Annotated in this window: 62 protein-coding genes and 2 pseudogenes (1 of these 64 only partly in view); 24 read left to right on the top strand and 40 right to left on the bottom strand. The window is 62.1% G+C overall.

Annotation, left to right across the window (positions count from 1 at the left end):
• Positions 1–429 carry the 5' portion of an HdeD family acid-resistance protein gene (locus ACWNC0_RS05285; RefSeq protein ID WP_449470101.1) on the bottom strand. 213 nt of this gene lie to the left of the window's left edge, so the window shows 429 of its 642 coding nt (coding positions 1–429); its start codon is at positions 427–429; its stop codon lies off the left edge, out of view.
• A gap of 54 nt (positions 430–483) precedes the next feature.
• Positions 484–1,881: an FAD-containing oxidoreductase gene (locus tag ACWNC0_RS05280; RefSeq protein WP_449470099.1), complete on the bottom strand. Its 1,398-nt coding sequence runs from the start codon at positions 1,879–1,881 to the stop codon at positions 484–486.
• A gap of 204 nt (positions 1,882–2,085) precedes the next feature.
• On the opposite strand from ACWNC0_RS05280, the gene trxC reads away from it, so the two are divergent.
• The 4 genes from trxC (at position 2,086) to ACWNC0_RS05260 (ending at position 4,523) form a co-directional block, all read left to right on the top strand.
• Entirely contained in the window at positions 2,086–2,574 is a 489-nt protein-coding gene (trxC, locus tag ACWNC0_RS05275) for a thioredoxin TrxC (protein WP_449470097.1), read from the top strand.
• Between the two features lie 5 nt (positions 2,575–2,579).
• A complete protein-coding gene (locus ACWNC0_RS05270) occupies positions 2,580–3,218 on the top strand; it encodes a DUF1223 domain-containing protein (RefSeq protein ID WP_449470095.1) in 639 nt (212 codons plus the stop codon).
• A 164-nt stretch (positions 3,219–3,382) separates the two neighbouring features.
• Complete coding sequence (locus tag ACWNC0_RS05265; protein WP_449470094.1) at positions 3,383–3,886, top strand: sigma-70 family RNA polymerase sigma factor; 504 nt, start codon at positions 3,383–3,385, stop codon at positions 3,884–3,886.
• Positions 3,876–4,523: an NrsF family protein gene (locus ACWNC0_RS05260; RefSeq protein WP_449470093.1), complete on the top strand. Its 648-nt coding sequence runs from the start codon at positions 3,876–3,878 to the stop codon at positions 4,521–4,523. Before ACWNC0_RS05265 ends, ACWNC0_RS05260 begins: the two co-directional genes overlap by 11 nt.
• Before the next feature lie 214 nt (positions 4,524–4,737).
• Here the strand turns inward: ACWNC0_RS05260 and msrB are convergent, their stop codons facing one another.
• Positions 4,738–5,247, bottom strand: coding sequence for a peptide-methionine (R)-S-oxide reductase MsrB (gene msrB, locus ACWNC0_RS05255; RefSeq protein ID WP_449470281.1), 510 nt, complete (start codon positions 5,245–5,247; stop codon positions 4,738–4,740).
• Between the two features lie 115 nt (positions 5,248–5,362).
• On the opposite strand from msrB, the gene msrA reads away from it, so the two are divergent.
• Entirely contained in the window at positions 5,363–6,028 is a 666-nt protein-coding gene (msrA, locus tag ACWNC0_RS05250) for a peptide-methionine (S)-S-oxide reductase MsrA (protein ID WP_449470091.1), read from the top strand.
• Between the two features lie 262 nt (positions 6,029–6,290).
• On the opposite strand, the gene ACWNC0_RS05245 is transcribed toward msrA, so the two are convergent.
• The 5 genes from ACWNC0_RS05245 to ACWNC0_RS05225 form a co-directional block, all read right to left on the bottom strand.
• Positions 6,291–6,422 carry a hypothetical protein gene (locus tag ACWNC0_RS05245; RefSeq protein ID WP_449470280.1) on the bottom strand — a complete coding sequence of 44 codons (132 nt, stop codon included), beginning with the start codon at positions 6,420–6,422 and terminating at the stop codon, positions 6,291–6,293.
• Positions 6,364–6,765 carry a ferritin-like domain-containing protein gene (locus ACWNC0_RS05240; RefSeq protein ID WP_449470090.1) on the bottom strand — a complete coding sequence of 134 codons (402 nt, stop codon included), beginning with the start codon at positions 6,763–6,765 and terminating at the stop codon, positions 6,364–6,366. The genes ACWNC0_RS05245 and ACWNC0_RS05240 overlap by 59 nt, the downstream gene beginning before the upstream one ends.
• A 347-nt stretch (positions 6,766–7,112) precedes the next feature.
• The gene (locus tag ACWNC0_RS05235; RefSeq protein WP_449470089.1) at positions 7,113–7,427 is read right to left on the bottom strand and encodes a hypothetical protein; all 315 of its coding nucleotides are present in this window, start codon (positions 7,425–7,427) and stop codon (positions 7,113–7,115) included.
• Positions 7,428–7,484: 57 nt separating this feature from the next.
• Positions 7,485–8,075 (bottom strand): uracil-DNA glycosylase family protein, encoded by a 591-nt coding sequence (locus ACWNC0_RS05230; protein WP_449470088.1) that lies wholly within the window; start codon positions 8,073–8,075, stop codon positions 7,485–7,487.
• A gap of 9 nt (positions 8,076–8,084) precedes the next feature.
• Positions 8,085–9,350, bottom strand: coding sequence for a thiolase family protein (locus tag ACWNC0_RS05225; protein ID WP_449470087.1), 1,266 nt, complete (start codon positions 9,348–9,350; stop codon positions 8,085–8,087).
• A gap of 284 nt (positions 9,351–9,634) precedes the next feature.
• On the opposite strand from ACWNC0_RS05225, the gene ACWNC0_RS05220 reads away from it, so the two are divergent.
• From ACWNC0_RS05220 to ACWNC0_RS05195, 6 genes are all read left to right on the top strand, one after another.
• Positions 9,635–10,291 carry a sensor histidine kinase gene (locus tag ACWNC0_RS05220; RefSeq protein ID WP_449470085.1) on the top strand — a complete coding sequence of 219 codons (657 nt, stop codon included), beginning with the start codon at positions 9,635–9,637 and terminating at the stop codon, positions 10,289–10,291.
• A 210-nt stretch (positions 10,292–10,501) separates the two neighbouring features.
• The gene (locus tag ACWNC0_RS05215; RefSeq protein ID WP_449470083.1) at positions 10,502–12,361 is read left to right on the top strand and encodes a PAS domain-containing protein; all 1,860 of its coding nucleotides are present in this window, start codon (positions 10,502–10,504) and stop codon (positions 12,359–12,361) included.
• A gap of 315 nt (positions 12,362–12,676) precedes the next feature.
• A complete protein-coding gene (locus tag ACWNC0_RS05210) occupies positions 12,677–13,174 on the top strand; it encodes a response regulator transcription factor (protein WP_449470082.1) in 498 nt (165 codons plus the stop codon).
• A gap of 85 nt (positions 13,175–13,259) precedes the next feature.
• Positions 13,260–13,631: a response regulator transcription factor gene (locus ACWNC0_RS05205; RefSeq protein WP_449470080.1), complete on the top strand. Its 372-nt coding sequence runs from the start codon at positions 13,260–13,262 to the stop codon at positions 13,629–13,631.
• Between the two features lie 195 nt (positions 13,632–13,826).
• Positions 13,827–14,132 (top strand): carboxymuconolactone decarboxylase family protein, encoded by a 306-nt coding sequence (locus ACWNC0_RS05200; RefSeq protein WP_449470079.1) that lies wholly within the window; start codon positions 13,827–13,829, stop codon positions 14,130–14,132.
• A gap of 382 nt (positions 14,133–14,514) precedes the next feature.
• Positions 14,515–14,772 carry a helix-turn-helix domain-containing protein gene (locus ACWNC0_RS05195; RefSeq protein WP_449470077.1) on the top strand — a complete coding sequence of 86 codons (258 nt, stop codon included), beginning with the start codon at positions 14,515–14,517 and terminating at the stop codon, positions 14,770–14,772.
• Here the strand turns inward: ACWNC0_RS05195 and ACWNC0_RS05190 are convergent.
• Positions 14,736–15,761 carry a LysR family transcriptional regulator gene (locus tag ACWNC0_RS05190; protein ID WP_449470076.1) on the bottom strand — a complete coding sequence of 342 codons (1,026 nt, stop codon included), beginning with the start codon at positions 15,759–15,761 and terminating at the stop codon, positions 14,736–14,738. The genes ACWNC0_RS05195 and ACWNC0_RS05190 overlap by 37 nt on opposite strands.
• A 213-nt stretch (positions 15,762–15,974) precedes the next feature.
• On the opposite strand from ACWNC0_RS05190, the gene ACWNC0_RS05185 reads away from it, so the two are divergent.
• On the top strand, positions 15,975–16,364 hold the full coding sequence (locus ACWNC0_RS05185; protein ID WP_449470074.1) for a barstar family protein: 390 nt from the start codon (positions 15,975–15,977) through the stop codon (positions 16,362–16,364).
• 18 nt (positions 16,365–16,382) lie between these two features.
• On the opposite strand, the gene ACWNC0_RS05180 is transcribed toward ACWNC0_RS05185, so the two are convergent.
• Genes ACWNC0_RS05180 through ACWNC0_RS05170 form a run of 3 tightly spaced genes read right to left on the bottom strand, consistent with a single transcriptional unit; the run spans position 16,383 to position 17,727 of the window.
• Positions 16,383–16,682, bottom strand: a complete 300-nt coding sequence (locus ACWNC0_RS05180) for an SOS response-associated peptidase family protein (protein WP_449470073.1) — start codon at positions 16,680–16,682, stop codon at positions 16,383–16,385.
• Positions 16,679–17,035: a hypothetical protein gene (locus tag ACWNC0_RS05175; RefSeq protein WP_449470071.1), complete on the bottom strand. Its 357-nt coding sequence runs from the start codon at positions 17,033–17,035 to the stop codon at positions 16,679–16,681. Before ACWNC0_RS05175 ends, ACWNC0_RS05180 begins: the two co-directional genes overlap by 4 nt.
• 41 nt (positions 17,036–17,076) lie before the next feature.
• Complete coding sequence (locus ACWNC0_RS05170; protein ID WP_449470070.1) at positions 17,077–17,727, bottom strand: SOS response-associated peptidase family protein; 651 nt, start codon at positions 17,725–17,727, stop codon at positions 17,077–17,079.
• Positions 17,728–17,854: 127 nt separating this feature from the next.
• On the opposite strand from ACWNC0_RS05170, the gene ACWNC0_RS05165 reads away from it, so the two are divergent.
• From ACWNC0_RS05165 to ACWNC0_RS05140, 6 genes are all read left to right on the top strand, one after another.
• The gene (locus ACWNC0_RS05165) at positions 17,855–18,616 is read left to right on the top strand and encodes an ImuA family protein (RefSeq protein WP_449470068.1); all 762 of its coding nucleotides are present in this window, start codon (positions 17,855–17,857) and stop codon (positions 18,614–18,616) included.
• Complete coding sequence (locus tag ACWNC0_RS05160; protein WP_449470067.1) at positions 18,531–20,048, top strand: Y-family DNA polymerase; 1,518 nt, start codon at positions 18,531–18,533, stop codon at positions 20,046–20,048. The genes ACWNC0_RS05165 and ACWNC0_RS05160 overlap by 86 nt, the downstream gene beginning before the upstream one ends.
• Positions 20,045–23,293 carry an error-prone DNA polymerase gene (locus ACWNC0_RS05155; protein WP_449470066.1) on the top strand — a complete coding sequence of 1,083 codons (3,249 nt, stop codon included), beginning with the start codon at positions 20,045–20,047 and terminating at the stop codon, positions 23,291–23,293. The genes ACWNC0_RS05160 and ACWNC0_RS05155 overlap by 4 nt, the downstream gene beginning before the upstream one ends.
• A gap of 153 nt (positions 23,294–23,446) precedes the next feature.
• Positions 23,447–24,016, top strand: coding sequence for a hypothetical protein (locus ACWNC0_RS05150; RefSeq protein WP_449470065.1), 570 nt, complete (start codon positions 23,447–23,449; stop codon positions 24,014–24,016).
• 368 nt (positions 24,017–24,384) lie between these two features.
• Positions 24,385–24,756: a hypothetical protein gene (locus ACWNC0_RS05145; protein ID WP_449470064.1), complete on the top strand. Its 372-nt coding sequence runs from the start codon at positions 24,385–24,387 to the stop codon at positions 24,754–24,756.
• Positions 24,756–25,649 carry an RES domain-containing protein gene (locus ACWNC0_RS05140; RefSeq protein ID WP_449470062.1) on the top strand — a complete coding sequence of 298 codons (894 nt, stop codon included), beginning with the start codon at positions 24,756–24,758 and terminating at the stop codon, positions 25,647–25,649. The genes ACWNC0_RS05145 and ACWNC0_RS05140 overlap by 1 nt, the downstream gene beginning before the upstream one ends.
• 94 nt (positions 25,650–25,743) lie before the next feature.
• Here ACWNC0_RS05140 and ACWNC0_RS05135 read toward each other — a convergent pair whose 3' ends face one another.
• The 8 genes from ACWNC0_RS05135 to ACWNC0_RS05100 form a co-directional block, all read right to left on the bottom strand.
• Positions 25,744–26,226, bottom strand: coding sequence for a YkgB family protein (locus tag ACWNC0_RS05135; protein ID WP_449470061.1), 483 nt, complete (start codon positions 26,224–26,226; stop codon positions 25,744–25,746).
• Positions 26,227–26,360: 134 nt separating this feature from the next.
• Complete coding sequence (locus ACWNC0_RS05130) at positions 26,361–27,053, bottom strand: alpha/beta fold hydrolase (protein WP_449470059.1); 693 nt, start codon at positions 27,051–27,053, stop codon at positions 26,361–26,363.
• 14 nt (positions 27,054–27,067) lie between these two features.
• Positions 27,068–27,850 (bottom strand): HAD-IIA family hydrolase, encoded by a 783-nt coding sequence (locus tag ACWNC0_RS05125; RefSeq protein ID WP_449470057.1) that lies wholly within the window; start codon positions 27,848–27,850, stop codon positions 27,068–27,070.
• Positions 27,847–28,443: a DNA-3-methyladenine glycosylase I gene (locus ACWNC0_RS05120; protein WP_449470055.1), complete on the bottom strand. Its 597-nt coding sequence runs from the start codon at positions 28,441–28,443 to the stop codon at positions 27,847–27,849. Before ACWNC0_RS05120 ends, ACWNC0_RS05125 begins: the two co-directional genes overlap by 4 nt.
• Before the next feature lie 112 nt (positions 28,444–28,555).
• Positions 28,556–29,149 carry a hypothetical protein gene (locus ACWNC0_RS05115; protein ID WP_449470053.1) on the bottom strand — a complete coding sequence of 198 codons (594 nt, stop codon included), beginning with the start codon at positions 29,147–29,149 and terminating at the stop codon, positions 28,556–28,558.
• Between the two features lie 48 nt (positions 29,150–29,197).
• On the bottom strand, positions 29,198–29,887 hold the full coding sequence (locus ACWNC0_RS05110) for a GIY-YIG nuclease family protein (protein ID WP_449470051.1): 690 nt from the start codon (positions 29,885–29,887) through the stop codon (positions 29,198–29,200).
• A 148-nt stretch (positions 29,888–30,035) separates the two neighbouring features.
• A complete protein-coding gene (locus ACWNC0_RS05105) occupies positions 30,036–30,449 on the bottom strand; it encodes a hypothetical protein (protein WP_449470049.1) in 414 nt (137 codons plus the stop codon).
• A complete protein-coding gene (locus ACWNC0_RS05100; protein WP_449470048.1) occupies positions 30,434–30,859 on the bottom strand; it encodes a hypothetical protein in 426 nt (141 codons plus the stop codon). Before ACWNC0_RS05100 ends, ACWNC0_RS05105 begins: the two co-directional genes overlap by 16 nt.
• Positions 30,860–31,047: 188 nt before the next feature.
• Here ACWNC0_RS05100 and ACWNC0_RS05095 point away from each other — a divergent pair, with 188 nt between their 5' ends.
• Positions 31,048–31,374, top strand: a complete 327-nt coding sequence (locus ACWNC0_RS05095) for a hypothetical protein (RefSeq protein WP_449470047.1) — start codon at positions 31,048–31,050, stop codon at positions 31,372–31,374.
• Between the two features lie 114 nt (positions 31,375–31,488).
• On the opposite strand, the gene ACWNC0_RS05090 is transcribed toward ACWNC0_RS05095, so the two are convergent.
• On the bottom strand, positions 31,489–32,520 hold the full coding sequence (locus ACWNC0_RS05090) for a site-specific integrase (RefSeq protein WP_449470044.1): 1,032 nt from the start codon (positions 32,518–32,520) through the stop codon (positions 31,489–31,491).
• A 358-nt stretch (positions 32,521–32,878) separates the two neighbouring features.
• Here ACWNC0_RS05090 and ACWNC0_RS05085 point away from each other — a divergent pair, with 358 nt between their 5' ends.
• Together ACWNC0_RS05085 and ACWNC0_RS05080 are read left to right on the top strand one after the other, a co-directional pair.
• A complete protein-coding gene (locus ACWNC0_RS05085) occupies positions 32,879–33,214 on the top strand; it encodes a helix-turn-helix transcriptional regulator (protein WP_449470043.1) in 336 nt (111 codons plus the stop codon).
• On the top strand, positions 33,204–34,502 hold the full coding sequence (locus ACWNC0_RS05080; protein ID WP_449470041.1) for a type II toxin-antitoxin system HipA family toxin: 1,299 nt from the start codon (positions 33,204–33,206) through the stop codon (positions 34,500–34,502). Before ACWNC0_RS05085 ends, ACWNC0_RS05080 begins: the two co-directional genes overlap by 11 nt.
• Here the strand turns inward: ACWNC0_RS05080 and ACWNC0_RS05075 are convergent.
• A complete protein-coding gene (locus ACWNC0_RS05075) occupies positions 34,499–35,290 on the bottom strand; it encodes a hypothetical protein (protein ID WP_449470039.1) in 792 nt (263 codons plus the stop codon). The genes ACWNC0_RS05080 and ACWNC0_RS05075 overlap by 4 nt on opposite strands.
• A gap of 166 nt (positions 35,291–35,456) precedes the next feature.
• On the opposite strand from ACWNC0_RS05075, the gene ACWNC0_RS05070 reads away from it, so the two are divergent.
• Complete coding sequence (locus tag ACWNC0_RS05070) at positions 35,457–36,071, top strand: hypothetical protein (protein WP_449470038.1); 615 nt, start codon at positions 35,457–35,459, stop codon at positions 36,069–36,071.
• The gene (locus ACWNC0_RS05065; protein ID WP_449470036.1) at positions 36,064–36,795 is read left to right on the top strand and encodes an RES family NAD+ phosphorylase; all 732 of its coding nucleotides are present in this window, start codon (positions 36,064–36,066) and stop codon (positions 36,793–36,795) included. Before ACWNC0_RS05070 ends, ACWNC0_RS05065 begins: the two co-directional genes overlap by 8 nt.
• 6 nt (positions 36,796–36,801) lie before the next feature.
• Here ACWNC0_RS05065 and ACWNC0_RS05060 read toward each other — a convergent pair whose 3' ends face one another.
• A complete protein-coding gene (locus tag ACWNC0_RS05060) occupies positions 36,802–37,479 on the bottom strand; it encodes a DsbA family oxidoreductase (protein WP_449470035.1) in 678 nt (225 codons plus the stop codon).
• A gap of 76 nt (positions 37,480–37,555) precedes the next feature.
• Positions 37,556–37,699 carry a hypothetical protein gene (locus ACWNC0_RS05055; protein ID WP_449470034.1) on the bottom strand — a complete coding sequence of 48 codons (144 nt, stop codon included), beginning with the start codon at positions 37,697–37,699 and terminating at the stop codon, positions 37,556–37,558.
• Positions 37,700–37,823: 124 nt separating this feature from the next.
• Between ACWNC0_RS05055 and ACWNC0_RS05050 the strand changes: the two genes are divergently transcribed.
• Positions 37,824–38,033, top strand: a complete 210-nt coding sequence (locus ACWNC0_RS05050; RefSeq protein WP_449470033.1) for a hypothetical protein — start codon at positions 37,824–37,826, stop codon at positions 38,031–38,033.
• 7 nt (positions 38,034–38,040) lie between these two features.
• Here the strand turns inward: ACWNC0_RS05050 and ACWNC0_RS05045 are convergent.
• From ACWNC0_RS05045 to ACWNC0_RS04970, 16 genes and pseudogenes are all read right to left on the bottom strand, one after another.
• Positions 38,041–40,845, bottom strand: a pseudogene (locus tag ACWNC0_RS05045) (conjugal transfer protein TraG N-terminal domain-containing protein).
• Positions 40,846–40,853: 8 nt separating this feature from the next.
• On the bottom strand, positions 40,854–42,269 hold the full coding sequence (locus ACWNC0_RS05040; protein ID WP_449470031.1) for a conjugal transfer protein TraH: 1,416 nt from the start codon (positions 42,267–42,269) through the stop codon (positions 40,854–40,856).
• 62 nt (positions 42,270–42,331) lie between these two features.
• The gene (locus ACWNC0_RS05035) at positions 42,332–43,186 is read right to left on the bottom strand and encodes a conjugal transfer protein TraF (protein ID WP_449470029.1); all 855 of its coding nucleotides are present in this window, start codon (positions 43,184–43,186) and stop codon (positions 42,332–42,334) included.
• Positions 43,187–43,369: 183 nt separating this feature from the next.
• Positions 43,370–45,214: a conjugal transfer protein TraN gene (locus tag ACWNC0_RS05030; RefSeq protein WP_449470028.1), complete on the bottom strand. Its 1,845-nt coding sequence runs from the start codon at positions 45,212–45,214 to the stop codon at positions 43,370–43,372.
• Positions 45,211–45,954, bottom strand: coding sequence for a type-F conjugative transfer system pilin assembly protein TrbC (gene trbC / locus ACWNC0_RS05025; RefSeq protein WP_449470026.1), 744 nt, complete (start codon positions 45,952–45,954; stop codon positions 45,211–45,213). Before trbC ends, ACWNC0_RS05030 begins: the two co-directional genes overlap by 4 nt.
• Before the next feature lie 9 nt (positions 45,955–45,963).
• Positions 45,964–46,986, bottom strand: a complete 1,023-nt coding sequence (gene traU, locus ACWNC0_RS05020) for a conjugal transfer pilus assembly protein TraU (protein WP_449470024.1) — start codon at positions 46,984–46,986, stop codon at positions 45,964–45,966.
• Entirely contained in the window at positions 46,983–47,252 is a 270-nt protein-coding gene (locus tag ACWNC0_RS05015) for a hypothetical protein (protein ID WP_449470023.1), read from the bottom strand. The genes traU and ACWNC0_RS05015 overlap by 4 nt, the downstream gene beginning before the upstream one ends.
• Positions 47,252–47,905, bottom strand: coding sequence for a type-F conjugative transfer system protein TraW (gene traW, locus ACWNC0_RS05010; protein WP_449470021.1), 654 nt, complete (start codon positions 47,903–47,905; stop codon positions 47,252–47,254). The genes ACWNC0_RS05015 and traW overlap by 1 nt, the downstream gene beginning before the upstream one ends.
• Positions 47,902–48,438: a S26 family signal peptidase gene (locus ACWNC0_RS05005; protein ID WP_449470020.1), complete on the bottom strand. Its 537-nt coding sequence runs from the start codon at positions 48,436–48,438 to the stop codon at positions 47,902–47,904. Before ACWNC0_RS05005 ends, traW begins: the two co-directional genes overlap by 4 nt.
• Positions 48,419–49,066 (bottom strand): TrbI F-type domain-containing protein, encoded by a 648-nt coding sequence (locus ACWNC0_RS05000; protein WP_449470018.1) that lies wholly within the window; start codon positions 49,064–49,066, stop codon positions 48,419–48,421. Before ACWNC0_RS05000 ends, ACWNC0_RS05005 begins: the two co-directional genes overlap by 20 nt.
• A complete protein-coding gene (locus ACWNC0_RS04995) occupies positions 49,059–49,415 on the bottom strand; it encodes a hypothetical protein (protein WP_449470017.1) in 357 nt (118 codons plus the stop codon). The genes ACWNC0_RS05000 and ACWNC0_RS04995 overlap by 8 nt, the downstream gene beginning before the upstream one ends.
• Positions 49,403–52,012 (bottom strand): type IV secretion system protein TraC, encoded by a 2,610-nt coding sequence (gene traC / locus ACWNC0_RS04990; RefSeq protein WP_449470016.1) that lies wholly within the window; start codon positions 52,010–52,012, stop codon positions 49,403–49,405. The genes ACWNC0_RS04995 and traC overlap by 13 nt, the downstream gene beginning before the upstream one ends.
• Positions 52,012–53,013 (bottom strand): TraV family lipoprotein, encoded by a 1,002-nt coding sequence (locus tag ACWNC0_RS04985; protein ID WP_449470015.1) that lies wholly within the window; start codon positions 53,011–53,013, stop codon positions 52,012–52,014. Before ACWNC0_RS04985 ends, traC begins: the two co-directional genes overlap by 1 nt.
• Positions 53,010–53,918, bottom strand: coding sequence for a DsbC family protein (locus ACWNC0_RS04980; RefSeq protein ID WP_449470013.1), 909 nt, complete (start codon positions 53,916–53,918; stop codon positions 53,010–53,012). Before ACWNC0_RS04980 ends, ACWNC0_RS04985 begins: the two co-directional genes overlap by 4 nt.
• Complete coding sequence (locus ACWNC0_RS04975; RefSeq protein WP_449470012.1) at positions 53,905–55,236, bottom strand: TrbI/VirB10 family protein; 1,332 nt, start codon at positions 55,234–55,236, stop codon at positions 53,905–53,907. The genes ACWNC0_RS04980 and ACWNC0_RS04975 overlap by 14 nt, the downstream gene beginning before the upstream one ends.
• A 2-nt stretch (positions 55,237–55,238) precedes the next feature.
• Positions 55,239–55,416 (bottom strand): annotated as a pseudogene (locus ACWNC0_RS04970) (conjugal transfer protein TraK); the annotation flags it as partial.

The following is a 55,416-nucleotide window of genomic DNA, read 5'->3' as shown; positions in this document are numbered from 1 at the left end:
TGCTGCGACCCACCACCGACCGTGACCGCGGTGCATCTTGAACGCGGCAGCTACCAACGCTCCGCCGGAGACAAGTCCCCACACAGCGGCAAGCACAACCAGCCCGAACACCGCGGCAATCGGGAACAGCACGATGGCGACCGCTGCGATAATCCCGAAGAAGCCTTCGATCATAAGCCAGATGCCGGATCGGTGTGCCCGTGCTGTCTTTAGCCCACATCCGAGCGCGGCGATTCCGTCGAGAAGGAGATAGATCGCGAAGACCAACGCGAGCGCGCGCAACGCGGTGACAGGCATCGCTATCGCTGCGACGCCAAACACCATGGCGACGACACCACGGAAGAGCAGCCACCCCCAGCTTCCTGCGAACGGAACCGAAATGCCGGTCGGGTAAATTGAAGCTTCTCGAAGGCTATTCACACTGGACACCTGGTCTCTCCATTTCCGCAGGCGGAGTTCCGCCCTCGCTTCGGTTGCTTCGCCTCATCCCGGCGTATCCCCGGGTGGCGCCAGATCGAGCGCCATCGTCGGAAGCAACTCCGCGACAGTTGGATGAATCGGAACTGCCCAACGCAGGGTGTCGACCGTTTGGCCTGCGCTCATCAGATTCAGCACCGCGTGTATCGCTTCATCGCCGCCGACACCGAATATAGCGGCGCCAAGGATGCGGCGGCTGGCTGCATCGGCAACCAGTTTCATCAGGCCTGTTGTCTCACCCTTCTCAACCGCCCGAGACACGCGCGACATGGGGCGAGTGGACACGAGTATCTTGTGCCCGTTGGCAATCGCCTCCGCTTCGGTCATGCCGGCGCGTCCAAGCGGCGGGTCGGTGTAGACCGCGTAACCCAGAGCGCGCATGTCCAACGTTCGATGGTCGCCGTCGAGCAGGTTCGCCGCGATGATCTCGAAATCATTGTACGCGGTATGGGTGAAGGCACCGCGTCCATTGCATTCGCCAAGCGCCCAGATTCCATCGACGCTGGTTCGCAACTTGTCGTCGACTGAGACAAATCCTCGATCATCGACGTCCACCCCGACTTCGGCCAAGCCGAGATCGTCGGTGTTGGGTCGTCGGCCTACGGCGATGAGGACATCGCTTCCGTGAACCACGGGTTCACCTTGAAGGCAATTTACGGTGACAGCGACGCCTTCACCGTCAGTTGCCAACCCGATGCAATCCGCCCCGGTCCGGACAGTCACACCTTCTGCTTCGAGCATTTCCGTCAGAGCAGCGGAGATGTCTCCGTCTTCGCGCGTCGCAAGTCGATCATTGCGCTCAACAATCGTCACCTGGGCGCCGAAACGGCGATACATCTGGGCGAACTCGAGACCGACATAGCCGCCGCCGACGATGATCAAATGTTCCGGCACCCGGTCGAGCGCGACCATATCGGTGTTATCTAGATACGGCACGTCCGAGATGCCGGCCATCGCAGGGATATGCGCGCGACCACCCACGTTGAGGAAGATCTTCGGTGCATGGAGGGTCATTCCATCGACCGCGACTGTCGAAGGCCCCGTAAGACGTGCATGACCCTGCAGAAACGTGAGATTCTTCATCGACTTCAGCCAGGCTTCGTTGCTGCCACGCGCGTCTTCGATGACCTTTCGAGCGCGCGCGGCGGCGACTGTCATGTCGAACCGCACCTCTCCAGTGACCACGCCGAAGTCTGTAGCTCGCCGCGCCACATGGGCGACCCGGGCACTCGCGATTAGCGTCTTGGTAGGCATGCAGCCGGTGTTGACGCATGTGCCTCCCACATATTTGCGCTCGATCAGCGCCACCTGCATGCCGGCATCGGTCAAACGGCCGGCAAGCGATGGCCCTGCTTGGCCAGCTCCAATGATGATCGCATCGTATTGGCGAGTGGACGAAGTCATCTGCAAAAAATCTCCGCGCGCGAGCCTCAGATTGCCGACCTATTGCAGCGCCAGTTCTCCCTTGTCGCGCTGGGGGAGCCTTGTCGCCATGTCTCTCGGCTGAACACTATTCGAGGTTACAGAAGGCGATCGTCACGAAGCCAGATAGCCTCTGCAAAAAATCGCCGCGAACGGTTGTCACCAACTCCGATGGTTCCACGAGTTATGGAAAAACAGGCAGGAACCTCGATGGCAAACTTGAACGACAAAATGGTCGGATGTGCGGCGTGCGGGGCCACAAACCGCATGCCGGCAAGCAAATTGGCGGACGACGGGAAATGTGGACGGTGCGGCGTCGAATTGCGCACAGGAGAACCGGCGGTTCTCACTCCTGAAAACTTCGGCGCGCTCGCTGAACGATCCGACATTCCGCTACTGGTCGATTTTTGGGCGCCTTGGTGTGGGCCGTGCAGGCAAATGGCGCCGGCCTTCTCCGCGGCCGCTGCTCAACTCGAGCCGACGCTCCGATTGGCCAAGCTCAATACCGAAGCCGAGCCGGGTCTCGCAGAACGCTACGGCATCCGGTCCATTCCGACGCTGATGATCCTGCACAAAGGCAAAGAGATAGCTCGCCAATCCGGCGCCATGCCCACGTCAGCGATCGTCGCCTGGGCTCAGAAGGCGCTCTCTCATCGCGTGTCGACGGGCATCTGAGCGCTATGTCGATCACGCAACCGAAACTGAGCCGACCCGTGCTGGTTGAATTATTCCAAAGCCAAGGGTGCTCCAGTTGTCCGCCAGCGGATACGCATCTGAACGCCCTGGCCGACGCGACGGATGTCGTCGCTCTGTCATTTGCAGTGACATACTGGGATCACCTCGGCTGGAAGGATACCTACGCAAAACCCGCGTTTACGCAGCGGCAGTGGGACTACGCTCACGCGAACCATCGGTTGAGCGTCGCGACGCCTCAGGTCTGGGTCAATGGGACCAATACTCTCATCGGCAATCGTGCCGATGAGCTGGCCGCGGCTATTGGCGGCGCACATAGCGACGGACCGACAATCACGCTGCATCAAGGCGGCGCTACGATCGGCGACGCGCAGGCCCCCGTCGGAGGCGCCGATATCTGGCTGGCTCGCTTTGATCCCGAGACGCGTTACGTTTCGATCGACGCGGGCGAGAACAGCGGACGAACCCTGCCTCACCGCAACATCGTTCATTCGTTGACCCGGATAGGGCATTGGACGGGCGCCATGCACGAAATCGCGTTGAACCAGAACGACGATGGCCTGAGGGACGCAGTCTTCCTTCAGGCGGGCCCCGGCGGCCCAATTCTCGCCGCTGCCAGAAACTGATGGGTTTCGTCGCTCCCATGGCTTCTGATCGCGTGTAACCAAAGCGGAGCTCGCACGAAGTATAGGTCGTGCCCAATGTTCCTCCTGATCCAGCCAAGGGCAGGTTCGTCGCGCTAGGTGGCGGCGATCCGGGGGCTAGTCCTATGGACCATTGGGGAGCGCTGATGGCCGCTTCACAGCAAGGAAATGGCGGCGCCTATCGCCGGCTCCTGTTGGAATTGAAAGACTGGTTGACGGGCTTCTACGCACGCCGATTGCCTGGTCCGGCAATTGAGGACGCGGTCCAGGAAACGCTGATTGCGGTCCACGAGAAACGACACACATACGATCCCGGTCGGCCCTTCAGGCCTTGGGTCGCTGCGATCGCCCGATATAAATGGATCGACCGTTTGCGGGCCATGCGCCGCCAGGCGAGCGAACCCCTCACCGAACACGTCGCCGTGGATGGGCACGAAGCATCGGTCACGAGCGCGATCGCGCTGCGTAGCCTGCTCCGAAAGCTTAATCCCGCACAAGAAGAGGCGATCCGCCTAGTCAAGCTCGACGGTCTGAGCATTCGGGAAGCTTCCGCCAGATCCGGCCAATCGGAATCGCTCGTGAAAGTAAACATTCATAGAGGGCTCGCCCGGCTCGCACGCATTGTACACGGAGGGATCGATGAAAACTGATCAACTCGTCGACGAACTCGTCGCGGACCTCAAGCCGGTTCAAGCGCGCAGTGTCGCGGGCGACGCGCGGATCGTGGCCCTGCTCCTTGCAATCGAGCTCGGCCTCTATTGGTTGCTAGGCTCGGGACGCGGCCATATGGCAGAGGCGACGGCCTCGATGCCGTCCTTTCTGTGGAAGCTCGGAAGTCTCGCTCTGCTCGCGGCGGTGAGCGTAACCGTGGCGTTGAGGTCACTCGATCCTGCTCGGCCGCCGCATCGGGGTCTTGGAGTGATCGCTGCCCTTGTCGCAATGATCCTGCTCGTTGGATGGGTCGTCGACGCCACGACGGTCCACGCTGCGCGACCATTCTGGCAGCGCCTGGCTATCACCGAGGGTATCGAATGCCTGATTTCAATCGTTCTGCTTGCGATCCCCCCAATCGCTATTCTTGGCTGGCTCATGCGCAGAGGCGCGCCCACCGACCTGCGAGGGAGCGCACTCTCCATCGGTATAGCAGGTGCCGCGCTTGGGGCCCTGCTGTTCGTCTTTGCCTGTCCGCATGGCGATCCACTCTACGTCATGATATGGTTCATGCTGGCATGCGCAATCGTAGCGATCGTCGCGAGACTCGCTCTGCCACTGATCAATCGATGGTAATTCGGAACGTTAGCTCATCTTGCGGCCGCGAATGCCATGTGGGGCACAGTGCAGCCTGTCGTATATGTCTGGATCGGCGAAGGGACGGCTGGGGCCGGCTCTGCCGTCGAGCCGGCTTTGCGATCGAGCAACCGCGGGCGACGCGCTAAAACCTCCTGAAGCTGTCGCTTGGTTATGAGGCTTGCGGGCAGCGCGCCAGCGCGACACACTGATCTCAGGCAGTGCGAAACGAGAGAGCTAGTCCGTTCATGCAGTAGCGCAGACCCGTCGGCGCTGGGCCATCGTTGAAGACATGCCCAAGATGGCCCGCGCAGCGGGCGCAATGCACCTCAGTTCGCTTGAGACCAAGACCGTAATCAGCCCGCTCGCCGACGGCATTAGGAAGATGGTCGTAGAAGCTCGGCCACCCGGTGTGCGAGTCAAATTTGGTCGACGAGGAGTAAAGGGGAGCCGCGCAGCCGGCGCAGTGATAAGTTCCTCGACGCGTTTCGTGATCGAGCGGACTTGAGAACGGTGGCTCGGTGTTCGCCTTGCGCAGAACCGCGTAGGCGGCCGGAGTGAGGCGCTTTCGCCAGGCGGCGTCTGAAAGTTGGAAGGGCGCGGGCGTCGCTGCGACAGCTGCGGCACCGCCTTGACCGGCAAGCTTCCAGACGACGGCAGCGGTTGCGGCGGATGCCAGCAGACCCAGTAGCCCGCGGCGAGTGGGATGTGACAATGTGCTCATACTGACTTGTTCGTCGCCCAAGCGGAAATGGTTACACCGCCGAAATTCCTTCGCGGTCCGTAACCAAATCAATTCTCCCGGCGAATATCCCGATAAAACCGGAAGGAGTCCTCTCATGTTCCGCACACTCACCATCGCCGCACTGGCCGGCGCCGGTATCCTCGCATTCACGCAACTGCCGGCCGTCGCCGCCGGACCAGCAACCAAAACGCCAGCGCCGGCAATCACGGCGCCTGCCTCAGCAAATCGAGAGACTGCGATCTTTGCCGGCGGGTGCTTCTGGGGCGTGCAAGGGGTCTACAGTCATGTGAAGGGTGTGATCAGCGCGACCTCGGGTTACACTGGTGGCTCGGCCGCAAACGCCCATTACAACCTCGTCTCTGGCGGTGGGACTGGACACGCGGAATCGGTGAAGGTCGTCTTCGATCCCAACCTCGTCAGCTACGCGGACCTGTTGCGCATCTATTTCTCGGTCGTAGCTGATCCGACCCAGGTCAACCGCCAAGGGCCGGACGTAGGGACGCAGTACAGATCTGCGCTGTTCCCGCAGAATGCTGCACAGGCGAAGGTCGCGCACGCATACATCAAGCAACTCGAAGCGGCCCACGTGTTTCGCCGTCCCATCGCGACACGGATCGAGGCCGAAAGTCCATTCTATCCGGCGGAAAGCTACCATCAGGATTTCTACGCGAAGAACCCCTCATTTCCCTATATCGTCATCAACGACCGACCGAAGGTGGAGGGATTAAAGAAGCTGTTCCCGAACGCATTCCGCAGCTGATAGTGCGGCGAACGCGGGACACGGGACGCGGGGGAAAATACGCCCTCGCGCCCCTTCGCCGTCATTCTAACACACCTCGTGCGCTGGATTGCTGAGGCTAGCCTGCGGGCTACTCGACGCCCCTGGCCAACAGTGCTGGGCCTGATCGATTAGGATGTTCAATCCCCGCATCGTTCGCGCACTTGCACCTGCCAGCGAGCTTGGCGCCAAATTCACCAGCAGGCCTGTCGTCGGATCCCTGCGCCACAGCCGCGTTTCGCGATCAGCCGAACTGGAATGGCTCACTCGGCAATGATCCGCCGACCGCGCCATTGAGCGTCGTCCAATGGATCATCTCATCTGCCGAAATCTGAGCGAAGAGTTGGGCCAGCCCGGGATCGCGGATGGTCGAAATCTGGCTGATATAACCACTCGCGGCTCCGCGCTCGAGCATTGTCGCGAGAGAGAATGTCAGCCTGCGATTTCAGCGCGGCGAGCTTCAGATCGGCGACATACTCGTCGTCGCTCTTCGGAGGAACCGGCGTCGCACCGATTTCGGTGACGAGCTTCTCGAGCGCATCGCGATGACCTTCGTGATGATCCTTGAACAGCAATGCGACCTTGAGCGTGTCCGGAGCGAGAAGGCCGCTGCCACCGGCAATCCGGTACGCCGCGATCCCCGCGTGCTCACCGGCGATCGCACCCTGGATGATCTCAATATCCTGCGAGATGTCGTGTGGTTTTCCCGTGATAGCCAAAGGATTCTCCTCTCTTATGCCTGTCCGATGCGGCCAACCGCACCGGTCCGAGTTCAAACAGAAGCTCGCCCGCTGTGATGCGGCGGTTACAAAAGCTCCTGCTCCCGGCCATCAGTCCGACGAAAGCCGCAGGCGTCTTAGCGCAGCGAGCCCGGCACCGACCTGTGCGGCATGGAGCCGCGGGTCTGCGTGATCCGGCGCAGTACAGGATCTTACTGTCTTGCCCGGTGCCGCGTATTGCCGAACCGAATCCCACTTGCGCGGCTACCTGCTCGCTGATCCTCCGCCGTTCGGCTTCAAGCGGCTGAAATTCATTTGTCTCTGGAAGCCACGGTACAAGAGCCGCATCATCGACCATAACGATCATGCTCATAGGCAAAGGACCGACCATCTAGATTGGCAACCCTGACCGCGACGGCAGCGATCTGACGCTCGTCCGCGTCCGGCAGATTGGGGGCGGCGAAATGCGTCACAAGAGCCATGTCCCGGTCCGATAGAAGCGCCGCGCCCGCCCCAGCGCCTCCGGTCGACCAGCAAGCTGTTGCTCCACCTCGAAGAACCAGGGTGACATGGAAGATGCGTTTGTCGAGCGTGCAAAAGAGAAAACTGCGTCCTGCCACCAAATCTGTCGGCAGATATTCGATCTCACGCCATTCGATCATTCCATAAATCCTTGCATGGGGGATCGCACATGCGCGACTTCGTCATCGGTCGAACCGCTACGGCCAGTCCAACTTAAGCCTGATGGCGGTACGAAGCTCCGGAAGTAGTTCCGCCTCAAACCATGGATTACGCTTCTGCCAGCCAACGCTGCGCCACGAGGGATGCGGCGTCGGAAAGAGGGCAGGGGCAAAGCGCTTGAAGCCGCGGACGCGCTCGACGAGAGTTCTGCCGGCATCCTTCGGAAGATAATGTAACTGTGAGAACGAGCCGACCAGAAGAGTGACGCGGTCGGCCGGCAGGAGGTCGAGAATGCGGCGATGCCACTGAGGCGCGCACTCCGGTCGAGGTGGGGCGTCACCACCCCCTGCCTTGCCCGGATAGCAAAAGCCCATCGGCACGAGCGCCACCTTCGCGGGATCGTAGAATTCGTGATCGTCGAGCCCGATCCATTCGCGCAGGCGATTGCCGCTATCGTCCTGCCAGGGAATCCCGCTGGCATGCACTTTGGTGCCCGGCGCCTGTCCGATGATGAGGACCCGCGACGTGGCACTGAATTGGGTAACTGGCCGAGGACCGAGCGGGAGATGCGGCGCACAGGTAGTGCAGGCAGCAATTTCACTCCGCAACCTGTGCTCGACTTGCTGCATCAGAAGCGATCAGACCCGTTCGAGCAGGGCGACCGTCCCCTGACCGCCATCAGCGCAGACGCTGATGATCGCGCGAGATCCGATTGGCCGTGACCAAAGCTCCTTGACAGCCTGGCTCAAATCACGCGCGCCCGTAGCTCCGAACGGATGACCGATCGCAACCGACCCACCGTTGGGGTTAACGCGGTCCCACGAGAAAGTCCCGAAATCCACGTCGACGCCGGTCTTGGCCCGGATCCATTCCCCATTCTCGATGGCTGCGACATTCGCCAACACCTGAGCGGCGAACGCCTCGTGGATTTCCCAAAGGTCGATATCGTCGTAACGCAGGCCGTGCCGCGCAAGGAGGCGAGGAATGGCATAGGAAGGCGCCATCAGCAGGCCCTCAGTATGATGGTCGACCGCCGAAATCTCATAGTCGACCAGACGCAAATAGGGCGTATCGGCCGGAAGGCGCGCGAGGCCGGCCTCATTGGCGATCCAGCAACCCGCGGCACCGTCAGTGACAGGGGACGAATTCCCGGCAGTCAACGTACCGTTTCCACTCGTCTTGTCGAAAGCGGGCTTGAGCGCGGCAAGCTTCTCAGCCGAGGTGTCGGCACGCGGATTTGCATCTCGCTCCAGCTCGGGCAGCTTGATGACCAGATCTTCGAAGAACCCGCTATCCCAGCCAGCGACTGCGCGCTGGTGGCTCTTGAGCGCCCATGCATCCTGAGCCTCGCGGCTGATGCGCCACTCCTTTGCAGTTTCTTCCATATGGTCGCCCATCGTGCGGCCGGTGATGCGGTTGGCCCAACCCTTAACAGGAAGTACATAATCCGTTGGCTCGAGCGCCTTCAGCGCGGCAAGGGCGGCCGAAGGATCGCGCGCGAAGAGGTCGGTCAATCGCTTGGACGCATCCGACGTCAGCGCGATTGGCGGGCGGCTCATAACCTCCGCACCGCCGACCATCGTGAGGTCCGTCCCGCCACCGAGCATGCCGGCAGCCGCAAATGCCGCGGTCATACTGGTCGAGCAGGCGAGCACGACCGAGAATGCTGGGACATTTGGATTGAGCTTGGCGTCGAGCCACATTTCACGGCCGATGTTGCTCCAGCCGAGATTAGGAATCACGCTTCCCCACACAACCAGATCAGGTTCGGCTCGGTCGGCCATCGCCCGGGCAACAGGAACCGATAAGCTGATTGCGTCGTAGCTCGCGAGCGCGCCCCCTCCGCGCCCAAAGGGTGTGCGAAGACCGGCAGCGACGAAGACGGTATGGGGAAAACGATGCATGGCGGCTCTCATTCCAGTGGGGGACGTCGCAATATTGCTCCAGCTACACCGCTGGGGGTCGTGCAGTCCCTGGCGTGCGGCCTGATTCTAGACACGCCGTCACGCCAGTTCGGTTACATCCATTACAAAATTGGACCGATGACGACCCACGCGACGCGAAGGGAGCCGCCAGATCGCCACGCCGGCGCACGCTACGCATTGGTTGGTGTGCGCAAGACCTGTGTATAGTTTCGCTCTTGGCACGAAATCATAAACTCCCGGCGATCCATCAACGGGAGGCAGTCATGACGCTAGACCTGATCCACGAACCAGCAGGAGGGATGGTCGTTCTGCCAGCCGAGACGATCAGCCAAAGAGAGACTGACCACCGCGTGGCGAACAGCCTGCAATTGATTTCGTCGCTTCTGTCCGTTCAGGCCAGGCACGCATCCGACGATTCTGTACGCGACGCGCTGGTGACTGCAATCCACCGCATCGGCGCCGTCGGCGCGGTTCACAAGCAGCTTCATCACGCCCGCTCGCCCAACTCCATCGATATTGCCAGCTACCTCTTCGACCTTGCGGAGGCGATCGAGCAGACCTTCTGCGGCGGCATCGGACGCAAGCACATCAGCGCGCATATCCAAGGGCGAATGGTATCGGCCGATTTTGCCAGCGTCCTGGGTATCCTGGTCACGGAGCTCGTCACAAACTCGTGCAAGCACGCCTACGCGCCCGATGAACCACGTGACATCGAGATATGCCTGTTCTTCCCGGCACTATCCGCATTCCGAATGGAAGTCAGAGATTATGGCGGACAGCCTGACGATCACCTAGCCTCAAGGCAGCCTGGGCTTGGGACGAGCATCATCGACGCAATGTGCTGCAAGCTCAACGCGACCTACGCCTATGTCATCGACGAAGAGGGCACCCGGTTCGTGACGAATGGCCGCGTGTTGTAGCGATACGCTGAAGCAAACTCTCGGAGTTGGCGGAAGGATTGCCCTCGACTGTGGGGAGCGCACTGCCTAACCGGCATTTTTGCGTACCTTAGTCGGCAGAATTGCCAATTAAAAATCCTTGCCAAATTTGCCAGATATCACCGCGCGGTGCGACGACCGCGCTCGCTCGTCGCCGAATAAGCAGGGTAGCGGCGATGGTGTGTGGTTTGAATGGCTTCTGACGCGACGGAATCGAAAATCAACCGCGCCGATGTCGCATCTTCGGTAACCGACGTCGAGCTTCCCGCGCTGGTGTGGTACTTCGATCCCGCTCACGGCGCCTTCGGGTTCAACCAGGCGTGGGAACGGCTCGCGGGCGTCACTGGTGATCACCTGTCTCTCGACCGATGGTTCGACTACATTCATCCAGACGATCGTGCGCAGCTCGCATTTCTGCGTGACCCGTCGCTTTCCGAGACGGGTCAATCACTCGACATTCGGATCAGGGACGCCGCGGGGCAGTATCGCTGGTTTCTCCTAAACTGCGGCCCATCGTATCGACAGAAGGCGCGTGCGCTGGTGGCGCTCTCGATCGACGATAGGAAATCGGCTGAACTGAATACAGATCACGAACTGGCCGACGTTCGCTCATTGGTCGATCATGCACCGACGATGATGTGGCGCACGACAGCCGATGGCGAAATGGACTACGCAAACGAGCGCTACCTGAAGGCCTGGGGTAAAACACTCGAAGAGGTTATGGGGTGGGGCTGGCAGGATTCTGTCCATCCCGAAGATCGACAGGGTATCGTCGACTATTGGGACAAGCACAGATTCAGCGATGGCGATGGGATGTACGAGTTCCGGGTCGGCAGTCCGGATACCGGGTATCGTTGGTGTCTCTCCGTATGTTCCGCACGCTTCAACGACGAAGGGAAAGTCCACCAATGGTATGGCGCGACCTTCGATATCGAAGACCGCAAGCAAGCCGAGGAGCAGCTTCGACGTAGTGAAGCATTCCTCCGGCAGGGCCAGTTGATAAGCATGACGGGCAGCGTCGCGCTAAACCGCGTCACCGGCGAGCATTATTGGTCAGACGAGACTTACCGAATTTTCGGACTCGACCGATCGGTGACGCCGGGCTTCGAGGTCGTGTTGAAGTGCGTCCATCGAGACGATCGCGCGCACGTGCTCGCGGCGATCGAACGCATCAAGAGCGGTGAAAGCGACCTTAGTTTCGAATTTCGAGTGGTGATGCCCGACGAGCGTCTGAAGCACTTGCGGGTCTTGGTGAACCCGACCCATGCCGATGACGATGGCGAAAATGCCTCAGGCGTGGTGATGGACATTACCGCGGCGAAGCTCGCCGAAGAAGAAATGCATCGGGCGCAAGCGGACCTCACCCGCGTCACGCGTATTGCGACCATGGCCGAGCTCACAGCATCGATCGCTCACGAGATAAACCAGCCGATCTCAGGCGTTCTCACCAACAGTGAAGCCAGCCTGCGCTGGATCAATCGGCCCGAGCCCGACCTCAAAGAAGCGCGCGAGGCGGTCGAAAGCGCCGTAATCGGCGCGCGCCGAGTCAGCGAAGTCGTGCGGCAATTGCGGGCGATATTTGCCAGAAAAGAACCGGAGCCTGCCCGATTTGGCCTTGGCGACCTGGTCCGAAGTACTCTCCCACTTCTGCGCTCGCACATAAGCCAGCATCGCGCACGCGTGTCTGTCCGCCTCGCCGACGATCATCCTACCATCATCGCCGACCAGGTTCAGATACAGCAAGTGCTGATCAATCTGGTGATGAACGCCCTCCAAGCGCCGCGCAAAGATGATTCCGAGCGGCGCCTGATCATTGAGACATCTCACCACGAGGGCGACGTTACGCTTTGCGTGAGTGACGACGGGCCCGGAATTGACGAGGACGATCTCGCCAGGATTTTCGAGCCGTTCTTCACAACCAAGGCTGAAGGCATGGGGATGGGTCTATCGATCTGCAGGTCGATCATAGAAAGCCATGGCGGCGAGATTTTCGTCCGCGGTAACGCGGCGGGCGGAGCAACGGTCGGATTCACCTTCCCCGTGGAGCACTAGATGCCATTCGGTCTCAGCGGGACCCGGCGAGCGCTATACGAACGTGTGATAGAAGCGCCTTCGACTGCGGGGTAAACGAATGAGAGGTCCGTTCGCGGTGCCGCCATAGTGCTCGATGGAGGGCGAGATTGTACTTGATGAGTCATAAGCCCGAAATGCCTGCGACAATGCCATTCGGGGAAGCGGCACCGATTGTCCTCGTCGTCGATGACGACGAGCAGATTCGAACCGGACTTGGAAGGTTGCTACGTTCGGCAGGCTATCGTGTCGCTCTCTACGCGGACGCGATAGAGCTCTTGGAAAATCCGCTGCCAGATGGCGTGCGGTGCCCTGGTCGCTGACATTCGCCTCCCGATCGTAAGCGGACTGGACCTGCAACGCGAGCTCGCAAAGCGTGATGAGCGGATCCCCATACTTTTCATCACCGGTCACGGCGATATTCCGATGTCGGTCAGGGCAATGAAGGCAGGTGCCGTCGATTTCCACCCGAAGCCGTTTCGCGATCAGGACATCCTGGAATCGGTTTCCAATGCCCTTGCCCAAGACCGGCACCTGAAAGAGCAGGACGAAGAGCTGCGCTCGCTGCGCCGCCGGTTCAAATCGCTCACCCAGCGCGAGAGCGAGGTGCTCAAATTCGTTACCTCAGGTTTGCTCAACAAACAGGTCGCGTCCGAACTCGGACTAAGCGAGATCACCGTCAAGCTCCACCGTGGCAGGGCGATGCGAAAGATGCAGGCGCGGACGCTCGCCGAAGTCGTGCGCATGATGGAAGCGATCGAGCGAGGAACGCGCCAGCAGCAGACCCCCAATTGAACGATCCGGCCACAGGCGATCGCCCCGGAGTCCTGACCGTTTACGAGATCCGCATTTTAATCGCCTACCGCGCAAGAGGACCCATTTGGCCACCAATGCCGTCATTGCCATCGTAGACGACGATGACCTCGTTCGTACTTCGCTTGCGAGCCTCTTTCGGTCCTTCGGTGCGGATGCGGAGACATTCGAGTCCGCGGCCAGCTTCCTCTCGAGCGGTCTCGATCGCTTCGATATCGTCGTTTCAGATCTCCAGATGCCGGAGATGAACGGGCTTGAGCTCAGGCGGATCCTGAGCGAGCGCAGTGTGCCGCTACCCGTGATCATCGTCACCGCATACCCGGAGCGGGCCATGATCGGCTCGGCGGCAAACGAAAGGCTTCACCTGCTCGAAAAGCCAATCGACAGCGGGGAATTGATCTCCTGCATCGAGAAGGTGCTGGACCGTCCGATCAGCTGAGCCACTTTTGGCAAATGACGCGGAGCCCGTTGCGCGCCTTATGACGGCGAAGGACCGGGCCGCAGTCTCCCGCGTCCGATTGCAAACCGCATAAATACCCAGAATTTTGGTCTTCTCGTAACCAACGGCAGGCCCACTTCGAAAACCTGACATCGGCAACTCGCCGACCACGTCCCATCAACGAGGAGGATTCCGATGTTTGACATGAAGAACCTAAGCCGTCTGAAAAAACTCGATGAGAACGCGCCTGACGCGATGAAAGCATTCTGGGCATTCGACAAAGCCGCGTTCGCCGATGGTGCGCTCACGGCACAGCAAAAGCAGCTGATCGCTGTCGCCGTCGCGCTGACCACTCAATGCCCATATTGCATCGATCTCCACACCAAAGCGGCGCGCGAGGCCGGCGCGACCGACGCGGAATTGAGCGAAGCCGCGATCGTCGCTGCCGCGATGCGTGCTGGCGCGGCAGTCACCCACTCCACGCATCTGTTCGGCAGCTGAAATCGCTCTCCATCGGGAAACAAAAGGTCGCTGGGCGCCGATCCTGCTCCGACCGATGGCCGCTACGGCTTCGTCGTCCACGATCTCAACAAGCCGGAGAAGGGCCCCGAGAATCTCGCGGCGATTGTTCATTCGATCGACGCGCCGATGCCGTGATTGATGGCGCGCACTCACCTGTATCCAGAATAGTCGTGATGGCAGACCGGTAGTGCGAGCGCGAACAAGGCACGGTTCGGCGCCGAAACCCCCGTTGTAGTGGCTTGGGCAGGCGGTGACGGTGCCCGGCGGCCGACAAGCGAACTTGCTCGCCACAATCTCCGGAAGCGACTAAATTAGCCGTAGTTCTGGAATGCGGATCTGATCTGATGGGAGGTGATCATGCATGATCACCGGCCGTCAGTCGCGAGCCGCGCGGGCTTTGCTGGGTTGGACGCAGGAAACTCTGGCGGACAAAGCCCTTGTATCGCTCACGGCATTGAAACGCCTTGAATCCGCAAATGAGGTCAGGGTGTATGAGTCGACGCGCGACCAAATTCGGCGTGCATTGGAATCGAACGGTATCGTCTTCCTCATTTCGGATCAGGGAGAAGGGGTGATGGCAGTTCACGCAAAGGTGGATCGCCAACAACCGGGTCTTTGATTCGAGTTCCGCGCAGTGCCATCCAACGGCGCGTGGAGTTCCAGGAAGCACGTCTTCGAGACTTCGGGCGCGACTGCCGAACCGCAACATCCCTCGATCAGTGGGCGATTCTGGGAAATCGCCTCAGCGCAGTGCGTCATGAAGGCGTAGATTCGGCTCGAATTGCGGATGTCCGGATGGGTTAATAGCCACAGCTCGTCGTTGAGCAGCGGTTCGATCGGCCCGACACGCATCAGGCCCGGCGAGAGGTCGCCAACCATGCAAGGTAAATAGCCAACCCCAAGACCAGCTTCGATCGCCGCTGCCGCTCCTGCGACCGAGTCCGTCCGATAGGCGATGTTGTCGGGATGCACGCGGTCCTCGAGGAAGCGAGAGGCCTTCAGGCCCGATAGCTGTCCGCCGTAAGAAACCCAATCACGATCAAAGAGAGGACCGGCGCCGGCCCCGACCGGATTTGCACCAGCGATTTTGTCGTAGGGCGCCCACGCTATTGCCGCAACCTTCCGACCGAAGAGGTTTTCCGGCGGCTTGTCGGTCGCCCTTACGGCAATGTCGGATTCCCCGCGCGCCAGGTTCAGCGACGCGTTTCCGACGATCACCTCCACCTTGATTCCAGGGTTCTGCGCCTTGAACGAGGCGATATGCGGCGTGAGAAAAAACAGCAGGATGGAATCGCTGGTTGTTATGCGCAGCTCGCCGGCATGGCCCAGTCCATGCCCGGAAACCCGGCGCCCGACGCTGATGACGTCCAGTTCGACCCGCTCCGCGAGCGCAATCAACTCTTCGCCCTGGATCGTTGCGGAATATCCGGTTCGGCGCCGGTCGAAGAGTGTCACCCCGAGGACTTCTTCTGCCTTGGACAACCTACGGGCGATCGTCGAGGTATTTATGCCGAGCGTCTCTGCCGCTGGCGCGAGAGCGCCGCTCTTCCCGATCGCGCGTATGACACGCAGATCATCCCAGGAAAGCTTGCTGACTGGATTGCTCACGACGTTGTTCGATCCCACACGGCATTGTGGGCCACCGCAGGCATGCATAGGCGTTCGGCAACAGCCGTGGTGGTCCCACGATTATCACGTGACGGCATCCGAGAAGGTTACATCGTTGATCGATGACGGCGGCAGCGTCGGGACGACACAGCTTCCCCTAGCGTGCGCCATTTATAGACGTCGTGGTACCTGCTTAGCTCGAGGTGAATCCCGGTGAAGACACTGATCATCGACGGCCATTCGATCACCGATCTCCCCTCCTTCTACGGGGAGATCAATCGCGTCTTCATGGCCGATGTCGATTGGGAGCTTGGTCGAAGCCTCGATGCTCTGGATGACGTGCTTTATGGCGGATATGGCGCGATCGATGGCGCAGAACCGGTCAAGCTCGTCTGGTTGGACATGGAGAAGAACCGCTCCGACCTCGGTTTCGAATGCACGCGCAACTGGTATCTCGACAAGCTGAAACATCCTGGGGGCTTCGACGTCGAGCGCATCTCCAAGGAGCTTGCCGACCCGGAACGTGGCATCGGACCGACCTATTTTGATATCGTGCTCGAGATTATCGGTGACCATCCCAATATCGAATTGGTCGCGGGCTAGCGTTGCTCAACTACGGGTTTAGCGCGGCAGCAGCGAAGGTTGCGCGGCCGCCTTGGGCCGCGCCTTGTTCCACGGCTCGGCGGTTCGCTCCATCTCGATCAATTCGTCCGGAAAGCACCGGAGTTGAAGCGCAAGCGAATCGTCGAATGTGCCGTTGAGCCAGGCGTCATACTCGTCGCGGTGAAGGAGGACCGGCATGCGATCATGAACCGGGCGGATCGCTTCGTTGCAGTCGGTCATGACCCCCGAATAGACCGGTCCCCATTCGTCGCTGATCCGCCACAAGCCCGCCCAGGCCACGACCGGCTCGTCCTTCACGCTGAACCAGGTCCGCGTTTTTCCTTGGGCGGCCCCTCGGCTTCGGCAAAGTGGGTGAGGGGAATGAGGCACCGCCATTGCGGTTTGCGCGCGAGCCCGATCCACATCCGGCCTCGAATATCGGCGCAATTGTTCACCGCCTTCGGTTTGGATGTCGGCTTCATGCCCTTTGGCCGGTAGGGGAAACCCCAGACCATCGACTGCATGACTCGCACGCCGGCCTCTTCCCGGGCGACATTGCCCGGATAGCCTGGGTAAACCTCTTCGGGCGCATTCGACTGCATCGGGTCGGATACCCCGAAATGTGCGGCGATCTCGGCCGCGCTTTTCCGGACAGTGTAGAGGTTACACATAGCGCCAGCCTATCAGGAACCCGCGGTCAGTCCACCAGCTGTTACAGGAGCGAAAGCTGAGGCGGGACTGGCGGCTTGCCGCTGCGCCAGAGGTCGTCGGTCTGCTGGACCAGCATCCGGTCGGCATCGAAAGGCAGCCGGTGCTGGAACCAGATGACATCGCGGATGCCGCCGGTCAGCCAGCGATCCCATTCGTGCGGATCGAGGAGCACCGGCATGCGATCGTTGAACGGCATCACCGCCGAATTCGCCGCCATGGTCATGCCGGCATAGACAGGACCATCATCCGTGTTGCGGCAAAAGCCCGCCCAGGCGACGAGCGGCTGATCCTTGACCGAGAACCACGCGCGCGTTTTCGCGCCTGGGTCACCGTCCGGGTTCGCAAAATGCGTGATCGGGATGAGGCAGCGATAGCGCGGGTCGACGACCAGATGTTCCCACATCGGGTTCGTTAGGTCGGCGACGAGACCGATGAGTCCTGGCTCTTCGCCGCGAGCACGCATCTCACGCGTGAGGCGTGGGAAACCCCATCTTGCCGACTTCAGGAGCCGGCGACCGCCATTCTGGAAAATGATGAGCCCCGGAGTGCCCTCTACGGTTTCGGAGGGCGCTGCGATGCCGGTTGCCGAGTCGGCTCCAAAATGAGCGGCGATCTCGTCGATGCTGCGCTGGACACTGTGCAAGCGAGACATGGCAATCCTCAAAATTCCTCATGGAGTCAGTTCCCTTTCACCCTCCCGACTCCAACTCATTGACTCATACCCCCTTGATAGAACAAAATAGGAACTTAGTCCACCGCCATGCCTAGGAGGCCCCTCCATGACGGAAGCAGGGCCGCGCCCTCAGCTTGCCGCTCTTCGCGCCCGAGTCGCACAGATCGAAGGCGCCGATCGCCGCCACAACGGCGTGCTGCCGTTCGGGATCGACGCAATCGACGCGCGGCTGCCCGGCGGAGGTTTGGCCCGTGGAGCGCTGCACGAAGTCGCCGGCGGCGCGCAGGGCGTCGTCGATGGCGCAGCCGCAGCCCTGTTCGCCGCGGGCATCCTCGCTCGCACCGAAGGCCAGGTGCTCTGGTGCATCACCCAACCCGACTTTTTTGCGCCAGCGCTCGCACAGGCCGGCCTCGACCCCGATCGCGTCATCTATGCCGAAGCGGGCGACGAAGCATCCGTGCTCGCCTGCTTCGAGGAAGGATTGCGGCATGGCGGCCTCGCCGGGGTCGTCGCGGAGGTCGCCAAACTCTCGATGACCGCGTCACGGCGCCTGCAGCTTGCGGCCGAAGGAACCGGCACGATCGGCATCGCACTGCGGCGTTGGCGCCGCCCCTCCGGGGCCGCCGACTTCGGCCAGCCAACTGCCGCGGCAACACGCTGGCGAGTGACGTCCGTGCCTTCCGCTCCCTTGCCGGTCCAGGGCGTTGGGCGACATCGATGGTTTGTAGAGCTGATCCGCTGCCGGGCGGGCGAGAACGCTGATTTTTTGTTGGAGGCATGCGATGCGAGAGGTCGTCTCGCTCTTCCTGCCGACCTGGCCGACCGATCGCCAGCGTCGCAGGCTTGGGCCGCACGCGCCGCCTCCTGACAGACCGTTCGTGCTGACAGGAATGGAGGGTCCGCGCCGCGTCATCACTGCGGCCGATAATGCCGCGCGAGCGATCGGCATCCACGCCGGCATGCCCGCCACCAAAGCGCAGGCACTTGTTCCAGAGCTATTTATGCAGGATGCGGACGTTCAGGGCGACCGTGACGCGCTCGACCGCCTCGCGCTCTGGGCACTGCGGCGCTACGCGCCCATGGTCGCCGCCGATTATCCCGACGGATTGGTGATCGACGTCACCGGCGCGACCCATATCCTTGGCGGGACCGAGAGCCTCCTGCGCGATCTTGCACGGCGCTTATCAGAGATCGGTACCGCCGCGCGCGCGGTGAGCGCACCGACTTACGGTGCGGCGCACGCCTTGGCCCGGTATGGCAAGCAGACCATCGCCGTGGTCACCGAACTCGAAGACTCGGGGCTTCGCAAATTGCCGGTCGCTGCACTGCGCCTCGATGCCAAGCTTGTGGCCGGTCTCAGCAAGGTCGGCGTTGAAACGATAGGTGAGCTTGAAGCGATGCCCCGCGCCTCGCTCGCCTTGCGCTTCACGTCCGAACCCGGACGCCGCCTCGACCAGGCGTTCGGACGGGCGAGCGAGCCGATCGAGCCTGTCGAACTGGCCGAACTGCCGATTGAAACCCAGCGGTTCGCCGAACCCATCGGGGCCGCCGAGACCATGGCGCGCTATACCGCGAAGCTCGTCGACCGGCTCTGCGATCGCCTTGAGCGCGATGGCGTCGGCGCGCGCCGGCTGGATCTGAGATTTCACCGCGTCGACAATGCCGTGCAGGCAATCCGGGCGGGCACCGCCAAGCCGACGCGCGATCGCAAGCAGCTCACCCGGTTGCTCTGCGACCGAATTGAAACGATCGCACCCGGGTTCGGCATCGAGACGATGACGCTGGCCGCTCCGCTGGTCGAACCGCTCAATCCCACCGCGATCTCGAACCTCGGCGACAAGCCAGCGCCCGACGTCGCGGCGCTCGTGGACATTCTCGGCAATCGCATCGGCGAGCATCGCATCTACCGGATCGCGGCGCGCGAAAGCGATATCCCGGAACGATCGGTGACCAAAGTCGCTCCTATGGCCGATCCGACGCTTCTTCGCTGGCGCCCGGACTGGCCGCGTCCGATGCGCATGCTGCGTCGCCCCGAACCGATCGACACCATGGCGCTGCTTCCCGATCACCCGCCGGTCCATTTCGTATGGCGCGGCATGCGGCGGCGCGTGAAGCGCGCCGACGGCCCTGAGCGCATCTATGGCGAATGGCAACTTAGTGACGCGGAAATGCTCGCGGTCAGGGATTATTTCCTCGTCGAGGACGAGACCGGCGCCCGCTACTGGGTCTTCCGCGCCGGCGACGGCATGGACGCCGCAACCGGCGGGCAGGGCTGGTTCATGCACGGATTGTTCGGATGAGATATGCCGAGCTCCAGTGCGCGTCGCATTTCTCGTTCCTGCGCGGAGCATCCAGCTGCGAGGAGCTGTTCGCACAGGCCGATGCGTGCGGTCTCGAGGCGTTGGCGATCACCGATCGCAACACGCTTGCCGGCATCGTCCGCGCGCATGAGGCGGCGAAGCAGACCAATGTCCGCCTCATCGTGGGCTGCCGCCTCGACCTCGCGAACGGCGACTCCCTCCTCGTCTATCCGATCGACCGAGCCGGCTATGGCCGGCTCTGCAGATTGCTGAGCCTGGGGAAGAAGCGCGGAGGGAAGGGGAAGTGCAAGCTGGGCTGGGAGGACGTCGCCCAGTTCGCAGAAGGGCTGGTGGGGGTGTTGGTGCCGGGTGAGGCCAACACGGCCGGGACCGTCCTCGAGCGGTTCGCCCGCATATTCGGCGATCGCGGGTACATGGCGCTGACGCTCCGACGGCGGCCGGGCGACCAGATGCGGATCCACACCCTCGCCAACTGCGCGACACAGCTGGGCGTTCCGACAGTCGTCACCGGCGACGTCCTCTATCACCATCCGCATCGGCGGGTCCTGCAGGAGGTCATGACCTGCACCCGGCACCGCTGCACCATCGACGACCTCGGCGGCCGCCGCGAACTTTATGCCGACCGCTTTCTCCAGCCCGCCGGCGAGATGCACCGCCTCTATGGCCGCTATCCCGAAGCGCTCGCCCGATCGCTCGAAATCGCCGATCGCTGCCGCTTCAGCCTCGACGAGCTCAAATATCAATATCCCGAGGAAGCAAGCATCCCCGGCATGACGCCGCAAGCTGCGCTCGAGAAGTTGACATGGGAGGCCGCAACTGAGCGTTATCCGGAGGGCGTGCCCGAAAGCGTCGCGAAGCTGCTGCGTCACGAACTCGGCCTGATCGCTGACCTGGGATACGCGCCATATTTCCTGACGGTGAACTCGATCGTCCGGTTTGCGCGCGGCCGCGAGATTCTCTGCCAGGGCAGGGGCTCCGCGGCCAACAGCGCGGTCTGCTTCGTGCTCGGCATCACCTCCATCGACCCCGAGCGTTCGGACCTGCTGTTCGAGCGGTTCGTGAGCCAGGAGCGCAAGGAGCCGCCCGATATCGACGTCGACTTCGAGCATGAGCGGCGCGAAATCGTGATGCAGTGGGTGTTCGAGACCTATGGCCGCGATCGCGCAGCGCTGTGCTCGACGGTCATCCGCTACAAGGCCAAAGGTGCGATCCGCGATGTCGGGAAAGCGCTCGGCCTGCCCGAGGACCTGATCAAGGCCCTATCGTCGACCGTCTGGGGATGGAGCGAGGAAGGGGTCAAGGACGAGCACGCCGCCGAGCTCAACCTCAATCTTTCGGACCGGCGGCTGCGTTTGGCGCTCGACCTCGCACGCGAGCTGATCGGCACCCCGCGTCACCTCTCCCAGCATCCCGGAGGCTTCGTCCTCACCCATGACCGCCTCGACGAGCTGGTGCCGATCGAGCCGGCGGCAATGGCAGACCGCCAGGTCATTGAATGGGACAAGGACGATATCGACGCCCTCAAGTTCATGAAGGTCGACTGCCTCGCGCTCGGCATGCTCACCGCAATGAAACGCGGCTTCAACTTCCTCGCAGAGCACAAGGGCATCGAGATGGAACTCGCATCGATCCCGCCGGAGGATCCGCGTACCTACGCCATGATCCGGGCGGCCGATACGCTGGGGGCCTTCCAGATCGAGAGCCGCGCCCAAATGGCGATGCTGCCGCACATCAAGCCGCGCACATTCTATGACCTGGTGATCGAGGTCGCGATCGTTCGGCCGGGGCCGATCCAGGGCGACATGGTGCATCCCTATCTGCGCCGGCGCGCCGGCCTCGAACCCGTCGAGTATCCCAAGCCCGAGCTGGAGCGCGTGCTCGGCAAGACGCTCGGCGTGCCGCTCTTTCAGGAACAGGCCATGCGCGTCGCGATCGAATGCGCGGGCTTCACCCCGTCGGAGGCGGATCAGCTCCGCCGCTCGATGGCGACGTTCAAACACACCGGCGGCGTCTCGAAGTTCCGGGACAAGCTCATCAACGGCATGGTCGAGCGCGGCTATACGGCCGAATTCGCGGAAAAGACCTTCGGCCAGCTAGAGGGCTTCGGCAGCTACGGGTTCCCGGAGAGCCATGCCGCGAGCTTTGCGCTGATCGCCTATGCATCATGCTGGCTGAAATGCTGGCATCCGGATGTCTTCTGCGCGAGCCTCCTCAATGCGCAGCCGATGGGATTCTATGCCCCAGCCCAGATCGTGGCGGACGCGCGCGCCCACGGCGTCGAGGTGCGGCCGGTCTGCGTCAATGCCTCCCGCTGGGATTGCACCCTCGAGCCGGTCGACGACGAGCACTTCGCCGTCCGGCTAGGAATGCGGATGGTGAACGAGCTGCGAGAGGCCGACGCGGCGCGGATCATCGCGGCACGGGCCGACGAGCCCTTCAGCAGCGTGGAGGAGCTTTGGCGACGCGCGGGTGTGCGCGCGGCCACGCTTAACCGGCTCGCCGAAGCCGACGCGTTCCGCTCCTCGATGCGCCTCGCGCGGCGCGAAGCGCTCTGGGCGATCAAGGCAATGCGCGACGAGCAACTCCCGCTCTTTGCCGCGGCCGACGCGCGCGAGAACGGCTATGTCTCCGAGATCGTCGAAACGCCGGTTCTCTTGAAGCCGATGACTGAAGGCCGCGAGGTGGTCGAAGACTATGGCAATGTCGGCCTGACACTGCGCCGGCACCCGGTGGCATTCCTGCGCGATGACCTTACCGCGCGGAACATGGTGCGTTGCGAGGCACTGCTGGACACCCGCGACGGTCGCTACATCTGGCTGGCCGGGATCGTGCTCGTCCGGCAGCGGCCCGGCTCGGCCAAAGGGGTCATGTTCATCACGGTCGAGGACGAGAGCGGCATCGCCAATCTGATCGTCTGGCCGCGCATGTTCGAGGAGAACCGCCGGATCGTGATGGGCGCCCGGATGGTCGGCATCTACGGCCAGGTCCAGCGCGAAGGCGACGTGATCCACGTCATCGCGAAGAAGCTGATCGACCTCTCTTCGATGCTGTCGTCACTCGGCGAGCGGGGAGGGGAGTTCCCCATGAAGCTGGCAAGGGGCGACGGTGCGTTGAGCGGTGGCGGGCCCGATCCACGCGACCCTGTTGGCAAGACCTCGGGACATGGCGCTCGACTGATCGAAGAGCATGACGACACCTTCGGACGGGCGAGGAATTTCCGATGAGGCTCGCCCCGACCAGGGAGTATCCAGCCCCTTTACACAGTGCCATCAATGACACTTTACCAGCGCCAAAGGTAAAGTGTCACTGGTGACTAATCAGCCCTGAGGGCGAGAAGAGGGATTCACATCCGACTCGGAGTGTGCATGATATGTTCCATGTACCAGGCGGACCTCTTCACCATCGAAAGCGCGGCGGGCAAGTCGGAGATCGCGACTCCCGCGAAGCGCGAAAGCAACGAGATGGACCTGCCGGCGGTGCTTGATCTTCTGGCGAGCGCGTCCTCTCGTCCGCGCTATACCTTCATGGTCCTGGAGCTGATTGCCCGCGCCGCCGGCAACCGGGATTGCCTCGGCCCCTATGTCGCGCAGGACGGACAATCCGTTCCGGTTCGCGATTGGCTCAGCGATGCCCTGATGCCTATGGCGCAGCGCGACGGGCGCCGACGCGCCGTTATCGCCGATGTCCGCGCCGACCTTGAGAAGCGCGGGGCGCTTCCCTCCGACGAAGAGGCAGCGGAAGGGGTCATGGCCGACGAGGTCCGCGACCGCCTTCGTCGTTCGGGTCGCACCAACGTCAGCCGCGCCGTCTCCGATCTTGTGCGCGTCGGGCTCCTTCGCCGGCACTATCGAGGCTACCGCGTCGATCATCACAATCGCGGGGCAGGACGCGAAGCGGTCTATACGCTGACTCCGGCGGCGAAACAGGCGCTCGGCAAGGGGCGCTGACAGCGCGGCCCTCCAAAGCGACGTCGATCGGCCGACAATCGCAGGCTGGTCTCCCGATCCGCACTGGTCGCAGCAATGGCCGCGGACCTCGGCCTAAAATAGCAAGGTTGGAGTGCCGCTATCCACCTGTAACGGCAAGCACGGCTTCCTTCACGCGGGCGAGCGCGTAGTTCCCGACTCGTTTCAGTTCGACATGGGGCAGATTCGGAATCTTGTCGTCGGCGACGACAGCATCGACGATTACCCGACAACCATAGATAGATCGGTAATCGGTCACTGTTATCGAAGGTGCGAGGGGCAGACCCTAGCGGTAAGCCACTTTCAGCGTCAGCCTGACGTGGCTCCGCAGGACAAGCGAAAGCATTTTGATGGGCTATTTCAGCGAACAGATGATCCATGAAGCGGAGCAGCGACTTCGCCTCAGCGGTCTCGAGGACAAGAAGGTTTGTTCGAGCTGCTTCGCGGATCCGCATCTCTCGAAACTGATCGAGAAGAGCGCCAACGCGAACATCTGCGATTACTGCGGCGACAAGGGCGACGGCGTGCACGCGACCAACCTCACTACGGTCCTCGAATATATGCTCCCGCAGATTGAGCTCGAATTCGATCGCGCCGACGAGGCGCTGCCGCAGGACCCCGAAACCAAGGACCGGATGTTCCCGGAGGACGAGATGGACGCGCGCACCATGCTCGAGATGGAGATCGGCCTCGAGCTCCCCGGGACTATAAGGGAGAGCTGATGGCAACCATCGCGGAGGCCATGCCCGAGCAAGACTGGTGCTACCGCGACCCGCTCATCGACCTCCCGGCCGAACGCGTCGGCGCCAGCTGGGAAGCGTTCAAGAAGGTCGTCACACACCGCCGACGCTTCTTCCTGCTCCAATACGAAGACGCGGATTTGGAGTATGATCTGACCTGGGGTGCAGCCGCTTACACTATCCCTGAGCTGCTGAAACACATCGCTCAATTCACGTTCGACCACGGCCTTGTGATCCCACTGAAGGCGAAGACGCCCTGGGTCCGCTGCCAGCGGATGAACCCGGGAGATCACGACTTCGATGCAGCCCGAATGGGTCCGCCGCCCTACGAGAACGCCACGCTTCCGAACCGGATGAGCCCTGTCGGCGTGCCGATGTTCTACGGCGCCGGTGATCGCGAGACCGCGCTCGCCGAGATCGCAGACCAGCCGGGGCGATTTGCGGCCGGCACATTCGTCACGAGCCGCGAGGTTCTCGTCCTCGACGTCCGAGAGGCGCCGGAGGTTCCAAGCCTCTTCGACGCCGAAAAGGCCAAGGACCGGCCGATCGCCGAGTTCATGGAATCCTTCGTCGAGGATTTCCGGAAGCGCATCGACCGGGAAGAGAAGCCGCACCTCGACTATCTGCCGACACAAGTGGTCACCGAGTATTTCCGCACCTTGGTGACCAGTCCGAAGAAACGGCCAATCGAGGGCGTGCTCTACAGCAGCACGAAGAACGGGCGCGACGCGATCGTGCTGTTCGCGGAAAATGGCGACGTGGTCGGCGGCGCCGACGAAGAGTTCAGCGACAGGGAACCGTGGCTCGAGATGGTCGCCTATGAGGAAGTCGAATACACGCCGGAAAACGCCGCGGCTGGTGACTCAGAACTATAACGCGAAGCCGGGGCCTCGCGGACCGCTACCTCCTGAAAGGCGCCCGAGCCTGTCCACCTTCACCCGCTCGGACACTTCAGTTGTTGGGTCAGCCTCAGCCGCGGTCCACCTGCCGGGGCGCTAGCCTCCGCACTGCGTCGAGTGTGAGAGCCAGGCACAGGGCGAACAGCCCTGCATCCTTGAACAGGAATTGGGCACTGCTCCCCATGAACGGGAAGCCGAAGCCTTCCTGCCAGAGATCGGCACCGAAGGAAAAGCTCAGCGTGACGAGAAAGGTGGCCATGCCCATCAGGCCACCGATCAGCCCGGCGCGAGGCGATACCGCACCTAGCGCGATCAGTCCTCCCGTGGTGAGTTCGATCGTTCCGATAGCGTTGCTGGCTCCTTGCACGCCCCAGATCGGATACATCCACGCAAACAGCCAATAGTGCTCCGCGGTCCGCGCAACACCTTCAGCCTCGTAGAGCGCGAATTTTGCCGTCCCGAACATCAGGAAGATGAAGACGATCGCGATCCGCATCAGATGAACGTCGATCCGCGATGCGGATAGTCGATTGAGCACGGTCTCATTGAGCACTGACGTCCCCCTGTGGTTGGTGCAGATGGGGCGGCATGATTGGCGAGATTGCCCGTCAGTCGGCCTCATGTGCCTAAGTCGTGGCGAAAGGGCCGAAGGTTACAGGCTCGCTATAAATTTCAGACCTGAGGCAATCACCAGCCTATCCAGTCCACCAGCGCACTCGATACCACTTGGGGCTGCTCGATCGTCGAGAGATGCCCGCACTTCGGCACGATAACGAGCTTGGTGCCTGGGATGTTTTCGGCGATTTCCTGCGCGCGCTCGACGGGAGTCAGCGCATCTGTGTCGCCGACAAGAACCAGGGTCGGTATCGAAATTGCAGACAGGAATGGGCGGGAGTCCGGACGCGATATGATGAGCTCGAGCTGGCGCGCGAATCCTTCAAGACCGACCGATCGCGCCATCCGCTGGTTGAGATCCCGGAGCGAAACTTCGCCGCGGCGCTCTGGATGAAGCAGCGTGGTGAGACCCGCCAGCGCCGTCGAAAGGAAATCGCCCGTCCGCGCCTCCTCAAGCGTCAGCCGTCTCTGCACGGTCTGCTCAGGCGTGTCCGGCCGAGCCGTCGTGTCCAAGAGCGCCAGTCTGGAGACACGCTCGGGCGCCTGACGCATGATTTCGAGGCTGATATACCCGCCCATCGAGATCCCGGCCAATGCAAACCGGGGAGGGGCGGTCTTGAGGATTCTCCGGGCAACCTCGCCAACGGTCTCTCCTTCAAGCGTGGAGGCGACCGTGATCGGGCCGTGAGGCCAGAGCGCCGATATTTGTGCCGCGAATATTTCGGCCGAACACAGGAGACCGGGGACGAAGAGGATAGGCGCCATCTGTGTCATGCCTCTCAGATCAATTCCACCACATCTGCTATGGAATCGAGGATCTTGCTGGGTTTGAAAGGAAAGCGAGCGACCTCCGCCGCCCGCGTAATGCCGCTCAGCACCAGTATCGTTTCCAGCCCGGCCTCGACGCCCGCGACCACGTCGGTGTCCATGCGATCACCGATCATGGCCGTACATTCGGCATGCGCCTCGATACGGTTCATCGCGCTGCGGAACATCATCGGATTGGGCTTGCCCACGAAATAGGGGCTGACCCCCGTCGCCTTCGTGATCATTGCGGCAACGGCGCCGGTCGCCGGGAGTGGCCCATCGGGCGAGGGCCCGGTCGGATCCGGGTTGGTGGCGACGAAGCGGGAGCCCTGCTCAATCAGACGAATTGCGCGCGTGATCGCGTCGAAGGAATAGGTGCGGGTCTCCCCGAGCACGACATAGTCCGGCGCCACGTCGGTAAGGGTATAGCCTGCCTCGTAGAGCGCCGTGGTGAGCCCAACCTCACCGATCACAAAAGCGGAGCCTCCGGGCTGTTGCGCGGAGAGGAAATCAGCCGTCGCCAGAGCGGAGGTCCAGATCGCAGCCTCGGGCACATGCAATCCGGCATGTGCGAGACGTGCCGACAGGTCCCGGGGCGTGAACATCGAGTTGTTCGTGAGCACGAGATAGCGGCGCTCGCGCTCGATCAGCCGGGCCAGAAACTCGGCAGCGCCCGGTAGCGCACTGCCTTCGTGGACCAAGACACCGTCCATGTCGGTCAGCCAGAACTCGGGCGATCGGCGCGCTGCAGTCATTTCATGGTCTCGATCAATTGCCGCCGGCGGAAGCAACCGGCGTCATGATCATTCACCATCCCGGTTGCCTGCATCCAGGCGTAAACAATCGTCGGTCCGCAGTATTTGAAACCCCGCCGCTTCAGCTCCTTGGAGATTTGCGCCGACAAGGGCGTTTGTGTCGGTCGCTCTCGGCCGTCGCTCACGAGCGGCTTCCCGTCGAGGAACGACCAGCAGAAGGCGGAGAAAGCTTCGCCAGCCTCCTCCATCGCAAGATAGGCCTTCGCCCCGTTGATTGTCGCCTCGATCTTGGACCTAGAGCGGACGATGCCGGGATCAGCCAGCAGCCTCTGGATTTCGGCTTCGTCGAACCTCGCGATCTTGACCGGATCGAAGCCCTGAAAGGCCGCCCTGAAAGCGTCGCGCTTGTTGAGGATGGTGCTCCAGGACAGGCCCGCCTGAAAGCCGTCGAGCATCAGTTTTTCCCAAAGCGCTCGGCCATTTCTCTCGGGAACGCCCCACTCCTCGTCATGATAGGCACGCATGCGCCGATCCGCACCTACCCACGAGCAACGGGTTAGATCCGAGCCGAGAGCATTGTCCGTTCGTGTCATGATATTCGCAGTCCTCTACCGCTGAGCGCCGGGCACCCAATCTCTTCAGCCAAACTGTCGGTCGCCAGCTCATGGTCCGCATTCGAGGTAACCGGGAGAAACAACCGCTCAGTTACACAGTACGCGCAGACGTCGGGTCCTCGAGCGAGACGGTTTCAGCGGCCAGACGTTCGAGCTCTTGCGCGGCCGCGATCGGCATTGGCGGTCCCGGCCATGGCCGATCGGGAAACGGAGTGTGCACCAGCCAGTGCTCCAGATCCTGATGGATCTTCGACAGCGTCTCCTCTGCCTCGCGGAATTGTGACGTGAAATCGTCGCGCAGCCGGGTGTCCTGAGGATGCTGGAGCGCGGGTACGATCGTCGGCGCCCATACTCCTGTCGCCGGATTGTAGGCACTAATCCCGAAGATCGTGTGGGCGGCGAGGTTTCGCTTGGTCGCCACTTTGTCGAGGCGGCCGAGCAGCCGCTTCAAAGCGGCTCGATGCGGCTCCGCCAGGTCAACCGCTACAGACACGCGCTCGATGAGCCGGCGTTGCGAACTATCCGACTGCGGGCTGAAGAAAATGGCATCGGCGACAGGCGACTCGATCCCGGTGAGATGCGTGAACACCCGCAACAACTGGTGGACGCACCCATTCCAGGCCAACGTCACCTGGCCGACGAGCGCCGCATGCTCCTGCCACTCCTTAGCGCCAAAACCACCCATGCTTCGTCACCTCAACTCCTGAGACCGCGTTTCCGGCCAAGCCTTCGATCAATTGCGATTAAGCCCCATTTCGCGGCTCTGGAGCTTGCGTTTCCAGAGCTGCTCGATGGCGACGATTTCCTCATGAGACGCAGCGCTTCCGCTCACCTCGAGGATACTCACCTGATAATCGCTGGGTTCACTGCTCTTGAGGCCAATGTTCCCGCCATGTCCGTCCTGGGCATAGTTGGCCCATCGCCCGAAAAAGCCGCCGTCGCCGGTGGCTGACCCCACATACTGCTCCTTGGTTTTGGCAGACGTCAGCAGATAGACGCCGCGCGCAGCGCGCAAGGCCGAAACCCACGTGACCGGCAAGCTGTTGATCTCGGATATGTTGGCCAGGAAGTGCGTGTAGCCCGGGAAGACATCCTCCCGGAATTGTCGTGTCAATTCGACGATCGGCTTGTTCTGACGATCGGGCCGCTGGACCCAGCTTCGCGCGCCAGCACCCCATTCGATCCAAAGGCGACCGATGTAGCCCTCGAGATAGGCAGCCCGTGCCGTGCGATAGCGATCGAGGTCGTCCCGCGTGAGGGTTGCGCCTGGAACACCGAAAAGAGGATCGATCCAGTCCGCGTCCGCCAAGCCATCGCGCTCCGCCGAATAGATTCCCGCGAAAAGGGTGCCGCCACTCGGCGGAACTACGAAGCTCGCCCAGATGGGCGCGGCGAGGCTCGCGCGATTCCTGAGGGTCTGCACACTCTGATATTCTTCGAATGCCGGCAGCTGATCTCGCCAAAGGACATAAGGTGTTCGTCCATTCGGCGCCCTCGTTTGATGGCGCAGCAGACGAACTCTTGCGGGTTCCAGCCCAGCATTCACCAAAAGGTCGGTGAAACGCAGCACCTCAAGACTCTCCGGCCGGGTTGTGGAGTCGACGCATGAAAGTGCGTCCCGTCACGAGGACGACGTGCAACCTGAAGGTCGAGTGATCCTCATCAGACAAGCCGGGATGCGACCCGTCCGTGTGGAGCATCTTGAAAAGGCCATTGATGAAATTCTTTCCCTCGCCACCCCATTCGTTTCGATCGATCGCGAGAAAGCCCCGATCGGCAAGAAGCTGTCGCCGGTTTTCCGATGACGGAAGCTGGCCGGCTCGCGCTGGCTCGATATGGAATGCGATCGCGTCGAACAGGCTCTCGAGGAAGGTCCGCAATTGAGCGTTGCACGCTGCCCAGTCACCGCGGGTGTGCGCTTCGATTGCCTGGTCGAGATGCCCCTGGGGGGTATGAAACTGGTAGAGCCTCAGAAGCTCATGCAACTCATTGTCGCTGGCGGGAAGGTCGACTTCGTCCGGCAGCGCCGACCGAAGCCGCAGCTTTTCCCCCGATCGCCGATCTCGACCGCGAACCCGTCGCGCGCCAGCCCGCGCAGGAATGCAGTCTGGACGTCTGTTTTGAAATGAGGGTTCAGCACCCCGAGCGCTTCGCGAACCACGGCCTCGCCCAACGTTACGGTCCCATCGACAGTTTGGACGGTTTGGCCGGAACGCTGCACCAGCAGGCGGCCGAGCTGCCCACACTTTTTGGCCACGCTGAGGCCAGCGCCGTCCGAGATTTCATCCTCTAGACCTAGACGCAGGACCATCTGGTCAAAAGCGGCCTGCGTATGCCGTTCAAGCATCTCGGTCGCGGCAATCAACGTTGGCCTTGTAAATGGCGCGACGCGCATCAATCCCCCCTAAGATATGTGAACACAAACATTGGCGCCGGAAGCGTTGGAATTAATAACAATCCATCGCCTAGCTGCGCTTCGATCTTGTCGCTAGCGCAAGACCTTGATCCATGAAACGAGTATGATCCGCGACGCCAGCAATACGATTGCGTCCACGTTCGGCCATGAAGGAGCATCGATCAGCGATGGAAGAAGAGCGGAATGACTATGTCGCAAAACTGCGTCGAGCGATCGTGCGGGCAATTTGCGAAGCGTCAGTCACCGAGGCGGACCCGACAACCGGCGATCGGGGAGACACGCTCTATATCGGATCCGCCGAGGTCTGCGAGGCGCTCACCATCCTCCTGGCCGAGTTCATCGAGGGGGTGCCTGGTCTCGACACGCCGCGAGACATCAGGGCGATGTCGGAAACAGTTGCGAAAAAGCTCCGGATTGGAATTGCGGAGATCCGGGAGCATCGCGCAAAAACCGGGGCCCAGCCGCCGCCTTCAATCATCGTTCGATCCAACTAATGCCGGCGGATCCGGGATCGGAGCGGCGTCACTATTGAAACGGCGCGATGACGGCGCGCTGCTGGTGAGGACCGTCTGTGACGACTGATCAGCTGCACTCGACTAGATCGCGATCTATAGGAAGCGAGAACCGGCGTGATCGCGGAACAGTTCGGCGTCGCGCACATAGTCGGACAGCACCTGCACCGACTTGTGGCGACTGACGTCCCGCATCTTGAAGATGCTCGCGCCCTGCCGCGCCGCCTCGGTGAGGAAGCCAGATCGTAGAGAGTGACCGGCGAAGGCGCCCGGGTCAAAGCCGGCATCGGACGCGCAACGCTGAACCAGTCGGGCAATCGCGCGATCGGACATGGGATCAGCCGTCAGTTCACCGCCGCGCGTCAGCCGCCGGAACAGGGGACCGCGATCGAACGAGATCAGTGGATTGCTCAGTTGCCGCGCCGCTTCCATGGCCGCCTCGGTCCATGCGAGCAGCAGCGCCTTCGGCCGAATGCGGTGCCCCTCGGGAATGGCGACCACCGCACCTTCACCCGATTGATCGGTTTTCGACCGACCGATCAACAGCCGCAGCCCTTCGGTCGGCAATTCGACGTCGTGGATCCAGAGAGCGACGAGTTCCGAGCGGCGCAGCGCCGCAGCCATGCCGATCGCCAGCAGCGCACGGTCGCGGATTGCGCGAAGGTCGTCGCCCTTAATGGTAGCTAGCATCGCACCCAGCGCGCCGGCGTCAGCCGGTGCTTTTCGATCCTTGCGGGTTCCGAGCGTGTTACGGATCCCAGCCAGCACCTCGAACATTGCACCAGCACCCGACTGTTCCTGGGGTGGATCCATCCCGGCCTGGCGATGATGGTAGCCGATGGCAGCGAGCCGCCGTCCGACAGTGTTGGCCTTTAGGCCGTTGTCGGCCTCGGATGCGAGAAACGTGGCGACAACGGCGGGCGTCGCCGGCATGCTCTCGAGGCTGCGCGCTTCACACCAGGCAACGAAGATCTTCCAGTCCGAGCCATATGCTCGCTGCGTCGCGGCAGATCGCGACGCGCGCGCATAGTCGGCCGCGCGCTCGACCTCTGCACGAAGAATATCGGGCAGCTCCGATTGCGGCACCGTGGCGGGCAGTTGGTCGTTGAAGCCGTCGTCTGGTGGCATGTGGTCATCTTAAAACCCCCTCCCCGGCGCGTCAATCTTGTGTCCGAGAATCACACTTATCGGACACAAGATTGACGCATTAGCTAGGTCTGCGGAATCGAATTCCGGGTCCCGGCGGCGGCGTTTGCCTAGTAGAAGCAGCGCTTCCCGCCGGTTCCGGCCTCGCTCGGCTACCCGACCCGCCGCCGTTCCGGGACGAAGCTCTTCGATCCCGCCAATGACCGATATGGCCGCCATAAATGCGCTTCATGGCTGCCGTTGCAGTCATTCCACAAGATTCGGTTTGAAATCACCCTCTGACCGGTATAATAGGCACAAATTCTACTCGCGCCTGCTAGAACGGTCATAAGGAGATATCGTGCCGGAACATCTACGCACCTATTCGCGCACGACACGGGAAGCCCTGGGCTTGCTCGGCCAGCAGATTCGTCTTGCCCGCAAACAGCGTAAAATGACTGAGGCCGATCTTGCCGCACGCATCGGAATTGCGCGCAGCACCCTCCAGTCGATCGAAAAAGGGCAGCCCAAGGTCGAGATCGGCCTCGCCTTCGAGGCGGCAGTGCTGCTGGGCGTGCCGCTGTTCGTGGATGAGCCGTCGCGGCTTGCGCCCGAGGTCGCACATATGGCCGACAAATTGGCATTGCTCCCGCGATCGATCCGGCGCCCCCGTTCCGAGCCGCGTGATGACTTCTGAGCCGAACGTAGCCCCGCCTTATGCCACCGAGGCATACGTCTGGATCTGGCTTCCTGGTACACTGGAACCAGTGGTCGCCGGACTAATCGAGCGCCAAGGCAATGTGCACGTTTTCACCTATGGGCGTTCCTATCTCGAACGCCACGGCGCGATCCCTATCTTCCTTCCGGAGCTCCCACTCGGTCGCGGAGCGAACGTACCAACTCCCCCGCTCGACACAGCAGGATGTCTTCGAGACGGTGCACCGGATGCTTGGGGGCGACGTGTCATAATCAACCGGCTGACGGGTCTACATGGAGACGCCGCGAGCAACGTCGAGTTCGACGAGTTGACCTTCATGCTCAACTCAGGGTCGGATCGTATCGGCGCGCTCGATTTCCAACGGTCGCCTGATCGCTATGAACCACGCGAGCAGGAAAATGCGACCCTCGAGGAGCTTCTCGACGCCGCCGGCCATGTCGAACGCGGCGAGCCGCTACCTACTGGCCTCGAAAAGGCCCTGTTTCATGGCAGCTCGATCGGCGGTGCACGGCCTAAGGCGTTGATCGAGGATGGGGCCACGAAGTTCATCGCCAAGTTCTCGGCCACGAATGACACCTACGCGGTGGTCAAATCGGAATTTGTGGCGATGCGGCTTGCCGCGCGCCTCGGCATGAACGTGGCGCCGGTCAGTCTGACGACGGCGAGCGGCAAGGACGTCCTGCTCGTGCAGCGCTTCGATAGGACGAAGGCCGAAGGAGGGTGGACACGCAACGCCATGGTTTCCGCGCTGACGATGCTAGGGCTGAGTGAGATGCAAGCCCGCTACGCGAGCTATGTCGAGCTGGCGCAGATCGTTCGCGCCCGGTTCGTGGATCCGCGCGAGACGCTGCGCGAGCTTTTCGCACGGATGGTGTTCAATATCCTCACCGGCAACACCGATGATCATGCGCGCAATCATGCAGCCTTTTGGGACGGCTCTTCTCTCGCGCTGACGCCTGCATACGACATCTGCCCGCAGGCCCGGAACAGTCACGAGGCGAACCAGGCCATGGCAGTGATCGGCGATGATCGGCGTAGCCTCCTGGAGAATTGCCGCCTGTCTGCCACCTCATTCCTGTTAGGCGATGCGCAAGCGCGTGATATCATCAACGGCCAGGTGAGCGGCATCATCGCCGCCTGGGATGAAACATGTGACGAGGCCGCGCTCAGCAAAATTGACCGCGCCTATCTCTGGCGCCGCCAGATTCTCAACGAATATGCATTTGAAGGTTATGTCGATGATTTGCCGATAAGGCATGCCACCTAGCCCCGGGGGACGACGGATCGGATGCGATCGAGGAAGTAGAAGCCATCCTTGTCGCGCTCGACCCCGAAGGCTTCGCTGCTGTCGTATTTGACCTTGTCGAAGTGCAGCTCCTCGCCATCGACCTCGATCCGGACGAAGGGGTCGCTCGGTCGCTTTTCTTCAGGATCGAAGCAAATCGCGCGCGCGGGCAGTTGTACACTGCCATCCGAAAGGTGCTCGGCCGACCCTTCGACGATTGCATATGCATTGGGAGGATCGCGATATCGCTCCTCAGTAGAGAAGAACGAGATCCGATACGGCACCCGCTCCCCGGCGCCGAGCTCAAAGGTCCGCGGCAGCACCTTGTAGGCATAGGCACCGGACCCGTGGTGGTTCTTCCCCGGAATCCGGGTGAAACCCATGCTCTCCCAGAACGGCTCCGCGGTCCTCGGCGCGATACCGATTTCGATGACCGAGCTGCCATCTTCGAATTTCGACGCAATCATGTGGTCCGCGAGCAGGCGCCCGTAGCCATTCCGGCGTAGGTCAGGCCGTATTTCGAAGAGTCCCTGCCCTTCAAATCCAACCGCCTCGCCGTCCACGACCAGAATATTGATCGGCGCTTCGTCCTCCTGCCAACGCCGCTTCGTTTCATCCCAATTGCAGCGAAATCCGCGATCGGGGATCTCGATGGAATAGTCGCTCTCCCATGCCTTGTTCGCCGCGACGTGTGCCGCTTCCTCCGCATCGAGCCACGCCTCTACTTCGGCCATCATCGCCGCGGTTGCCGGTACGATTTCGATCGTCAAACTCTGCCCCCTCCAGAAACCGCATCAAACGGCGGGTATTGATTATTTAGGATATCGCACTACATTCATATCCAACATATCCGATTGGATCGAACTCATGGCAACGATTTATCCTGATGAGGCAGGCGCTGTAGCGTTCGAAACGCTCTCCGGCACTGCAGCCGAAGTGCGCAAGAAGCTTCGCGCGGCAGATGATGACCAGGTCATCGCGCTCGCGCTCGAGCACGGAACGCCGAAGCTCAGACAGGCGGTCGCTCAAGCGATCACTCTGATCACACCGCTCATTCTGGCACGGCTCGCCCGCCGCGACCAGGAGACGCTCGACAAACTCGTCGAAGCGCTCGTCCCGCAAGTGGCGCCTCCGCAGCATCTTGTCGCAGAAGCCCGGATGAATGCCGAGGCGCGGACCGAAGTGCTCAGGTCGGCCGAATGGCTGAGCGCCGCACAGGTTTCGGAGCTCGCCGGTTTCAGCGGTCGAAATGCAAGCGCCCAGCCCAATAAGTGGAAGCGCGAAGGGAAAATCTTCGCCGTCCGCCAGCAGGGCAACGACTATTATCCCGGGTTTGCGCTCGATGCCGACGCGGGATACCGGCCGCTGAAGGCGCTCGCGCCCATCCTCAAGTGCTTTGGAAGCGATCTTGAAGATTGGGATATCGCGATCTGGTTCGTCTCCGTGAACAGCTTCCTGGGCGGCGTTCGACCGATGGACCTGCTCAAAACTGATCCCGAGCGAGTACTGGCAGCCGCGCAAGACGAGATCGACGGCGTGCTGCATGGCTAGAAAGACGGGCACCACCACCCCGCCGCCTAGCCCCGCCGTAGCCCCCGCACCGGTCAGCCCGTCCGCGGCGGCTACGGCGATCGTCATCCCCACGCCTCCGACCAAGCTCGCCAAACTGATACGGACAACGGCCTGGCCGAAGACCAGGATAATTCACCGCATCCATGAGGACCAGTTCCGGGGCGACGAGTTCAATCCGGGGCCAGACGGCAATGCGCGCTTCAGTCCGATTTGCGACGCGAAGGGAAAATCGATCCCGACCATCTATGGCGGCGAAACCTTCGACTGTGCCGCGATGGAATCCGTTTTTCACGACGTACCCTTTGCGCCCGGGTTCAAGAGCGTCGCAAAACGCAAGCTCAAAGGGCATCATTATTCGCAGGTGCTCTCGAAAGCCGACCTCGTGCTCGTCGATCTCAGCACCACTGCGTTGCGAAATCTCGGGATCAAGCGCGGTGAGCTGATCGAGACCGAAAAGCACATCTATCCCCAGACTCGCAAGTGGGCCGAGGCGATCCACGCGCAATGTCCAGACGTGCAGGGCCTGTGTTGGGTATCGCGTCAAGACGACCGATCCTTGGCAATCGTCCTGTTCGGGGACCGGGTCGGGAAGGCGCCGCTATCTGAGCATGCGCCCTCACTCGACATCGTCGCCGACGATCCGACCTACGCGGACGTCATCACACTGGCGACGCGAATTGGCGTGAAGGTAACCGGCAAGTAGCCTGCGTCAGGCGCCAGCCGCCTGGTTGGCCGGCCCATCCGCCTCCGAGGCGATCGCACGCAACTGACGTTCGAACTCCTCAGGAGGTTGTCCACCCGAAATCAGATAGCGATCGTTCACGACAACTGACGGGACACTGTTGATCCCCCGACCTTGCCACAGCGCTTCCTCCGCACGCACCTGCTCCGCGTACCGATCAGAATCGAGCACTGCGCGTGCAGCCGAACCATCGAGGCCGACCTCTTCAGCCGCCGCGACTAGAGCGTCATAGTCGCCCGGATCACGCTGATCGGTAAAATTAAGAGCGAGGAGCCTGCGCTTGAGATCAATCTGTCGCCCCTCTTCCTTTGCCCATGCTAGCAGGCGATGCGCGTCGAACGTGTTGTAGATTCGGCTGTCATCCGACGTGTTCATGACGAAACCGACCCCGGCGGCACGGTCTCGGATCACATCGCGATTGGAGCGGGCCTGCTCCGGCGTAGAGCCATACTTCTGGGCGATGTGTTCGACGATGTTCTGACCACCGGCCGGCATGTTCGGATTCAACTCGAACGGATGAAACGTGATATCCGCCGCAACCTCACCTTTAAGTGCGTCAAGCGCCTTCTCCAAGCCGCCAAGCCCCACCGCGCACCATGGGCAGGCTATGTCTGAAACAAAATCGATTTTCAGCTTATGGGACATGGGTCCAGGACTCCGCTTAGCTTTACTGTAGATGGTCGCTGCAGCCGCATCGACAAGTTGGGGCGCGCCCGACCGCTTAGTTCGACGGCGCGAACTGCCGCTCGAGAAGATCACGCGCCGCGCGATCTGCTGGATTGAGTGCGGTGAACATCGCCCCGATCAAAGCATATGCGATCAGGCCCAGCACGACGCCCGCCGCAATCTTCAATACGTCTCGCAACTTGCCCTCCCCCAAAAATGCCCATCAACGAATGAACACGGGCTCGACCACGAGTAGGTTACGGGCTACGTCACAAGCTTGTGAACAAACCTCGAACGCGCTAAGTAGCAGGCGGGAGCAATCCATGCGTTTCGTCAAGTTCGATATCCGGACCTACAATCTGACCAAGGGGCTTTCGGGTTCGCCGACGTACACGCATGTCGAAGAAGATGTGCCTGAGATCGAAATAATCACCGACGCGGATGGAAACCCAACTCGTGGTGGGTTGATCGGCTACTACCTGGCTTACGGCCTGATGGCAGCATTCGTGGGCTATATCTTCTTGGTCCTTTAGGCCATCGCTACTCTCTGAGTTTCGGGTCAACGAAGAAGCCGTGATCGCGGCCTTTATTGATCTCCGTCTGTACGTCCGCCGCCCCTTGCACGCGCTGGCCCCTCATCGCGTGAGTAGCCCCTTTTACACCATCTAGTTCCGCCCGACCGGCCTCGATGATAGCGGCAACGTCTCCCGGATTGCCACGACCTGGGCCAACGGGCAGCGGCGCGACTCCGTGCGGTTGGTAAGTCGCGCGCACCTCGGACGCACTTTCAACCGAAGGTCCGTCGACAGGGGTCAGTTCCAGTTCGTCGAGTTCAGCTGAAATCTCAGCTCGAATTGCGGCCTTCTTTTCGCCCATCCAACGCGCAACCATTTCGTCTCGAACCGCGTGCTGCTGTGGCGTTAGCGCCGTTGCCCAAAGTTCGGGTGCATCAAGACCCGGATTGGCAGTCTGCTCCCGCCGATACCACTGCGCCAGCTCTTGGCTAAGATTCTCGCTAAGTTGCATTCCATGCGTCTCCGCATAGCTCGCATCCCTAGAAAGCTGCTGCGACAATTCTTCGAGTCTGCGCGCGCTCTCAGAATATGATTGCGCCCTAGCAAGTGAATCGTCGACCCCGACCGACGATGAGGATGTTCTCGATGACCTGCCGAAGTCCCCGCTCCTCTGATAAGTTCCGTCCGACATCGATGCACCAGAGCCGCTCGCATGCTCGTCCCGGACGCCGCTCGACGAAGTGTTTGCACTCTCACTCCCGCGGGACTCGTCTGTCCGATACCCCAGAGCGTCGATCTGCGAACCTGACTTCGTAACGCTTCCAGAAATCCCGGGGAGCAGGCGGCCTCCGTTTTTTCCGTTACCTCCGCCGGATCGCCCTCCCCCACCGATCCCCCCGGAGACCGTCCCCGATACTTGGTCCTGCGTTTGCGCCTGGCGGTCGTGGGACTCGGAAACTCGCTGATTCTGCGAAATCGTCGAACGTTCGTCGATTCCCTCAGTGCTGGATCCTGTGCGCCGATCGAAACTCTCTATGGAAGTGTTCGATTGCGTGCCGCTGTGTGAATCCCAGCCGCTCGATATTTCGGTTGAGTTACCGAATGCGCTCCGGTTCGTGTGGGTGGCGGTCAACGTATCGCTCGCGTGGTGTTCGCGAGCGACCGCCGCGCGATGCGCCGCGCTTGCCAACTCGCGAAGTTCAGCGTGCGTTCCAGTCGTTAAGGTCGGAGAAAACTGGAGCCGAGACAAAGCGCCGGCGGTGTCATAGACCTCTTCACCATTGCCATAGCCGTGGATGACCGTCCCATTGTCAGTTCGGAATCCCATCGAGGGTGCGCCGGCCATATAGCTCGCAGCCGTCGTCCACTGATTGCTCTGACGCATGTTCGAAGTGAGGTTAGCCCAGCTCTCGTTTCCGTAGCTGTAGTTGCCCGTCGTTTGCTCCACCGCCGCGGTCTCCGCCGCATTCTGCGCTGGCGCCAGCATGGACATGGATTGGCCGGCGATCGACATCGCACCGCGGGCGAGCCCGGCTGCGAGAAACGGGACGCTCATCAACATGAAGCCCGCAATCGTCGCGGTTTCGGCGTTCACTGCTCCGATCCCGGCCCAGCTCCCAAGTGAGACCCCGCCCGAAGCCAACGCGGTTGACGCCGCCTCGGCTCGCGTCATGCAGATCATGTGGAGGATGACGTAAAGCGGCCCCCAAGCTGCGAGGTAGAAGAACCCCATCGCATAACCCTTGAGCGTGCTTATCCCGGTCTGCGGAAGCAGGAACAGGGGAAAGATGACAGGGAACATCGCGAAAAAGACGACCGTGAGCACGATGTTCAGGATCGGCACCCACGCCATCGCCTGCTGCGCGATCGAGTTATAGGTGTTCCTCGCCTGGATATCGGCCCGCGTGACGGCAAAGGTGTCGATTGCCGCCGAGCCGGTCCCGCCAGCCATCGAGTTTCGAGCCTGCATGAACGCATTGATCGCGGTGTTCTGCCGCATCGCTTCGGAATAGCCGGCACTCGAACCCGTGAAGGCCTGATTCACGATCGGCAGGTCGTGTTTCAGTTTTGCCGCGGCCGCCGCCGTGCTCAGCTTGGGATAGACCTCCAATCCCCAGAGGTTGGAGTTCGCCTCGATCATCTGGTTCCATTGGCCGGACAGCGTATCGTACGCCTGGCGACAGGTGATGATGTGGCTCGAAATGCCGCCCGTGTCGCGCGTGATGAACTCCTGGGAGCGGGCGTTCGACCCAGGACCGATTGCCGACCAAAGGTCCTGCGCCTTGGCGAGTTCGGTCAGCGACTTTCGATACAGCATGATGTCGCCGAAGACGCAGTTCTTGAAGTGGGCCTCCAGGTTGGTCGCGAACTCGGCATCACGGATGATGAAGTTGCGGCTCGCGTCGAACAGCCTGGCTCCATAGACCATGCCGTTGCTCGTATAGTTGAGCTCGGCGGGCATCACGAACACCGTCTCGGCGGTCCGCGTCAGATAGTCTCCGACCTGGCTCGTGAAGCTGGCGAGCATCCCGAGGCCCAGCGGCACATTGTCGACCGTCGCGGGCGCAAGCGACGGGTTGATACGGTCGGTCACCTTTACGCTGATCGTGGGGACCATCAGGCACATGTAGATGAGCGTCGATTGCAGGAACCAGTTGAACCAGGGCTCGCCAGTTGAGCGTGAAGGCGACCACGCAAAGCGAGTAGATGAGGCCCATGACCATCACGACCCGGAGGAGCGAGCGATAACCCCCTCCCCCGACCACGCCGCGACCGCGTTGAACGTGTTGACCAGATACTCCCCGCCGCCGGTGGTGAAGACCTCGAGCATGGCGACGCCTAGTTCAGCCCTTGCGCGTTCAGTCCGCGCGAAAAGTTGAGCGCGGCGACCATCCCCGGCGTCATCGAGTTCTGGAGCGTGGACTCGAGCATCATGCTTCGATTGATCAGCTGCATCGTCACCTGCAGCTTGTTGTTGAGCTTGAGATCGCGCTGCGCATATTTAGCCCGGGCTGCCGCGATCTGCGCTTTCCACGTCGCCGCCGTCACCTGGTCCGCCGTCTGGAAATGAACCGTCGACTGCTCAACCCGGGCCATCATGTTGTCGAGCATGGCGTTGAGAAGGTCGACCGCGGTGATCTCGGCGAGCGCCTGAATCTCCCCCGGTGAAAGCGAATAGTGGGCGAACGACTGGACGGCGAGGATCTTGAAGATCGGCACGGTCGCGATGTTCAAGAGCTGCTTTTCTGCCGCCGTGAGTGGTTGGTCGGTCCGGATCTTGTCGTTCATCGACTGGATCATCGCCTCGATGCGCGGACGCAATGCAGTCGCCCTCGACACCGTGAGCTGCCGGTGACCAAGCTTCATGCATTGATCCGCCGAGTATCCGTCACCTGCTTCGCATGTCAGGACATTCACTGGTGGCGCGCCAACCGTTCCATCGAGCAGTGCCGTCACCACCGCATCCTCGGCGGGTCCAATCATCGAGACGTTGCCGGACTGGCCGTCCTTGGGCGGCGTCGTCACGACCGTCCCGACCAATGTCATGATATATTCGGAGAACTCCTTGTCGAACGCGCCGAACTTTTCGGACTTGCGAAGCGCCTCCCAGGTATAATTGTGCGGCTCTCCGACGAGCTGCTCGGCCATCGCCGCATCGGAATTGCCCGCGATCGTCTGGTCGCGGCGGTTGCCGTTGTTGCAGCCTTGCCGCGCCGCCGCCCAATCCGAGAAGACCCCTTGCGAGTTGCCGATCGCTTCGCAGATCGTGGATCGGGTCGTCTCCATTTGCGGCCAGATCCCGCCGACGAGCGCCTGTGCTGCCTCGCAGCTCGAGATGTTCATCTGGTTGAGGAGCTGCGCCTTCTGACTGAACTCATCCATCACCTTGCCGATTTCCGGCGAGACGGAATCGATCGCGAGCTTGAAGGCAAACCCAAGGGCATTGTTCGCGGTGGCCTTCAGCATTGCGACGATTTCGGATGCGTTGATGAACGAGAAGGACCCGGAAAACAGATCGATACCACCGCACCCGGCCCTCGCGTCGGGAAGCTGCAGATTGAAGGGCTGCACGCTCTTCTGCGGAAAGCGCGTCCAGAGGTTGCCCATCGAATAATAGCCGGCGGACTGCCCCTGGTACGCGCTTGGACCGGTCACATTTGCCGCGCCACCGGCATCGCTGAAGAAGCTGTTCATCTCGCCCGCGACATCCGCCCGCGCCACGCCGCAAAGCGCGAAGTGTGTAGCAGCGAGCATGGAAATCATTGCCCCCGCGCGCCGGCCGAGGAGACGCTTCCGAACCTGTCTTTGATAGCCCATCAGTAGTCGCTCCCCACTTTGGTGTTCGTCAGCATGAAGATGCGATCCATGATCTCGTCCGTCGTCAGGATGCCGTAGCCAACGGGGATCGTGCGCTTGGTCACGGTGTCGAACAGCACCAGTGCGGGGGTCTCGTTCCCGGTGAGGCCCATGCGCCTGCGCTGGCCAGAATCGACGACATAATCAGGGAAGGCCTTGCTCGGTCCCCCATCCATCGAAACCGCCATGACGGTCATGCGGTGGCTATCGGTCACCGAGCGCAGGATCGGCGCGAAGATCTCGCAGGCTCCGCAGCTCTGGGCAAAAAAGTAAAAGAGCCCGTACCGCTGCCCGAGGTTGGTCAACACCGCATCGCGATCAGCGGCCCGATTATCCAGCCAGGCCCGCTTGGCGACGGTCGAGACGGGCCGCTGGAGCGTGTAGTCGATGTCGGGGTTCTGCCATAGCGCGCGTTGCCAGGTGTCGGCGAAGGTCGACGCACGGTCGAGCTGCTCGCGCTGAAAACGCACGTAAGCGATGACGTTCTCATCGGTTGGCTCGAGGATCGCTCGGGCCTTGAGCTCATCGAGCTGCTTGCTGATGCTGGCGATGCGCTCTGCGGCACTTTGAGGCGGAATCAGCGGCACCGCCGGCTCAGGATTTTCGGCTTTAGGGTCGGTGCAGTAAAACCACTCGCCGAGCCGGCGCTCACCGCAATAAAAGTCATCCGGAGCAGGAGACGCCTGCTCTGACGCACTCACTGAAAGCACCGCATGCTCAGCGCGGGCGGCCGCATCCTGGCCATTAGCGTTGCCTGGGACGGATAATGAAATCGCGGCCGAGGCAAGCACGGCCACCCTAGCGAGCGTCAACATTGTCAACGGTCCTTTGAGCTTGGCAGCCGGCCCCTTTTGTGGCCGGCGCGGATGGGGTGGTGATGTGGGGGATTGAGGGCTTGAGCTCGAACGCGAGCGATTGGCGGCGATCGTGGCTGCTGGAGCCCGGACGCGGGTTGGAGCCACCGATCGAGTGATCGCGCGGGTCTGGCGATAGCCCGGTCATGGGTTATGCAACTCATAGTAGTCCTGAATTCTGGACTGGATATCGGTCATCGCCTCCACCTCGTCGGGCAGCTTCGCGGCGTCGACGAAGTCCGAGTAGATCTCGGTAAAATCCATCACGGAGAGGTCGAGCCTTGAGAATTCGTCGACGGTGAACCCCTCGCATTTCTCGGTCTTGGGGCTCGCCCACGGCTTGCCGAGTTGGGGCCTGCCCTGTTCCTGGAGGATGCGGCTGAGCTTGCTTTCAAAGCAGCAATAGACCGTCCGCTTGCTCTCGCAGATGCCGAGAAAGCTGGAGCTGCAATAGGTTCCGACCTTGTGGCAGAATCCCATGCGGTCCTTGATGTCCAGGACCTTCTCATCGTTCGAGCAGGCGAACATCGTCAAAAATGGCGTGGCGAGCGCGGCGATTGCAGCAGGTCCGCCAGCGAGAGCAGCCGCGCCGGCCGCTACCGTAACCGCCCCGGACGTCTTCCCGGCACAGCAATTGACCAACCCGAATATGGGCTTGTGGCATCCTTCACGCGTACCCGAAAACACCCGAAGCGTTGCCGGATCGAGCTCATTGCTCGCCTGGTCAATCGCGTGCAGCGCGACGAGCGCGTCCTTGAACTCCGTCGAAGCTTCCCGGACGATCGGCTCGCACTCGCCGTTTAGGCAATAGACGTCGTTCCCGCAGATGAACTGATTGGGCTCGCTCGTCGGCGCACCCGGCGTCGGGCACCGATAAACTCGCTCGGTGACCTTGCAGCGTCCGTCCGTCGGCGGGTCATCGAGGCAGTCGTCGCGGACATAGGCGCATTGACCGTTCGCCTCGAGATCACCGCAATCATTGCCCTGGGTGATGCGCTTGCAGCTATATTCACGCGACCACGCCCAGCAGGCTTCGGTGACCGGCACGCCGTCAATGATCCGGGTTTCGGCTCCTTCGGTACAAACGTCCGGCGTCGTCGGCGCCGCGCACATCGTGTCGCCTGCCAATGAGGCACAGCCATCGACCCTCTTGGTCGTAACCGTCGTCTCGGTCGTGGTCGCATGCCAGCCCTTCCCGGTGATCGGGCTCGGCAGCCAGGAGAGGTCGGCGATCTCCTGCGAGCAGACATATTCGGTCGCGTTGTAATCGTCGCAATATTTGTTGGTGGTGACGCCATAGATGCGGTGTGCGGCGCAGGCCTCCATCACGACGCCCGTCGGCCTGCAGGTTCCAGCACTGGCATAAGGAACCATCTGTTCCGCCCGCGCGAACGGCGTCCCGTAGGCACCCGTCGGCACGACGAAATATTTGTAGGCGGTGACCGTTGTAGCTTCGGGGACCATCCTGATCGAGCAGGCTTGCGCCTGTTCCTCAATCCGATCCCCCTTATTGCAGGTGGCTTCATAATAGCCGGCCGTTCCGGCGCCCGGAGGAAGAGGCTGACACTGGCCGCTCCCTGAACTGATGTTTTCGCCGGCAAGATAGGCGTCCGGATCCTCCGACACCGCCTTGGCACGCTCGGTCGTCGCCAGGATTTCCGCGTTGGAGAATGTCGGCCGAACATGAGCGGGATCCGCCGCGATCTGGTATTGCTCGTTCGTGCCCTTCAACGCCTGAGCGTCGTTGATCAGCTGGTCGGGATCGTCGAAATAGGTGCTCTGGGGGATCGACGTGCCGTTATAACCCGGCACAGCCTCGGCCTGGCTTTCCTCGTTCGGAACGAGATCGGAATTGCGCTTCGCCGCATTGCCGAGCGCCCTACCCTCCTCGCGCGCCTGATCTGCCGTCATCTGCGCCGACGCGAACGCCGGTAGGAGCGTCAGGGCGAGCGCGATTCCAATGCCTAGCGAGGCGAACCGCGGCATCATCGCGCACGCCGGATGTTGGCGAGCGCGACCGAAGCAATCCTCGCACCGGGTCCATTTCCGTCGGCGAAGCTGCTCAGCGCATATTCGACCGAAACATTGCCGGTCATCCGATCATAGGGCGGCACGACCGTGCGGCACGAAAAGCCCGCGCACAGATCGAAGTCCGACGAAACCGCGACATATGTCGGCACGGCCTGAACATCGAATGCTCTGAAGAGGCGCGGATCGATGCCTACGTTCGAGAAGTCGTCCCGCTTGTCGACGATTTTTGCGACACCCGCCGCGAACTGTTTGGCGTCATTGTTGGGAAACCCCCGGAACACAACGATGCCTCCTGCCTTCGCAGTGTCGCGCACGAGCTGTTTCAGCGATTGGGGCGGCATCGAGAGGCTCGCGAAAACGATGAACTGCGGCGCGTCGCCGGCGGGCGTGCTCGCGTTCGCTGCGGCCCCCTGCACCAGCTCGTCGAAATCGACAGCGCCCGTCGGTCCCTCCGGTAGCTCCGCGGTCGCGATCCGCCTCATATTGTCGGTTCCGCCGTCGTGCACCGTTGTCGCGTCTTCGCGGAACTGATCGCCGCGGTCCTTCACATGCTCGACGAATATCTCGGCGTCCGAGGCCATCGCCGCGGCGCGCGCTTTGACAGCCTGGATGTCGACGCCCTCGACCGTTTGGGCAAGAACGGCAGTAACGCCGGCGGCAGTCGCGAGGGCGGTGACGCCCCAGATCACTAGGCGCATCGCATCCTCCTACAGCACGCAGCAATTCCGCTTCCGCCAGACGAGATAACCCATGTCTTCCCCGCCGGCGGGATAGGCCCGTCCTGAATCGGGCGGCATGGTCGATGCACCGATCGCCGAGCAGGCGAACCGACCGCTAACCGTCGGGATCGGATTGACCATCTGGAAGCGATATTGCTGCTTGCGCATGATCGGCATGACGTAGGTGCCACAAAGTGCGCGCGAGCCCATCGAGCCCCACGCGAGCGCCTCGCGGTGCATCTTGTAGGCGAAGCGGGAGAGCGCCAGGCGCGACGACTGCACATGACCGATGGACGACGGGATGTTGCCGTTGAGCGGGTACATCGAGCCCTGACAGCCCGCGCACCAGAAGAGCTCGTCGAGCGGAAGACGCGCCGTCGCCGCAATGCAGTCGCCGGCGCACGCCACCTGCGCGATCGGGTTGGCGAAAACGATTGCCTCGGGATTGATCAATGTTGTGAGCGAGTCATCCTGCCAGAGCGGATCGATCTCGGTCATGTAGGCGATGTCGAATTGCGCTTGCTCGAAACAGGCGAAGTCGGTGAGGATCTCCATCCAGTAGAGAAGCGGATAGACGTACCAATGGACGTGCCACTTCGCAGTGCTCTGACTCCTCCCGCCCACCATCGATGGGCCGGCAAGATACCCCTGCCCTATGTCAAAGCCCGGGGCGATCTTCATCCCGCCAAGGTTCGTGAAGCACCATGGCTTCATCGTCACATCGGCGAGGCGCGCCGGCTCCCAGAAACCGACCGAGATCCCGATCCGCGGAAGCGGACTGCCGCAGAAGCATATCGGTGACGCGGGATTTGAAGGATCGGGACGACCGCTCGGCCAGATCTTGAGCCCTCCTACGGAAAGCGGGAACAGGCACGACCAGCACACGTCGGTGATCGGGTTCACGAACTTGCCCGTGCATGTCGCGCCGGCCGCCTCGGCCCTCGCCGAAAAGGCAAAGGCCGCGGCGACCAGCGTCACCAGCGCGACGAGGTATTGGATAGAGCGCCTCATTTCGCCTCCCCGAGCTCATTGAGAAATTGCTCGTCGGCGCGGCGCTTCCGGCCGATGTAAAGGCCGGTGTAGAGCACTGTCGCCACCAGAAGTCCGGCGCCGAGCGGGACGGCGAGCCGGCCGCAAATCGGCTTCAATTGCGCGAAGAAGCCGACGAAGACTGCCGTCGCGACGCAGAGAAGCTGCCACGTGCGGCGCATCCGCCGCAGCGATCTGGATTCAGGCGCCGCCATCGGCGTCGTAAGCAGATCGAACCAGAGCGACATCAGCCCTTCCCTCCGGCAAGCGCCGTCTCGGTGACGCGCATCACCCTGCCCGCCTGCCTGACGACAGCCGGCGTGTGCTCGATCCCGAACCGGCGGATGAGCTTTCCCTCCTGATCGAAATAGAAGCGGCGCTTCAGGGCCGTCATCTGCTCGATGGGGGAGCCGTCGACGAAGATGATCTTCGCCTTCAAGTCGGTGAACTGCTTCGTCGCCCAGGTCAGCTGCGCGGAGTCATCGCCGTCGATGAATACGAGAGCCTGCCGGACCGCTACGAAATCGAGCGGATTTATCCGTTGCCCGGCCGACGCGATCAAATTGCCCTTATGGTCGCGGACATCATGGTCGATCGTTACCGACGGGTCGAAATCCCAAACCCGTATTTCTACGGCAGGCGAAAGGCCAGCCACAGGGGTCGGCCGACGAACCTTCGCTTCGACCCGCTTTGCGAACATCGCGTTGGTTCGCGCGAGCTCTCCACTCGCTTCGGCATGCTTGAGCCTGGCCTCGATGGTCGCGAGAAGATCCGGCTCGATGATCGGGAAGACCTGTCCTGCCCGACCGTAATCCTTCGCGGCACTCGGCGCCGATCCGCCGACGGACAGCACGACGAGCAATCCCGCGGCGGACGCGAGCCCGATCCACGCGCGCCTCACAGCACCGGCTCCCCGGTGCCCACGATCTGCGGCGCGCAGACGAAGCCGATTTCCCTGTAGCGACTGTCGAAGCCGTCCTTGTGAGGCGTTCCGACATAGTAGCAGCCTTGGGGCACTATACCGGTCGCTCCAGGTGTCAGCGGCTCGCCGAAGCGGGTGCGCGGCTTCATCCGTCCAACCCACTTACCGTTCACGGCTACGTCAGCGCCGACATGAGCGACCGTATCACCGGGCATCCCGTAGACGATCTTGCCGAACATCCGCGGCGCGTCCCCGAAATGTCGCCTGACCAGCGCGTTCGCCGGCGGATCGAAGAACACATAATCACCCCGCTCAGGCGCTCGGTTGCGATGGATGACGAACGCCCAGTTCGGCAACGATTCCGACGCATTGATGAGAAGCGCATGGTCCTCGCGCCAATCCGCGATCGTCGTCAGCGATATCGAGGTCAGGACAAGCAACCCGAGGATTGCCCATAGCCGCTTGCTGGGGCGCCAGCCGCTGCGCCCGGTCTCACTCACCGCCGTTGCCATTGGGCCCTCCAAAGGTCGAAACCGTCGCCGCGGGAGGAGTCGGGATCGCTTCGCCGGCCGGCGCTGGCGCGGGGAAGCCCGATTGCGCGTTCACTTGAGGCGTGGACGGCGTGGAGACTGCGGGCGCAGCCGGCATTTCGACCGGCGTTTCGGCGGTCGCCTGCTGCATACGCTGCAGATCAGCCGCGGTAGCACGTTTGGGCAGCGGTATGCCGGACGCGAACACCGCCTTCTTGACGGAATCCGTGATGTCGTCGACGTCCTTGCTGAGAACTGCCTCGCCGACCAAGACGACCTGGCCCTTCCCGCTACGCGCCTGGAGCTCATTGTCGAGGGCTTGCATGAACCGCTGCATCTCAACCCGCACTTGCTCCGGCTGCGAGGCTGAAAATCGCTGCATCTCGACATAGTCGCCGACGACATCGGCCAGCCTTACGGAGACGATGTGGTCCTGCCTTGCGGTGACGGTCTTCGTGATCCAGACAGCCCAGACCACCGCGACCAGGACGAGGAAACCCGCAGTCAGTTCCACTCGACTGAACCCGCCGAAACCCGTTCGGCGCAGTGGGGCGACGGGCTTGCGCTCGGAGTTTCGCACGGGAAGATCGAGTTCAGACTGGTCATTCATCGTTCTGGTCCCCCTCGAGGAGATCGGATGGGAACATCGCTTTGCGACGGAAGAAGATCACAGCGGAGCTGATGATGGTGTGGGCTGCGACGATCTGGAGCTTGAACGAAGTGACGCGATCGGCGTCGGCCGCCACATAACGGCTTGCGAGATTGTTAAGCTGGTGCATCATTCCATCGATCGAGAACGAGCCGATCGCGAGGAAGAAGAGAACAAACAGCCCCCAGGTGATCAGCATCGTCGTGGCGAGAAAGCCGATGAAGTGAAGACCCCAATAAAGAGCCGCCTGCACGCGGGGCCCGATCTTCTTCAGCCGCCCGGCAATTCCATCTCCTGCTAACGTCGCCATCGTCTCACTCCGCCGCAATCGCCAGGTCCGCGATCGGCATTCGCGGCCCATTTTTCTGGATTTTCAGGATATGCGACGCGCTCGATCGCCTCACCCATGGACAGACCGTCGGCGATCAGTCCCTCGATCCGCGCGAACGTCTCCGGGCTCGAGGAATAGAGCGCGGCAGAATAGGGATCGAGAACGAGGCGGCCGACCGCCAGTGTGTCCGGCCCCTTGATCATAATGTCGGAATATTCGGTGCCGTTGCGCTTCAGCGACCGGAGCAGCGCATCCGTATGATCGTCCATCTCGAAGCGGTCGTGCTTCTTGAAGTCGGCGATCGTCTCTTCCTTCTGCTGGAGGATGACGAACCAATCGCTGTTCTCAAGCGCTGCGATCGAACCGGCCGACTTGTAATAGTCGTTCAGCGATTGCGTGGAGGTGACCAGCGAGGCGAAATATTTACGGCAGGTTCGCGCGAAGGCTTCGATGAAGTCCGCCATCGAACCCCCGCGGAGCAGCTGCCAGGCCTCGTCGAGGAACAGCGCCTTTGGGATCGCGCGGTCGACCTTGCGCATCATCTGCTGCGCCATGAACATGATCGCGGTCAGCACGACGCTGCGCAGCTCCTCGCGCGCCGAAAGGTCCGAGAGCTCGAACACCGTAAGCTGCGCTTGAAGTTCGAACGACACCTCGCCGAGGAAGAAGCGGCCATAAGTGCCGGACGAGGAGAAAGGGCTCATCGCGATGGCGAGATTGCGCGCGAGCTCGTTTTCCGTGGCCTCGAGCGCCGCGATCACATCATCGATCGAACCGGCGCGCTGCTTTTCCTCCCAGACCCTGTTCACCGCGCCGTCGATCAAGCCGCGCTCGGTGTCGTTGAGCCGATCGATATGGCGAGACATCTGGGAGATGATCGCCTTGAGCATCGCCATGCAGTCGAGGAGATAGTCTTCATCCTCGGCCGCCAGCGTTTCGTCGATCATCGAAAAGGGGTTGAGGCAGAAGCCCGACGACATGGTAAATTCGACGAAGGCTCCGCCCTGCAGCTTCGCCGAGTGCTCGAAGCTGCGGCCGTCGTCGATCACGACCACCTTCGCGCCCGCGCCGCACAGTGAAGCGCACAGCTCCTGAAGCGCGACGGATTTGCCCGATCCCGACTTTCCGAAGACCGCGACATTGTGGTTGCCCGCGGCATTCTCGAAGGGCGACCAGAAGAAAGGCTGTCCCCGGCGACCCACCAGCAAGAGATGCGGCTTCGTTCCGCCCAGATACTCCCCCTGAATCGGCGCAAGGTTCGCCGCAGTGGTCGTCAGCAGCGTGCGCATCCGCTTCATGCGCTCGAGGTCGCGGGCAAGACCATTGCCGAGCGTCATCGGCATGGCGGCCAGCAGGCCCATCGTCTGGAGATACCGGTCGTCGAGCAGGTCCCAACCCGCAGCTCGATAGACCGATTTCAGCACTCGTTCGTTCGCGTCGCCTCGGCCCTTCGGCGAGTAGCTGGTCACGGAGAAGAACACCCGCACGAGCTTGCGCCCCTGCCGCAGCTCCTCATTCACGTACCGCCATTCCTGGCTCTGATCGCGAAGCTGGGGAAGGAAGCGAGCCGACTTGGAATCCGCCAGACTCGTCGTACGCATGAACTTGAAGCTCGCCCTGTTGGTGGCGGCCTGCGGGTCCGGAAAGTCGACGCACAGGTTCGTCGAAACCGGACAGGGCATGCGCAGCTTGTCGGTGAAAATATCCCCGACAAGCTTGGCCATGTCCCACGGCGCCCAGCGTTGCGGCAGGTTGCGGACGCTGAACGTCCGTATGTCGAACGTGTCCGGGTAGATCTCGCCGATCTCCGGAGCGCCGTGGTGAACGACCCCGGTCGCGCGAAATCTTTCCGTTCGCAGGAGCATCCGGTCGGGCTCGATCTGCACTTCGATATCGCGGCGGACGGCCTGGTCGGCGATCGGATCGAAAGGATTGTAACTGACCACGTCCTCGCCCGCCGCGGTGGTCGGCGACGTGAGGTCGTCAATCCAGCCGATCAGCATCGAAGGGTCCATCTTTCGCGACGAGACGCCGATCGACGACAGCGCCGCCGTGAACCCCTCGATGACAGCGACGATCTCCTCGTTAGAAATGCTGCCGCTGTCCGGTGTCGAATAGGAGATCGCGACCCTGTGGTTGCGCAGACAGAATGGCGCGTCGGCAGAGAGGGAGTTCCAGACACCGTTGGTGAGGAAGTCGACCCGATGCTTGGCCATGAGCTCGTAGACGCCGGCGGCCGTGTAGCGGGGCAGATACCATTTGCTGAGGCGATCGCCGACCCTCGGGCTCATCCAGCCGTGGATCTGAAGGCTGCCGGGCGCCGGGATATTCTCCGAGAGGAGCTGGGCCAGTATGTCGCCGGTGCGCTCATTCGCCCCAACAAGCGGCGCAACCTCGAGTACGAATCCCCGACTTGCGCTGTTGAAGAAGATCCCGGTCTTCGGATCATAGGACCGGTAGGGCAGCCAGTCGGCGAACATGGGCACGCCGATCGGCGGCCGCTCGCGTTCCGCGCGTCGCGAATCTCCGAACAGCCGTGAAATAAGGCTGTCGAGTGCGCCAGGTGCCGCCGACATCACTGGTCCTCCGCGATTGCGCCGGGAAAGCTCGCCGACCTCACCGTCGGCTTGACGACGGGCTCGGGAACCGATGCACGGGATCCGGTTGTGGCATCGCGCGCCCGGGCTTCCGCATCGCCGGCGGCCTCGACATAGCGCGGGTCGGCCTTAAGGCGGCCGACCGCCGCCGAAGCCTCGGGAGTTGGCTGTACGGCCGAAAGGGTTCCCCTGAGGTCCACCGGACCCGGACCGCTCGATCCGTTGGCATTCGGGGTCCTTGACGGGGCCGGCGATCCTTCCCCGGACGCCGCATTCATCTGCTCCGGACTCGCCAAGGCCGCCCCCTCGGATGGAAGCCTGGCAACCGTCGCGGGCGCCGAACCTGACGCCCGCGACGGCGCGCTGCCCGCCTTGGGGGCTAAGCGAGCAGCAACCTCGGATTTTATGGCACCGATCGGATCGTCTCGGCGGGCGCGCGCGGCCTCGATGGCTGCGGGATCGGGCAGGTTCGCCGCAGCCGCGGTGACTTCCGCTTCAGCACCATCGACTATCTCGGCGAGCGATGGTTGTAGCCGCAGCGCGCCGAACCCATCGGCCGCGATTGCGGGATGGTGGCCAGCGACGATCGCGCGCTTCCAATCGCCGGTCTCGACGACGGTCCGCACCGCACTCGCTTCATGGAGGCGGCCGCCCTCGTCGACATAGGGCATGAGGACGATCCTCAGAACTTTCTCCTGGGTGCGGCTGACCTCCGATGCCACGCCCGTTCTCACCGGAACGGTGTTCGCGGCCGCTATGCGCCCGGCGGCTGGCGGCTGCTCAAGCGGACCGGTCGAGCCGGTGATCATCGCCAGGGCACGGTCGTCGATCGTCGAGCTTGGGGCGCAGATTCCGTCGGGAGCCCGGCAGGAAAAGCTGCCACTCACATTGCCGCCCATCCCGATGCACCCGCTGAGCGACGAGGCTACGGTGGCTACGGCAATCCCTCGCAACGCGATCGATGCTGCACGCACGCTCACGACTTCGCTTCCCGGAGCCAGGCCTCAAGAAACTCCTTTGGCCGGTATCCTTCGAGCATCGCGCCATCGCTGCGGACGATGATCGGAGTGCCGCTGAGGCCATGCTGCTCCGCGAAACGCTCGTTCGCATCGAGACCCCGGGTATCGCACTTGCCGTCGGAGTCGATCGGCGATCCGGCATAGGCGGCGTGCAGCGCTGCCTCCTGGTTCTTGGCGCAGTACACGCGGTCGGCGATGTCACGGCTTCCCAGGATCGAAATCGGCCTCTCGACGACCCTGACGTCCATCGTACGCAGAACAGATGTCAGTGCCCGGCAGTATCCGCAGCGAAAGTCGGTGAATATCGTGACCGTCTGTGAGGCTGATTTGTTACCCCAGACGATCGATCCGTCCTTCGGAAGGTCCGCGAGCGACAGCATCGCCGGGCGCGCGGGCGTCGTCGTCCGGGTGCCGGCAAGCGATGCAGTTGTCACTGGCGGCGGCCCGGCTTCAGCTTCGCTCGCGGCATTGGCCCGCGCCGCGCCGCCTACCAGCATGTCCGGGTTCATTTCCAACAGCCGAGCGGCGGTTATGTCCTGTCGGTTCTGCATATCGTAGACCCGGCCGATGACCAGATATCGTCCGGTCAGATCGACATAGAACAGGTTGGAGCCTGCGGTGACTTCGCAAAGGCCGTTCACCTTGCTGCAGTCGACCGACGAGATGGTCGTCTTCGGCAGACGGGTCTTGAGCAGTGAGGCAACGTTCGCATCGTCGCGGCTTCGGACCGCGCCTGCGGGGCTGACAAGGTCATGGGCGAATGCGACTGTCGCGGCGCCCGATATGGCGAGAACCAGCGAGATACCGACCAATCGGCGCCGGGGCGCTTCGCTATAGCGACTGCGCAACCACTCAATTGCGGACATATACACCCTCCAGGAAGACGATTTCAACGTCGATGCCGGTCGGCATCTCGATGACGGGCTGGTACTGTTCAGCGCGCTCGATCAGATATTTCGAGACGTCCTTGCCCGATTCCGCGGCACCGCCTCCGAGCGCGCGGAGGCCGACATTCCCTAGGCTCGGCGTGTGATTGATCTCGCCATTGCCGCCAGAGCTGATGGTTGCGAGCGGCGCGTTGAAGGCGGTGTTCAGCGCATTGCCGCCGCCGCTCACCAGGCCGGCGAGGAAAGCCTGCATCGCAAGCGAGCCCTCCCGGCTGACCACCCTGCCCCGCACTCCGGTCTTGCCACCGAACGCGATGAAGCCCTTCACTTCCGCGACGGCATAGCGTCCGCCCGGCTGCGGACAGGTCATCTTCTGCAGCTTGACGTAGACCTTCTCGCTCGACAGATCGCCGCGCGCCGCGCCATTGACGAGACATCCCTCGATCTTGGTCGTGAGCAGCTTTCCATTCGCGTAGACGCTTCGCGCGGGCCCCGTGACCCGAAGGACCACCGGCAGCGGATCCGCCTGACCCGAAACGCCCGCGCTCGCATCGACGCCGACGATGACCTTCGCGGAGGCGAAGCTGTTCGGCGGGAGATAGTTGGGGCTGTCCGCGTAGACGGTGTTGCCCTTGGCCACCTTGGACGCTGTGCCGCCGTCCCCCGTCTGAAAGCTGACCGTCTCGACCTCGGCCAGGCCGCCGGCGCCGCTGAACCTGCCGCCCTTTGCTGCCCCCGCATCATCGGGCTTCTGATAGGCTTGCGGACCATTTGGACCATACATGGCGGACGGTCCCGGCGCCGGGGGTGCCGCCTGCTTGTCGGCAACCTCCCTCCTCAGCCTTTCGTTTTCGGCCTGGTATGCGCCGAGGACGCGGGCGCCGTCAGCCTGCATCGCCTGGTTCTGCGCCTTCAGCGCCTCGAGCTGCTGGCCGAGCTGGTCGACGCGCGCGGCCTGCGAGTTCAGGCCCTTGAGCTGGTTCTCCTGCCCGCGAAACTGGTTCTCGCTCATCGCCATCCACTCCTGCTGGGAGAGGTTGCGGTTCATGAGATCGTCGGTCTGGACCTTGACGGTGGTGGAGCTGCCGTTGGCGTCATCGGACTTTTCGCCGTCGCCGCCGAATATCCAGAGCGAGGAGATGACGAGGCCGACACCACCGGCTCCGGCAAGCAGCAATCGCTGGCGCTTGCGCGTTGCTTCATTCGCGGCGAGCCCGTCGACCGGCGAAGGCCCCTGCCCGTCCGCCGGCTCATCCAGCTTCGGGCGACTGCGCGAAAAGAGGTCCTTGAGGGCCATTTTTACCTCCCGTTCTGCGCGACGAGATAGGCCGTGGTGACCTTGCCCGGTCCGAGGTCTGGATCCGCGATGGAGACAGCGAGCGCGCTAACCGGCGCAACGTTTCTTTCGTCGAGCATAACGGCGCTCGGCCCCGTATTCTCGATGCGGAGCACCTTCCCTGTCAGATCCGTGCCGCGA

This window comes from Sphingobium chungangianum (assembly GCF_977014255.1).
This window is presented reverse-complemented; position numbering and strand designations above follow the sequence as displayed.

Coding starts and splice junctions, on each gene's coding strand:
- ACWNC0_RS05280 (WP_449470099.1), bottom strand. CDS start 1,881: ATGACTTCGTCCACTCGCCAATACGATGCGATCATCATTGGAGCTGGC.
- trxC (WP_449470097.1), top strand. CDS start 2,086: ATGGAAAAACAGGCAGGAACCTCGATGGCAAACTTGAACGACAAAATG.
- ACWNC0_RS05270 (WP_449470095.1), top strand. CDS start 2,580: ATGTCGATCACGCAACCGAAACTGAGCCGACCCGTGCTGGTTGAATTA.
- ACWNC0_RS05265 (WP_449470094.1), top strand. CDS start 3,383: ATGGCCGCTTCACAGCAAGGAAATGGCGGCGCCTATCGCCGGCTCCTG.
- ACWNC0_RS05260 (WP_449470093.1), top strand. CDS start 3,876: ATGAAAACTGATCAACTCGTCGACGAACTCGTCGCGGACCTCAAGCCG.
- msrB (WP_449470281.1), bottom strand. CDS start 5,247: ATGAGCACATTGTCACATCCCACTCGCCGCGGGCTACTGGGTCTGCTG.
- msrA (WP_449470091.1), top strand. CDS start 5,363: ATGTTCCGCACACTCACCATCGCCGCACTGGCCGGCGCCGGTATCCTC.
- ACWNC0_RS05235 (WP_449470089.1), bottom strand. CDS start 7,427: ATGATCGAATGGCGTGAGATCGAATATCTGCCGACAGATTTGGTGGCA.
- ACWNC0_RS05230 (WP_449470088.1), bottom strand. CDS start 8,075: ATGCAGCAAGTCGAGCACAGGTTGCGGAGTGAAATTGCTGCCTGCACT.
- ACWNC0_RS05225 (WP_449470087.1), bottom strand. CDS start 9,350: ATGCATCGTTTTCCCCATACCGTCTTCGTCGCTGCCGGTCTTCGCACA.
- ACWNC0_RS05220 (WP_449470085.1), top strand. CDS start 9,635: ATGACGCTAGACCTGATCCACGAACCAGCAGGAGGGATGGTCGTTCTG.
- ACWNC0_RS05215 (WP_449470083.1), top strand. CDS start 10,502: ATGGCTTCTGACGCGACGGAATCGAAAATCAACCGCGCCGATGTCGCA.
- ACWNC0_RS05210 (WP_449470082.1), top strand. CDS start 12,677: ATGGCGTGCGGTGCCCTGGTCGCTGACATTCGCCTCCCGATCGTAAGC.
- ACWNC0_RS05200 (WP_449470079.1), top strand. CDS start 13,827: ATGTTTGACATGAAGAACCTAAGCCGTCTGAAAAAACTCGATGAGAAC.
- ACWNC0_RS05195 (WP_449470077.1), top strand. CDS start 14,515: ATGATCACCGGCCGTCAGTCGCGAGCCGCGCGGGCTTTGCTGGGTTGG.
- ACWNC0_RS05175 (WP_449470071.1), bottom strand. CDS start 17,035: ATGTGTAACCTCTACACTGTCCGGAAAAGCGCGGCCGAGATCGCCGCA.
- ACWNC0_RS05170 (WP_449470070.1), bottom strand. CDS start 17,727: ATGTCTCGCTTGCACAGTGTCCAGCGCAGCATCGACGAGATCGCCGCT.
- ACWNC0_RS05165 (WP_449470068.1), top strand. CDS start 17,855: ATGACGGAAGCAGGGCCGCGCCCTCAGCTTGCCGCTCTTCGCGCCCGA.
- ACWNC0_RS05160 (WP_449470067.1), top strand. CDS start 18,531: ATGCGAGAGGTCGTCTCGCTCTTCCTGCCGACCTGGCCGACCGATCGC.
- ACWNC0_RS05155 (WP_449470066.1), top strand. CDS start 20,045: ATGAGATATGCCGAGCTCCAGTGCGCGTCGCATTTCTCGTTCCTGCGC.
- ACWNC0_RS05150 (WP_449470065.1), top strand. CDS start 23,447: ATGTACCAGGCGGACCTCTTCACCATCGAAAGCGCGGCGGGCAAGTCG.
- ACWNC0_RS05145 (WP_449470064.1), top strand. CDS start 24,385: ATGGGCTATTTCAGCGAACAGATGATCCATGAAGCGGAGCAGCGACTT.
- ACWNC0_RS05140 (WP_449470062.1), top strand. CDS start 24,756: ATGGCAACCATCGCGGAGGCCATGCCCGAGCAAGACTGGTGCTACCGC.
- ACWNC0_RS05130 (WP_449470059.1), bottom strand. CDS start 27,053: ATGGCGCCTATCCTCTTCGTCCCCGGTCTCCTGTGTTCGGCCGAAATA.
- ACWNC0_RS05125 (WP_449470057.1), bottom strand. CDS start 27,850: ATGACTGCAGCGCGCCGATCGCCCGAGTTCTGGCTGACCGACATGGAC.
- ACWNC0_RS05120 (WP_449470055.1), bottom strand. CDS start 28,443: ATGACACGAACGGACAATGCTCTCGGCTCGGATCTAACCCGTTGCTCG.
- ACWNC0_RS05115 (WP_449470053.1), bottom strand. CDS start 29,149: ATGGGTGGTTTTGGCGCTAAGGAGTGGCAGGAGCATGCGGCGCTCGTC.
- ACWNC0_RS05100 (WP_449470048.1), bottom strand. CDS start 30,859: ATGCGCGTCGCGCCATTTACAAGGCCAACGTTGATTGCCGCGACCGAG.
- ACWNC0_RS05095 (WP_449470047.1), top strand. CDS start 31,048: ATGGAAGAAGAGCGGAATGACTATGTCGCAAAACTGCGTCGAGCGATC.
- ACWNC0_RS05090 (WP_449470044.1), bottom strand. CDS start 32,520: ATGCCACCAGACGACGGCTTCAACGACCAACTGCCCGCCACGGTGCCG.
- ACWNC0_RS05080 (WP_449470041.1), top strand. CDS start 33,204: ATGACTTCTGAGCCGAACGTAGCCCCGCCTTATGCCACCGAGGCATAC.
- ACWNC0_RS05065 (WP_449470036.1), top strand. CDS start 36,064: ATGGCTAGAAAGACGGGCACCACCACCCCGCCGCCTAGCCCCGCCGTA.
- ACWNC0_RS05060 (WP_449470035.1), bottom strand. CDS start 37,479: ATGTCCCATAAGCTGAAAATCGATTTTGTTTCAGACATAGCCTGCCCA.
- ACWNC0_RS05050 (WP_449470033.1), top strand. CDS start 37,824: ATGCGTTTCGTCAAGTTCGATATCCGGACCTACAATCTGACCAAGGGG.
- ACWNC0_RS05040 (WP_449470031.1), bottom strand. CDS start 42,269: ATGCTCGCTGCTACACACTTCGCGCTTTGCGGCGTGGCGCGGGCGGAT.
- ACWNC0_RS05035 (WP_449470029.1), bottom strand. CDS start 43,186: ATGTTGACGCTCGCTAGGGTGGCCGTGCTTGCCTCGGCCGCGATTTCA.
- ACWNC0_RS05030 (WP_449470028.1), bottom strand. CDS start 45,214: ATGATGCCGCGGTTCGCCTCGCTAGGCATTGGAATCGCGCTCGCCCTG.
- trbC (WP_449470026.1), bottom strand. CDS start 45,954: ATGCGCCTAGTGATCTGGGGCGTCACCGCCCTCGCGACTGCCGCCGGC.
- traU (WP_449470024.1), bottom strand. CDS start 46,986: ATGAGGCGCTCTATCCAATACCTCGTCGCGCTGGTGACGCTGGTCGCC.
- ACWNC0_RS05015 (WP_449470023.1), bottom strand. CDS start 47,252: ATGTCGCTCTGGTTCGATCTGCTTACGACGCCGATGGCGGCGCCTGAA.
- ACWNC0_RS05005 (WP_449470020.1), bottom strand. CDS start 48,438: ATGGCAACGGCGGTGAGTGAGACCGGGCGCAGCGGCTGGCGCCCCAGC.
- ACWNC0_RS05000 (WP_449470018.1), bottom strand. CDS start 49,066: ATGAATGACCAGTCTGAACTCGATCTTCCCGTGCGAAACTCCGAGCGC.
- ACWNC0_RS04995 (WP_449470017.1), bottom strand. CDS start 49,415: ATGGCGACGTTAGCAGGAGATGGAATTGCCGGGCGGCTGAAGAAGATC.
- traC (WP_449470016.1), bottom strand. CDS start 52,012: ATGTCGGCGGCACCTGGCGCACTCGACAGCCTTATTTCACGGCTGTTC.
- ACWNC0_RS04980 (WP_449470013.1), bottom strand. CDS start 53,918: ATGTCCGCAATTGAGTGGTTGCGCAGTCGCTATAGCGAAGCGCCCCGG.
- ACWNC0_RS04975 (WP_449470012.1), bottom strand. CDS start 55,236: ATGGCCCTCAAGGACCTCTTTTCGCGCAGTCGCCCGAAGCTGGATGAG.